Consider the following 57,671-nt stretch of genomic DNA (forward strand, 5'->3'; position numbering starts at 1 on the left):
GATTTGCACAGCGGACAGGGCTTCGAGGCAAGGTGATCCTCGGCTCCGCCCGCCTTCATCCGGGTCCAGCCCGGGCAGGACTTCCCGGAACAGCTCCAGACGGGAACTGTATGCATTCTGGCTGCAGAGGACCCGGACGAATAGCTGCTGCGTACTACAGTGCTTCTGTTTCCGGCGGCCGGTGCAGTTGCCTGAGGCGGTGCTGCAGCGCGGAAGGCGGAGAGCATGAAGCGCGAGACCTCTGCCTTCTTGCCCCGGTGCCTTGCGGGCGAGCTGATGAACAGCTCCTCGCGGGCCCGGGTAACGGCTACATAGGCGAGTCTGCGTTCCTCTTCGAGTGCAGCTATTCCAGCCTCAGCTGCGGCTCTGGCGGCAGCACTGCCGACCACAGTAACGCTTGCCTTCGCCGGCTTGCGGTCCTTCAGCCGGCCCTCCTCCAGTGCGGAGCTATGCGGCAGAATACCCTCGGAAGCCCCGATAAGGAAGACTACGGGGAACTCCAGTCCTTTGGATTTATGGATAGTCATCAGGGCGATGCGGTTGCCTTGCTCCTTAAGCCCCGGCTGACGGCTCTGCTCGTTGCGCTCGGTTACGTTATCAATGAATTCGAGGAACAACGGGATCGTGCCGAACCGCTCTGCGGATGCCTCCAGCTCATCGAGCATTTCCTTAAGCGTCTCCCGGTGCAATGTGGCCTGGTGCCGTTCATTGGCTTCAATGAAATAGTCATAGAAAACAGTGCGGATCTGGCGGATCGCCTGCACCGGCGTCAGCCCGCTCAGCCCGCGGATCAGATCCAGCCGCTCGCGCAGCTTGGTAGCTTTGAAATCCTCCATGCCCGGCATGGACAGGAGGTGAATCAGCGGGCCCTGTTTCGCCTGCACGGACTCCATGCGGCGGATATGCTCCATCCCTTTTTCCCGGCTCATGTAGAGGGTCGGCAGAATATTCTCCATCGCGGCGAAGTTACGGCGGTTAACAGACAGGCGCAGATGATCCAGCACGGGGGAGATCAGCCAATGCTCGTAGAGCAGCTGGCCTTCGCCGTAGTCTACATAAGGGATATCGCGCATCAGCAGCAGCTCTAGGATTGCCCGGTTGCTGCTGGTGGCGCGGTACAACAGCGCATAATCGCGATATTCCCTTGCTCCGCTGCCAATCTCACGTTCAATATGCTCTACAATCTGCTCGGCCTCTTCGTCCGCAGTCTGCGGACGAAGATAGCGGGGCGGATTTCCACTGCTTTTGGCCGCTTGCAGCGTCTTGGCCCGGCGCCGTGTATTATGGCGAATAATCCCGTTACCGAGCCCGATAATGGCCGGTCCGGAGCGGTAATTGATATCGAGGGTGATCACCTTGGCATTTGGATACAGTTTCTCGAACTCCAGAATGAACTCGCTGCGCGCCCCGTTGAAGGAATAGATGGTCTGATCATCGTCTCCGACCACCATCAGGTTGTCCTGTGGATGGGCGATCATTTTGACCAGCTCATATTGCAGCGCATTCGTATCCTGGAATTCATCGACCATTACATATTGGTATTTCTGCTGCAGCTCCAGCAGCAGCGCCGGCTGCTCCCGGAGCATCCGGTAGGCGATCAGCAGCACGTCGTCGAAATCGATTTTGAAATGTTCGGTCTTCCACTGCTCGTACAGGGCGAGAATGGCCTTCATTTCCTTCTCCGCTTCTGTCGTTTCCGGCATATCCTCGGGCAAGCCCATATTCATCTTGCAGGAGGAGAGCAAGGTGAGCAGATTCTCTGGGGGATAGGCATCCTTCGGCAGCCCAAGCTGACGCATGATCTGCTTCAGCAGGATGTGCTGGCGCCGCGTCTCGTGGAAAATATCCTGCCGCAGTCCCTGACGGCGCAGGAAATAGAGGAAGAACGAGTGGAACGTGCGGGCCTGCAGCCGTGCGGCATCACCTGCGTTCACACCCGGCAGCACGGCAATCCGCTCCCGCATTTCCGCCGCAGCCTTGCTGGAGAACGTGAGCAGCAGCAGCCGGCCCGGGGCGATGCCGCGCACAGACAGCAAATACCCGGTTCTGCAGATCAGCACCGAGGTTTTGCCGGAGCCTGCTCCCGCCAGCGTCAGCAGCGGCCCGAGATGATGCCGCACCGCTGAGATTTGCGGAGAATTGAGCAGAATGCCGCCTTCCTCCAGCCTGCGGAAGTAAGCCGCGTCGCTGTCTCCGGGTTTCACGGTCTCCCTGCTCGTCCGGGCGGAGGCAACCTTCGCCTGGGGGATTTTCTCGCCGGTAGCACCGAGCGGTATATTATGAAATAATAGCTTGTTCATTGGAATTCACCTTCATTTATTCTATAAGCTAATCTGCAAGTAGAAATGATAGAGTCTCGAATACATTGATATAGTGATTAAGCAGCCGTACATTTTGACCAGTATACAATATACCATTCTGATCCGGTTTCTGCACGGGAGAGGAATAGAAAAGATAGGACTGGAAATAAGTTTCTTCTAATAATAAGTGTTGAGTAATTATATGGAATAAAAGATCAAATGTAATTCCAACAGCCATGATATCGTATTAACAGAGGAGGGGACAGCCTATGAGTGAAGGAATACATTCCAAGGCCGTGAGGCGTTCGCTGAATTATATTGAGAGGAACCTCACAGAAGCGATTACCCTGAAGGAAATTTCGGTGCACAGTAAATTTTCTTCCCACCATTTCTACCGCATCTTCTATGCGGCGGTGGGGAAGACGGTGGCTGATTACGTACGGCGGAGAAGACTGGCCAAAGCAGCCGCAGAGCTGATTTATACCAATAAACGAATATTGGATATCGCCGTAGAATACCATTTTCACTCTCAGGAGGCCTTCTCCCGTGCATTCAAGAAAGTGTACCGGATTACTCCCGGCCAGTACCGGACCTACTCAAGAAATCTGATTAAAGGAGAGATCAAGATGATTACAGAACAAGCATTGAAAGGCTGGACAGTTACCGGATTGAACGGGGAAGACTATGAAGTTACGGTGGATAAGTCAGAGGTTCATATGGGGAAAGCTTCGGCACGGCTTCAGTCTATTAAAGCCCGGGAGAACGGCTTTGTCACCTTAATGCAAATTTTCAGTGCAGAAGCCTACTTGGGTAAGCGGCTGAAGCTCTCGGCCTTTGTTAAACCGCAGCATATCAACGGCTGGGCCGGATTGTGGATGAGAATTGATGCGGAGAACGGGGAAATGCTGAAGTTCGATAACATGCAGAGCCGGCCCATCAAGGGTTCAGAGGACTGGAATCAGTATAATGTGATTCTGGATATTCCGAAGGAGAGTTCGGCAATAGCTTTTGGTATTCTGCTTAGTGGGGCCGGCAAAGTATGGGTGGATCAGTTCCGTTTCGAGGTCGTCGATGCCAAGGTGCCTACAACCGATGAGGGTGTGGAGGATAGTCTTCCCCCGGAACCGGTCAACCTCGATTTTGAAGAATAGGACCGCAATTTGAGCTCCGGCTTACTTCAGTCTGGAGAGGATGTAGTTCACCTTTCGCTCAAATAACCGGGGCTTATCTTCCTTAATTTCCTCCAGCAGGAACATCAGGCATTGCTTGATTCTTGGCGGCATGAGGGCGGCGATATCGGCGTAATCCTTGCGGTAGTTATCATCGTTCAGGATTCTTTCATTCAGTACAATGGCCCAGTTGCGGGCGTGCTCCAGCATCTCCGGAAGGGAGTGCAGCAGCTGGGTCAGATACATCTCCATCTGAAGACTCTCCACGAAATGGACGAGGCTGAACATGACCTCCTCCTGCTCTGTGTCATCATCGAAGACCTTGAAGATCTGATGAATTACAACGTCCTCTGTATCACCGGCCAGACCTTCCAGTGCAAGATCAAATTGCTCACATTCCAGCTCGGTACGCAGCAGCCGGTTCTCATATAGCCGGGCAATCCCCGGGTACAGGTTCATTTATGTTCCTCCTAACGCTCCCGGCAGCTGAAGCTCCCGGGCTGTTTATGTTGTTCTGAGCTTCACTATCAAGCGGAAGGTTATGCGAGATTATCACGCCATTTATCATAAGGTCCAATTTTTGACAGCTGAGATTAATATATTGGACAGAGGAGGAAGTGTCATGCAGACCAATAAGCGTAAGATTTTGCTGCAGGTAGAGGAAGCCAGACAGAAATTATATCAGACGCAGCAAAAATACGGCATTTTGACACATCCCAAAGTGGTTAAACAGTCGGTTGCCCTGGATCATTTACTTAATCAGTACAGCTGTCCGCAAAGGATGAGCTGATTGAAATAGATTCACACATTTAAGGTGAAATCTGGAGGGATGTTGTGTTTATTCCCGTTCTTGTGGCTCTGACCACTGCCCAGCGGTTAATTCTCATTGTATTTCTCGCATTAAACCTGGGTGCAATATCTTTCTGCTGTCTTCATCGTTCAGGAGCCAGCCGCCGCTGAGAAGAGCAGCCTTCCTTGAAGGCTGTTTCTTTAAAATATAAGAATTTATATGCTCCGCGCATAAATTATCCTTCTATTTCTCGCTGAAACGGTACCGTCCTTTAAAAGGACGGCAAAGCCGTTTCTACTTGTGAAGATGGAGGGCCTTCACAGCCGGACCGATAGTTATTTCTTCTCCAAAAGATGCCGCAGACCCGCAGCAACACCATGCTCCGAGTTGCTTAGCGTAATGAAATCGGCGGTTTCCTTGAGGATGGGGGCGGCATTCTCCATAGCAATTCGGTAGCCGGCGATCTCGAACATCGGCAGATCATTATAGCTGTCACCCATTACTGCGATTTGCGCTGCGGGGATACCGTAATGCTCTGCTATCAGCTTCACGCCGTTGCCTTTATTAGCATCTTTATGATTAATTTCAATATTGTTGACATGCGATGCCGTAATAATCAGCCCGGGAATCGCGGCGAACCGTGTAGAGGCTTCCTTCAGCAGTTCACGGTTCAGCGAGAAGGCGAGTGTCTTGTAGATCAGATTCTCCTCTTTGCTCCAGATGTCCTCCATGCTCTCCACATAGGTTACAGCCGCCTGCTGAAACTGCTGGTCGATCATCGCCTTAAGCAGCCAGCCTACCTCTTCGGGAACCTCATCTTCCTTCAGTGCCGACAGCTTCTCCAGCCGTACCCGCTTATCGAGCTCTACATATACGTTATCCTCTGTGTATACTTCGTAGTACAATTCAGGAATCTCGTTCATCCAGCGCAGCGCGGGGATGATATCCTCCTTGTTCAGCGGTGTACTCGCGGCCAGCGTTCCGTCAGGCAGTGTGACAACAGCGCCGTTCAGACTCACTACAGGACACTCCAGATCCGCCAGCCGCAGCTGACGCTCCGCATCCATGTAAGAACGTCCGGTGGCAATGATCACGGTATGGCCCAGGCGCTGTACGCGGAGTATGGCTTCCTTATTCTCCCTGCTAATCTCCCCATCCCCGTTCAGCAGTGTTCCGTCCATATCCAGTGCAATTAGCATGTTGCAGTTCTCCTATTCCATAGTTGTAATCATATATAGGTTTCACGAGATAACTATCTTTCTGTATCTTATCATTATTTCTCTGAAATTTGAAAATTCGCATTTTCATCCATATATAGTCCGGGGTACGTATATTTAAGCTGCGTTTCTTGCCGGATTTTCAGAAAAGAGTCTTCTCGTGGTACAATTGAATGTAGACCTGCAATCTTGTAACGGGAATGTCTGCTGTTGTCTGAAAAGCAATTTTTCCGGGCAAAAGATCGCTTGGGGTCGTTATGTAAGGGGGATAATAAACACATGAAATCCAGAAATTTAGCTACCATATCTCTTGCCATCATGGCCTGCGGCTTCCTGTTCACCTTATTTCTGCCGGAGAATCTGGCTGTTATTCTGCTGAGAGGGGGCTTCGAGGCCGGTCTTGTCGGAGGGATTGCCGACTGGTTTGCAGTGACCGCGTTGTTCCGCCATCCTCTGGGGCTTAGAATTCCGCATACTTCGCTGCTGCTGAAGAACCGGGATAAGCTCATACAGTCTCTAATCTCTGCGATGGAGAATGAACTGCTGAACAAGGAGAGCATTGAGAACAAGCTGCGCAAAATCAACATCATCTCTCTGGGCGCCGGCATGCTGACACGGTTCTTCTCCAGAAAGAAAGCGAGAACGGAAATGCTGGAGCAGATTAAAGAATTCGTACTGCGGCTTCCGGTAGAGCAGGCGGTTCCGTATCTTCAATCCGCAGCAGCAGGCTATCTGCGTGAAGCGGAGCTTGGCGTTGCCGCCGATAAAATTGCTACCAGCCTAATGAACGACGGCAAGGATATTGCCGCCCTTGATTATGCGCTGGAAGGGATTTCCTCCTGGAGCGGGCGTCCGGAAACCCGTGCGATGCTGGGCAAGATCGCCAGCGAGAAGCTGGCTGAGGTGAAGCTTGGCGGGCTGAAGGGGATGGCTTTTCAGGCTTTTGTCGGATTCGTTGATGCCGATATGCTGGGTGAAATGCTGCAGGGCATGGTGCAGTCCACTATCCGTGATTTCAAGGAAGAGGACAGCCCGTACCGTGAGGAGGTCATCCGGGAGATCCGTGTCGCTCTGTTCCAGCTGCTGAGCAATGAGGAGCGGATCTCCTCGCTGAAGGATTGGGCGCTGAATGAACTGCAAGGGGAGCCAGCTGCGGCTTTCCTGCAGCAGCAGTTGGAAGGACTGCGCGTCAAGGCGGTTGCGCTGCTTGAGGAAGACCGGGTGCGCGGCGGCCGCAAGCTGTTCTGGCTGTATGCTGTGCTGGTCCGGCGGATCGGCAAGGAGCAGGAATGGATTCAGGCTTCCGAGGAAAGGATCCGCGGCACGCTGATCTCCTTCGTGGAATCTAATCATTACCGGATCGGCCAGCTGGTCAAGGAGAACCTTGATCAAATGGATGACGCTTCGCTCGTGAACATGCTGGAGGAGAAGGTGGGCAAGGATCTGCAGTGGATTCGCGTGAATGGAGCTGTGTGCGGTTTTGTTGTGGGGCTGGTGCTTACGGTGATCCAGATGATCTGACAATAGCATCAGCAAGAACAGGCAGAGGCGGCAAGGCATTCCCCGGACCGTCCGTGAAGACGGAGTCCGGAGGAACGTTTTGCTGCCTCTTTCATATGTGCTACAGGAAAGCAGATCATAAGGAAGAACGGGAAGGTTACAGCTGGTTTTTACCGTTGCTGATAGTGAAGACCTCCTGTACGGGCAGGACAAAAATTTTGCCGTCGCCGAATGAGCCATGCTCACCGGTTCTTGCTGTGCGCATAATAATGCTGATGACGTCATCCTTCTCATCATCCTGGACTACGATCATCAGAAGCTTCTTGGAAATTTGATTGTAATGGTTGGTTCCGACCTGTATTCCCTTTTGCTTACCGCGTCCGAGCAGGTCCATTTTGCTGATGGAGGGGAAGCCGGCAAGCAGTAATTCAGCCATGACCTCATCCGCTTTCTCCGGCCGTACTATAGCTTTGATCATTAACATAACGATGCACCCTTTCTACAGCGAATATTGTGTTGTAGGGGGTTGCCAATGTCTGGTTGGCTTACTGTACAGTGCATTTGCTTAATGGCAACGCTTACAATATGAGTATAATATTAACTGCAGCTGTATCCTGCGAGAAGGATCACAAAATTCGTAGGACACAATGTCGCATTCCCGGGGGAGCGTCAAAGGGGTTGCTGTACCGCATCCCGGAGGAGGCGCACGGACCCGCCTCCTCCGGTTATTGCGGTACCAGCTTCAGGTAGAGATTCTCCAGCAGCTCTACAGTATGCTGCCATTCGAACATCTGCAGCGCATCGCTCCGCCCCTGCATCCCGATCCTAGCCGCGAGCAGAGGATTGCGGCCGATCATCAGCATTCGCTTGGCGAAAGGAGCGGGGTCCCGGTATCTCTCCACCAGATATCCGTTATGGCCGGAATCAATAATCTCCCGGATTCCGCCGTTTCGCGAGGCGATCACCGGAAGTCCCGTGGCCATGGCCTCCACATTCACGAGGCCGAAGGACTCATGCCGCTGGGAAGGGCAGATGAAGCAGTCTGCGGCCTGATACAGGCTGTGAATATCCTCATGCGGGATATTCCCCAGGAAAGACACGCGCACGCCCAGCCGGCGCGCGAGTACCTTAAGCTGCCGGAGGTAAGCCGGCTTGCCGTCTCCGGCGATCACTAGCCGGGCGGGCATATGCCTGTTCAGCCGGTGCATGGCCCGGATCAGCACAGGTACTCCCTTGCGCGGGATTACCCGGCCTACGAACAAGACGGTGAAGCCGGGAGCCAGGCCGTACAGCGCACGCAGGCGTGCCTTCTCGTGCGCCGGCACGGGGACGAAGCGGGACAGGTCCGCTCCCAGCGGAACAACGCGGAGCTTGCCCGGGATGCCGGGGAACCGCCGTGCGAGCCGCTGCTGCAGGGAGCGGCTATTAGCCGCGACAGCGTCCGCCAGGGCGAGGCTGCGGGCGATTCTGGATTCCGGAGGCACGAAGGTCAGGGAATGCAGGAACAGCAGCACCGGAGTGCTGGGGTGCCGCCGTTTGACGGCGGCCAACAGCAGCGGCCGGTTATCGATCTGAATCAGTTCAAAGGGTTCTGCCGCCTCCAGATATCCGAGAACCGAGCTGCGGTACCGGGCAGGGGTGCCGGAAGGAAGGCGGATGAACCTGACCTGCTCTATTTCGTCAGTGTCAGAGAGTCCCGGCGATCTCCGGCTCACTATAGTTACCTTGTGCCTTCGGGCAAGCCGCCGGGCAATATTCCAGATGCAGATCTCTACAGAGCCATCCCCTGGAACCGGGAACTGTTCGGGTGCAATGATGCAGATACGCATAGTGAATGCCTCCTCCCGCCGCATGATGATGGTATCCTTTAACTACCATATGCGCCCGTACGGGCGGAAGATACAGGACAGGCAGGAGTTCAAGTGCCGATTTGCTTATGGGTAGCGGTAATAATCGCTGCAATCTTCTGCTCCAGCTCAATAATCTTCAGCTTGCTGGCTGCAATTTGCCGGTAGATGGAGACCATTGAGGATAAGGATTGGCCGGCCAGGACGGAGTTCTGCTTCCGGACCGCAGATTTGAAATCGCTCCAGTCCGCGGTAAGCCGTTTGTTTAATACGGAGGCTGCACTCTTCTGAGATTTCATTGAAATTTGCGCATTGTCCATTCCGGCCAGAATCTTACGGGCGGCGGCAACCCGCTGGGTGCGTGCATCCTTGGCAGCTTTGAGAAGGGCCTCCTTGTCGCGTATCTCCTGGCGGGCCAGCTGTACAAGAAGCTTCATTGCCTCGGACTGGGCCTTCAGTACGGAATTCAGCGTCTTGTCCTTCAGCCCTTTGAGCAGGGAAATTCGTTTGTTGAGCGTGCTGTATTGATCGAACAGCGGCTGGTAGCGTTCCTTGGCGCTTCTGACTGCTGCGGTAAGGCGGGCTACGGAAGCCTGGTCTATATTCTTGATGGCCTCCCGGACAACAATCAGCGCCTCTGCATTCTGATCATGAAGCGCTCTAATCTGTACCTCCCGGCTGTCATATTGGGCGGACAGGAGGGATAACTCGCTGTACTGGCTCTTCAGCCGGACGCGGACAGTACTATCTGCAGTTGCCGCTGTAAGATCAAAAGACGCCTGAACCGATGCAGTTATTACTGTCGGAGATGCAGCAGCGGACCCGGCCAGGGTGGCCAGGGTAATCAGCAGGGAGAGCAGCATTAAGGCGGCGTTCCTGCACAGATTCCTCATTAATATTCCTCCTCTTGTTTCCGTGTCCCGGTAATAGACGCAAAAAAGCACCCGCAGTAAAGGCCAATAGGCCTCTATTACGGGTGCTTCCAGCGTAATGAGTCACGGTTATATAATTACCTTTTAATATAGGGCGCACTTCTCTAATTGTCAATATTTACATTTTGGATTTCACTGAACCAATGGGGGCAGTACGTTTCATTCCCTGCTACTCTTATCGTATACTGTGAGATATAGAGGGACAAGCGAAGACAACAGAGAGTCTGCATAATCGCTGGCTCGAGATGAAGGAGGCCTTGTTTAATGGATAACTTGGCAGAGAATAGAATCATTCTGGATCAAGCATTCCTAATGTCTCCAGTGGGGATGGCTATACTGTCTTCTGAAGGAGACCGCTGGGTCATGGTTAACCCTGCTTTTTGCACGATGCTTGGCTGCAGTGAACCGGAGTTTCTCGCGGGCGCTTTATCCGGGACAGGCCGGATCCGGCCGGAAGAGCAGCGCGGATTCTCTTTACCCGATATCATGAAGGAGCTGTCGCAGACCAACGGGCAGCCTCTTGTGAAAGAGCTGCGTTTCCCGGGCAGCGGCGGGCGGCCGTTCTGGCTCTCCCTTACGTTTGTTCCGGCAGAAGCAGGACGGATAGACCGGAATATTATTGTATATGCACAGGATGTTACGGACCGCAAGATTGCTGACCAGCTGACAGTAGACAGCCGCGATCTGTATAACTTATTTATAAAAGATGATCAGAGCATGATTTCCTTCTCGCTGCCGGACGGGACGTTAAGCTTTATTTCCCCCTCCTCCTTCCCGCAGCTCGGGTATCTGCCGGAGGAGATGATCGGAAGAAACCGGGCAGAATTCTATCATCCGGATGATATTGACGGGATCAGCAGTTCCAATGGCTTGTTGAAGAATGATACCTACAGCCGCCGTTTGCGCCATAAGGAGGGGTATTATCTATGGTTTGAGATGTCTTTTCATGAAATCCGCGAGGAGAACGGTGAAATCACTCGAATCATGGGGATCGGGCGTAATGTGAACGGGCGCAAGCAGAGTGAGGAAGCTCTAGCTGCTGCCCAGCGGGTAGCCAGAATAGGTTCATGGGGCTGGGATTTGACCAAGGGCAAACTTTCTTTCTCGGAAGAGCTGCGGCGTATTCTACAGAATGCTGTCGGGGCTGACAATGTCGATTATGATACTTTTCTGGCGCTGGTCCATCCGGAGGATCTTACACTCCTGCAAGCTGCGGTGGAGCGTGCTGTAATCAAGGGGGAGTCCGGGGACACGTCTTACCGGCTGATTCTGCCGAAGGGAGACATCCTTGCGGTACATATCCAGTGGGATGTAACCTTCGGGCCGGGAGGCCAGCCGGTTCAGCTTATCGGCATGATGCAGGATGTTACCGAGCGGATGCAGATGGAGTTGCTGCTGCTGGAGAGCGAACGCAACTTCCGCCTGATGTCAGAGAATTCCCTCGATCTGATTTCCCGCCACGCCATTAAGGATAGTATATTCTTGTACTGCTCACCGGTCAGCCGTTCGCTGCTCGGTTATGAGCCGGAAGAGATGATCGGCACCAGCGCATATCATTATTTGCATCCGGACGATCTCGATATGATGAGAGACATCATGTCCAAGAGCGTGAATTCCGGGTGTATCCCGCCGGTCTCCTACCGCTATCGCCATAAGAACGGCAGCTATATCTGGTTCGAAACGAACAGCCGTTATATTTTTGATGAACAGGGGCATGCGGTTGAGATTATTGCTGTCGGCCGGAATATTACAGAACGCAGAGAGTTCGAGTCGAAGCTGCAGGAGAATGAGCAGCGTTATAAATCTTTATTCGAGTACAATCCCTCAGCCGTATATTCCATGAATCTGCAAGGTGCCTATCTGACGGCTAATGCCAATCTGGAGAAGCTGAGCGGGTATTCGCTGGACGAGCTGCTGGGCAATTATTTCGGGCCGCTTGTGGCTGACAAGGATATCGGGAAGACGCTGCATCATTTCACTCTGGCTACCCAAGGCAAACCCCAGAGTTATGATCTGACGCTGATTCATAAGGATGGACATCTGGTGGAGATCAACACGACCAATATTCCTATTATTGTGGACAGGCAGGTTGTAGGTGTGTATGGAATTTCCCGCGACATTACAGACCATATCAGGTATACCGAGCAGATTGAGAAGCTGAGCAATGATTACACTCTGATCCTGAACTCGGTCTCCGAAGGGATATTTGGTCTGGATACCGGAGGGAGAGTGACCTTCATCAATCCTGCAGGCGCACAGATGCTGGGCTTTGAATATGGAGAGATCACAGGCCTTCCTTACCTGGACCACCTTCAACAGACGGCGCTGGACGGCATTCATTACCGGCCGGAGGAATCACCACTGATGCGGGCGGTGCGGGCAGGGGAATCTCATCAGAGCAAAGATGCGGTGCTGTGGCGCAAGGACGGCTCCAGCTTTCTGGCCGAATATCAGGTTACGCCGCTGTTTGACAAGGGCGAGCGCAAGGGAGCAGTCGTTGTCTTCCGTGACATTACCGATGAGAAGGAGATTATTAGAGCGAAGGAACTGGCAGAGAAAGCAGACCAGGCTAAATCGGAATTCCTGGCCATCATGAGCCATGAACTGCGGACGCCGATGAATGGAATTATAGGGATGACAGATCTGCTCACGGAGACGGAGCTTAATGAGGAGCAGCGGGGATATGCTGAGATCATTAGCGACAGCAGCGCGTCCCTGTTATATATTCTTAATGAAATTCTGGATTTCAGCAAAATAGAAGCCGGTAAAATGACGCTTACCCATGAGCCGGTCAGCCTGGAAGGACTGCTTGAAAGCGTAACGGATCTGTTCACGCCCAAAGCCCGGGAGAAAGGCATTGAACTCTCCTGCCATATGGCTCCTGATGTGCCGGAGCTGATTATGGGCGATGCCGCCCGCCTGCGCCAAGTGCTGGTGAACCTCGTCAGCAATGCGGTCAAATTCACGGAGAAGGGGCAAGTCTCTATCCATCTCGGTACGGAATACTGCCGGGACCGCAGGAAGCTGATACTGAAATTCAGTGTGCTGGATACAGGAATCGGAATTCCGCCGGAGAAACAGCCGCTGTTGTTCCAGTCCTTCTCCCAGCTTCATCCGTTCATCAACCGCAAATATGGGGGAACCGGACTGGGCCTCGCGATCTGCAAACGGCTGGTTGAGCTGATGGGCGGAGCGATCACCGTGGAGAGCGTTGAAGGAGAAGGCTCGGATTTCTATTTCACACTACCCATAGATATTGACATCGATCCTGATGGTGAGTGGGCGGAATCAGCTGATTCTGCTGACTCCGATCAGCATGTATCTATACCGGTTACCCCGGCAGATCCAGGGGGATCGAACGGAATCAGCCTTGAGCATGAGGCTGCCGGCAAGGAACTGCTGCTTCCTGCGCAACGTGTATTGCAGCATTGCCGGAATAGGGTATCCCTATGAGCGGACAGCCGTCCAGCCGGCAGTTGAAGGCGGAACCTTACACGCAGTGGGAAGCGGGAGTAGCCTCTCCCGCCTCAGCCTGCGGTCCGGCAACTATGGCCGCGCTTATGGAATATTGGCACACGCGTATGGGCAGGCTGTTTATTCCGGGGGCCGGTCATTTTGATTCCAAAGCAGCACATATCAATTACATATACACGCATCATGGCGGAACACCTTGGGGGATGAGTGTGCGCAGCTTCGCCAAAGGTCTCCGGGCCTACATCAGCCATGCTGCTACGCGCGGGAAGGATAGCTCCGGACTGCTTACGGTATCCGTATTTAATGATATCGCAAAATACAAAGCCGAGATCGATGCCTCGCGGCCTGTAGCGCTTAAATTTGATAAATGGTTCAGCCTCCGCTGGCGGGGAAGTTATGTCTATGATTATCATTGGGTGCTTGGAATCGGTTATGAGGATCATGCTGATGGCACATGTACGCTGGTTGTCCATGACAATGGGGTACGCCATCCGGGCCGCGGGTATATTCCTGGCCAGGAGCGGCGTATTTCATATACAGCGAATCAGGCAATCCTTACGATGGTTGCGCTTAACATAGCGGAATCTTTAGAGGCACCTTAACGGCATAAGGAATGGCTAACCTGCTGACTGAAGTACACAACGGGACTGCAGAGAGGTTCGGCCTTCCGGCATTACATAATACAAACGTTTGCACAAAACGTAAGACTAGGATAAAATTCCATTTATGAAGAATGGATTTAGTGTAACTCCCAGTTATGCAGACGTATATTTTAATAAAGGGTAAAGGAGGCGGGGGCCTTGTCCGTACAAAAGGAAATGAAGGAACCAATCTATTATGGTGATCCGGCGGCTACCAGCGGTATATCCGTGTTTGACCGGGAATTTGATGAACTGTTCAGCTACGACGGGAGCGATCTTGGCTTGAGCTACTCAGTGACCGGCTCGGCGTTCTGTTTATGGGCGCCTACCGCCCAGGAAGCAGAGCTTGTGCTCTATGAATCCTGGCAGGAGGCAGCCGGACAGCATATTCCTATGATCCGGGATGTCCGGGGAACCTGGAGAATCACCGTTCCCGGTGACCTGAACGGGAAATTCTACACCTACCGTGTGCGGCTGGGCGATTTGTGGAATGAAGCAGCAGATCCCTACGCCCGTGCTGTCGGCGTGAATGGTGACAGAGGTGCGGTTCTTGATATGCGTATGACAGATCCTGAGCATTGGACGCAGGATCTGCCGCCGCTGGAGGATCCGGTTGATGCGGTGATCTATGAGCTTCATCTGCGCGACCTGTCCATGCATCCCGCCAGCGGGATTACGCATAAAGGACAATATTTAGGCCTGGCAGAAGCCGGGACACGCGGCCCTGAAGGGATTCCGACCGGCCTTGACCATATTGCGGCCCTTGGGGTGACTCATGTGCAGCTGCTCCCTGTCTACGATTATGCTACGGAGAGCGTGGATGAGACCCGGCTGGATCAGCCGCATTATAATTGGGGATACGATCCCAAGAACTATAATGTGCCTGAAGGCTCCTATGCTACAGACCCGTATGTGCCGGGTCTGCGCATCAAGGAACTGAAGACGATGATACAGGCGCTGCATGACCGCGGCCTGCGTGTCATAATGGATGTTGTCTACAATCATGTCTATGACGGGTTCCGCGTGAATTTTACCAAGCTGGTTCCCGGCTATTATCTGCGCTATAAAGAGGACGGCAGGCTGTCCAACGGCTCCGGCTGCGGTAACGACACCGCTTCTGAACGCAAGATGATGTCACGTTTCATCGTGGAGTCGGTCGTCTACTGGGCTGAGGAATATCATATCGACGGCTTCCGCTTCGATCTGATGGGCTTGCTTGATATTGGCACCATGACAGAAATCCGCCGCCGGCTCGATGAGCTTGATCCTTCCCTGATGACTATAGGGGAGGGCTGGGTGATGGACACGGAGCTTGCAGAGGATCTCCGCGCCAACCAGCGCCATGCCAATGAGCTGCCGGGCATCGGACATTTCAACGACGGTTACCGCGATGCGGTCAAAGGTAATATTTTTCTGCATGACCAGAAAGGCTTCATTAGCGGCGGTAGCGGCTTTGAACGGAATGTGAAGGCCGGGATTGCCGGAGGGATCTACTACGGGCCGGGCCTCGGGCAATACGCCCAGGAGCCGCAGCAAAGTGTTAACTATGTGGAGTGCCATGACAACCACACGTTATGGGATAAGCTTCTGCTGTCCACCGGAGGGATAACGGATGAACAGCGCTGCGCCATGCACCACTTAGCCTCAGCGATGATCCTGACCAGCCAGGGGATTCCCTTCATCCATGCCGGGCAGGAGTTCATGCGGACCAAGGACGGGATCGAGAACAGCTATAAATCGCCCGTGGAGTACAACTGGCTGGACTGGGAACGCTGCGCCGCCCATGCAGAATCTGTAGATTACATGAAGCGGCTGATTGCGCTGCGCGCGGCACGTCCCGCCTTCCGGCTGCGGACTGCCGATGAAATCCGGGACCATCTGGTCTTCGAGGAGTCTCCGGCGCATTCGGTTGCCTTCTCGCTAAGAGATCATCCCGGGGGAGATTCCGCACAGCATCTCTACATCCTGTACAATGCCAATCCGGATGGGGCCGTTCTTGAGCTGCCCATGCTGGGGCAATGGAGGGTTCTGTTCGGCGAGGAGCATGCGGGACAGCTGGACAGCGGCATTTTAGCGGCTAGAGGCATTGGAATGATTGTACTTGCTGTGCTGTAATCAAATAGTTCTAAATCACAGAAACAGGCTGCCCAGGCAGTCTGTTTCTGTGCGAATAAGGACAACAAAGCTGTTTCTGCTTGGGTTAAAAATAAATTTTTTATCGGGATAAATAGTACTTCATCTGTCGTAGTAGTTGTGTTATTATAAAATTAATTACTACGACAGATGAAGTATAGGAGGCAGGCAATTGATCAGCAGTGACGTTATCCGGGGATACAACGATACGATGATCCTCTACATGCTTCTGGACGGGGAGTCTTACGGCTATGAGATCTCCAAGAATATACGGAAGCTCTCGGAAGAGAAATACATTATGAAGGAAACCACGCTCTATTCCGCATTCACCCGGCTGGAGAAGAACGGATACATCGATTCATTTTATCTGGATGAGACTTTTGGAAAAAGGCGCACTTATTACCGTATCACTCCCCAGGGACGGGCGTATTACCGCGCCAAATGCGAGGAATGGCAAGTTACGCAAGAAGTCATCAACAAATTCATAAAGGAGCTGTGATGAACTTGGATACAATTATAGGTTATCTGAACAATATGTTCGCTTCTCTGCCCAGGACGGAACAGATGCATAAGCTGAAGCAGGAGCTGCTTGGCAACATGGAGGAGAAGTATCACGAACTGAAGGATGACGGGAAGTCGGAGAACGAAGCGGTAGGTATCGTCATTTCCGAATTCGGCAATATTGATGAGCTGATCAGCGAGCTGGGGATTGGGGAGTACCCTAAGGAAGAGCTGGTTCCGATGCTTACTGAAATGGAGACGGAGGAATTCATTGCTGCCAAAAGGAGATCAGGGCTGCTTATAGGTCTTGGCACAGGGCTGATTATGGTGGGCGCCGGCCTGCTCATTCTGATTGCGAGTCTTGGGGAGAACGGGTTTATGAGCTCTGTCTTTTCGGAGGATGCGATGAGCATGATCGGGGTAGGCTTTCTGTTAGTTCTGCTGGTTCCGGCTATTGCGATGTTTATCTACAGCGGCATGCGAATGGAAAAATATAAATTTATGGAGTCCGGATTCAGTTTGCCTTACCATCTGCAGGCTGAGGTTGAGCGGAAACAGTCCGCTTTTGCCGCAACCTATATGCTGTCGCTCATCATGGGAGTCAGCCTGTGCGTATTATCGCCAATTGCTATTTTTGTAGCTTCAGCCTTTGGAGATGACGCTTCTTCGTATGGGGTAGTGATTCTGCTGGCTGTGGTGGCAGTAGCTGTATTCCTCTTTGTCTATTACGGGAGTATCCGGGGAGCGTATCAGATGCTGCTGAAAACCGGGGATTTCAGTAAAGAAAAGAAGGAAGAGGACCGGGTCATCGGTGCAGTAGCCTCCATCGTCTGGCCGCTGGTTACCTGCGCCTTTCTGGTCAGCGGGTTTGTGTACGATCAGTGGCACATCAACTGGATTGTGTTTCCGGTTACGGGGATATTATTCGGGGTATTCAGCGCCGCCTATACTATTATAAAGGGGAAAAATCCGGCCTAAGCTCGGTGTCCGCGCCATTTGTCGCAAAAGGTGACATTGCTCATGTTCGCGGCCGGTAGATAGATGATAATATGAAGGCATTTATTCCCCCTTATTACAACTGTGCAAGGGCCTGTACCGGGGTAATTCCATACCCCGTTGCAGCTCCTTGCTTCGCTGCTTTACAGTGACAGAATGACGGCCCGGCGACAGAAGAGTAGGTTTCTTTTTGGAGCCGAAAGTGGGCATGAATGCCGCTTATTACATTTCCGGCGGCCAATCAGAGAGACTCGGAGGAGACAGGAATGGGTAAAGCAACCGGATTTTTAGAATATCAGCGGCGTACGCCTGCTGAATGCGAGCCTTTGGAACGGATTAAGAATTGGAATGAATTTTCGGTACCTCTGGAAGAAGAGCAGCTGCGGGAGCAAGGTGCCCGCTGCATGGATTGCGGAACACCGTTCTGCCATGTAGGACGTCTGCTTAGCGGGATGGCCAGCGGCTGCCCGCTGCACAACCTCATTCCGGAATGGAATGACATGGTATACCGCGGTAACTGGGAGGTAGCGCTGAAACGGCTGCATAAGACGAATAACTTCCCTGAATTTACAGGACGCGTCTGTCCTGCGCCTTGTGAAGGCGCTTGTACCGTTGGTAAGAATGGCGATTCAGTAACCATTAAATCCATTGAGAAGTCGATTGTAGATAGAGGTTTTGCCGAAGGCTGGATTGTACCTGAGCCGCCGCTTACCCGTACGGGTAAAAAGGTTGCGGTTGTGGGTTCCGGACCCGCAGGACTTGCCTGTGCGGCCCAGCTGAACAAGGCGGGACACAGTGTAACTGTATACGAACGGGCTGACCGGATCGGCGGACTGCTGACCTACGGCATTCCGAACATGAAGCTGGACAAGAAGAAGGTACAGCGCCGGGTGGACCTGCTGGCGGCCGAAGGAATTACCTTCGTTACACGGACCGAAATCGGCCGGGATATCCCTGCGGAGCAGCTGCAGGAAGAGCATGATGCCGTAGTTCTCTGCGGCGGATCTACCAAGGCGCGGGAGCTTCCGCTGGAAGGCCGGGATTTGCGCGGCATCCATCAGGCGATGGAGTTCCTGACCCTGAATACGAAGAGCCTGCTGGATTCCGGACTGGCTGACGGCGAATACCTGTCGGCGGCAGGCAAGGATGTTGTTGTTATCGGCGGTGGTGATACAGGTACGGACTGTGTAGCTACCTCTATCCGCCATGGTTGCCGAAGCGTCATCCAGCTGGAGATTATGCCACAGTCGCCGCTCACCCGTCAGCCGGGCAATCCTTGGCCAGAGTGGCCGAAGGTGCTGAAGGTCGATTACGGGCAGCAGGAGGCCGCTTCTCTATATGAAGAAGATCCGCGCCGCTATCTTGTGAACACCAAGCGCTTCGCCGGCGACACGAACGGACATGTGCAGGAGCTGCATACCGTGCGCATTGAATGGAAGCGTACGGAGGACGGCCGGATGATGCCGGTTGAAGTGCCGGGCAGTGAAGAGGTTATTCAGGCGCAACTGGTGCTGCTGGCGCTGGGGTTCACCGGACCGGAGGAAACGGTACTTGGACAGCTGGGTGTAGCACGCGATGAGCGCTCCAATGTTAAGGCTGAATTTGGCACGCAGGCCACGAGTGTGACGGGTGTCTTCACTGCCGGCGACATGCGGCGCGGCCAGAGCCTAGTGGTCTGGGCAATTAACGAGGGCCGGCAGGCTGCCCGTGAAGTGGACCGCTTCCTGATGGGCTCGTCCAACCTGCCATGAGAAGCTTTTAGATATACGGAGTAAGCGGAGTTAACAGTAGGGCGCCCCGCCGGGGCGTCTTGCTTTGCGTTAACCGGGCGGGGGCGTTTACAATGGATGCATGGAATTACCCATTCCTCCTGTTTGATTCGGTGCTGGCAGGATCAGAACCGGAGATTCTTAAGTTCACATTGCACAGGCATAGTTGTTGTACGTATTGCAACTTTATTTGGGCGACACCGGGGTGTTTGGGAGGATTAGGGCCGGGAATATGAGGAGAATGTTGTATTTCGTGCAGGATTCCACCGCCAAGAGTGGGTGGTCCAAAAATTCCTGTGGCAGCAGAGGCTGGGATTTCAAAAAAATCACCATATCACCAGAGACTGAAGCTCATAGTGGAACTGAGGCTTTACCCGGACATCATTAAGCTCAAGCTATATAACCGGAGAGGAAGAACAAGGATGAAACTGATGTTTATTTCCGATATTCACGGGTCCCTGCACTGGCTGGAGCAGGCATTGGCCAAGGCGGAGGAGGAGCAGCCGCACACGCTGGTTATTCTGGGAGACTTCCTGTATCACGGGCCGAGAAATCCGCTGCCCGAGGGTTATAATCCACAGGGGGTCGCCGACAAGCTGAATGCTTACGGTAAATCGCTGGTTGCCGTGAGAGGGAACTGTGATGCTGAAGTAGACCAGATGCTGCTGCAGTTCCCGATGATGGGCGACTACGTAATGATTCTTCATGAGGGTCGTAAGATTTACGCTACGCACGGGCATGGATTCAGCATCGATAACTTGCCGGCGCTGTCCCCGAGGGATGTGTTCATCCAGGGACATACACATCTGCCGGTGGCGGATATGAGGGAAGGCATTGTCGTGCTTAACCCCGGATCGATCTCCCTGCCCAAAGAGAACAATCCCAATTCTTACGGAATCCTGGACAATGGTGAATTCAGCATCAAGGATTTCGCCGGCAATGTCATTAAGCATATTACACTGTAAAATAGCAATATAACGCTAATCCCTCTGGATATTTCCAGGGGGATTATTGCGGTCCGGCAATTGAGCACACAGGCATATTATTGTATGATGGGTGAGGAGCTTGCGGCTAACAGGGCAGCTTCAAATATAAACGGCAGAGGTAACTAAATGACGTATCCCAAAGATTTAAACTATACAATGCCGGCGGAATGGGCCCAGCATGAACGGACCTTCATCTCCTGGCCGGTGCAGGACTCTATGGTATATCCGGACAACCATGCGGCGGTAAGCGCAGGTTATACCGAGATTATCAGAGCCATTGCCGAGTTCGAGCCAGTAACGGTGATCGTGAACCCTGATGATATGGAGACTGTAGAACAGCTTGCACTGGGTGCTAATGTGACGCTGCTGCCCATCCGGCATAATGATGCCTGGCTGCGCGATAACGGACCGACCTTTGTGGTGAATGCGGAAGGCAAGCTTGCCGGCGTGAACTGGAAGTTCAATGCCTGGGGCGGCAAATATACGCCATGGGACCTTGACGATAAGGTAGCTCCGCAAATTCTGGAACAGCTGGAGATCAGCAGGTATGATGCACCGCTTGTGATGGAGGGCGGATCAATCCATACCGATGGTGAAGGAACACTGCTGACTACCGAAGAATGTCTGCTGAACACGAACCGCAATCCCGAGCTGGACCGGGAAGAGATCGCCGGCTTAGTGAAGCAATATACGGGGACAGAATCGATAATCTGGCTGAAGCGCGGCCTCAGCGGGGACGAGACGGACGGTCATGTTGATAATATCGCGTGCTTCGCTGCGCCGGGCAAGGTGATCATCCAGGTCTGCGGAGACCCGCAGGATGAGAACTATGCCATTTCGGAGGAGAACCTGCGTATTTTGGAGCAGGCTACCGATGCCAAGGGACGGAAACTGGAGATCATCCGCATTCAGCAGCCGCCCCGTGTTGATTATGAAGGCAGCCGGTTGACCCTGAGCTATCTGAATTTCTATTTCGTGAACGGCGGGATTATCCTGCCGGTATTCGGCGGTACGGCGGCAGAGACAGACAGGCTTGCCGAAGAGACGCTTGCCGGGCTGTTCCCGGAACGCAGGATCCGTACAGTGAACGGAATGGCTGTAATCGGTGAAGGCGGGAACGTACACTGCACCACCCAGCAGATGCCTGCGGTGAACTAGGGTGTAGGCCGTTACACTTCGTCCAGATGGGAATTTAAAGTTCATAATGGGAGGGACAACCGTGAGAAAAGTAAAAGTAGCCGCAACACAAATGAGCTGTTCCGGCGACATTGATGAGAATATCCGTAAGGCCGAGACGCTGGTCAGAGAAGCGGCAGCCCAGGGCGCGCAGATTATTCTGTTGCAGGAGCTGTTTGAGACTCCGTATTTCTGCCAGAAGGAGAAATCGGATTACTACGCCTATGCCACCGAGCTTGAGCACAACAAGGCTGTGAACCATTTCAAGGCGATAGCCAAAGAACTGGAAGTGGTGCTGCCGATCAGCTTTTATGAGAAAAAGAACTACGCGCGTTACAACTCGCTGGCTGTGATTGATGCCGACGGAACGGTGATGGGCAAATACCGCAAAAGCCATATTCCTGACGGCCCCGGCTATGAAGAGAAGTTCTACTTCAACCCGGGCGATACCGGCTTCAAGGTGTGGAATACCCGTTATGCCAAAATCGGCGTCGGCGTCTGCTGGGATCAATGGTATCCGGAAGCAGCACGGGTAATGAGTCTGATGGGGGCGGAGATTCTGTTCTACCCTACAGCTATCGGCTCGGAGCCGCAGGACGGCTCGATCGACTCCAAGGATCACTGGCAGACCTGCATGCTGGGCCATGCAGCCGCTAACCTGGTTCCTGTCGTGGCCTCCAACCGGATCGGTGAGGAGATTGACGAGGATTCCAGCATTAACTTCTACGGTTCTTCGTTCATTGCCGGCCCGCAGGGCAATAAGGTTGCTGAAGCCGGGCGCGATGAGCAGGGTGTGCTGGTCAGTGAATTTGATCTTGATGCGCTTGAGGTTGGCCGGATCGAATGGGGAATTTTCCGCGACCGCCGTCCGGAGCTGTACCGGCTGATTGCTTCATATGACGGGGATCTGACGTTCTGATTGTAAATGAATGAATTGAATAACAGTTACGATAGTAAGCAGCCAGGACGCTGCCGGGGATATCACTCTCCGGACAGCCTCCTGGCTGCTTTTATATGAAGATAGACCTGAATTCTAAGATTAGGCGGCTGTAAATGTTACAATACATCGATATTATGTCATGTTATATAACATAAACAGGAAAAGTTAATTGTCATCATCGCTTTAATCTGATAAAATCTCTTTAAGTTATTTTATAAATAAGTAGGGGGATTGGAGCATGGGAATCAGTAAAAAATGGGCAATGTCAGGTATGGTGGCATTCCTGGTCCTGGCAATGGTTGGCTGTGGTTCGGATAATAACGCAGGCAGCGGTAAAGCGGCCGGAGAGAGCATCAAGTTCGCCAGCGATGCCAGTTATGCACCTATGGAGTATATGGATACAGACACTATCAAGGGCTTTGACATTGATTTCATTAAGGCAGTTATGGAGGAAGCGGGTATTGACTACACCGTGACCAACACAGGCTGGGATACGATGCTGACCAGTGTTCAGCAAGGCACTGAATATCAGGCGGGCCTATCTTCGGTATCCATTACAGATGAGCGCAAGGAAACCTATGACTACTCCATTCCTTATTTCGAATCTACGAACATGATCATGGTCAAGGAAGGCAGCGATATCAAGTCTGCCCTTGATTTGAAGGATAAGAAAGTTGCCGTTCAGGCAGCAACAACTGCGGATGATCTGATGAGCGGCATCATGGGCATCGACAACGGCAACCTGAAGCGCTTTGACAGCAATGCGGTAGCCCTGATGGAGCTGAACGGCGGCGGAGCGGATGCAGTGGTTGCGGATATCGCCATCGTGAACGAATACATCAAGAATAATCCGAAGGAGAAGCTGACCGGTATCATCGACAAGGAGAACTTCGGTTCCGAATATTACGGCATCCTGTATCCTAAGGGCAGCGAATGGAAAGCTAAGCTGGACCCGGCGATCAAGACAATCATCGAGAACGGCAAATATGCGGAAATCTACAAAGAATGGTTCGGCGAAGAGCCGGATACTAAGGCACTTTTGAACGCAGAGTAAGGGGAGTAACAATTAAGCATGCGTAATGATTGCTATTGCGCATGCTTCTTTTTTTGAAACACAAGAGAAACATAGAGAAAGCTATAAGCAGAAGAGAAGGGAAGAGTTCTATGGATTTCAGATTTGACATCATCGTTCATTATTTACCGGTTTTACTTAAGGGAACTTTATTTACCATAGGCGTATCGCTGGTTTCGATCCTGTGCGGGTCCATTCTGGGACTGGTTATCGGGTTCGGCAAAATGGCGCCCAGATGGTATTTCCGCTGGCCGTTTCATGCGTATATCAACATCTTCCGCGGAACACCGTTGTACGTCCAGATTCTGATCGTCCATTTCGGACTCATTCCGTTGTTCTATGGTAAAACCTATGCGCTGATGAGCGCATTTGTGGCGCTCTCGCTCAATTCCGCGGCGTATTCCGCTGAAATTTTCCGTGCCGGCATCCAGTCAATTGACCCCGGACAACGGGAAGCCGCCCTGTCACTCGGGATGACCAAACTCCAGGCGATGCGCTTCATTATTCTGCCTCAGGCCATCAAACGGATGGTTCCGGCGTTCGGGAATGAATTCATCGTCCTCGTCAAGGATTCCTCGCTGCTGGCGCTGATTGCCGCACCGGAGATTATGTACTGGAGCAACACCATGAAAGGCCAATATCTGCGGATCTGGGAGCCTTATCTGACCGCTGCACTGATCTATTTCATTCTAACCTACTCCCTCAGCAAGCTGCTTAATTATATCGAACGGAAGGTGTAACCCCATATGGAGCCTATAATCTCAGTCAAACATCTGCATAAATCCTTCGGCACCCATAAGGTGCTGACTGACATTAGCGTCGATATCCACAGCCAGGAGGTAGTGGTGGTGATCGGACCTTCGGGTTCGGGCAAATCGACTTTTCTGCGCTGCCTGAATCTGCTGGAGCAGCCCCAGGAGGGCGATATTATGATTGAAGGCACTTCCTTGATGGCCAAAAGCACAAGGATTAACGATATCCGTACAGAAGTGGGCATGGTGTTTCAGCAGTTCAATCTGTTCCCGCACAAAAAAGTAATCGAGAACATTATGCTGGCCCCGATGCAGGTCCGTAAATGGCCTGCAGATAAAGCCCGGCAGAAAGCACTGGAGCTCCTGCAGAAGGTGGGACTGAGCGAGAAGGCGGAGATGTATCCTTCTTCACTTTCAGGCGGTCAAGCCCAGCGTGTAGCGATTGCGCGCGCTTTGGCGATGGAGCCGAAGATTATGCTTTTTGATGAACCGACCTCTGCACTGGACCCCGAAATGGTCGGTGAGGTGCTGGCCGTAATGAAGGATTTGGCCCGCGAAGGAATGACTATGGTCGTGGTAACGCATGAAATGGGCTTTGCCCGTGAAGTAGGAGACCGTGTCCTCTTTATGGAGCAGGGAATTGTAGTGGAGCAGGGAGTGCCCGAGCAGTTGTTCGGAAATCCGTCACATGAGCGCACCAAGGAATTCCTGTCCAAGGTACTGTGAGAATCTGTCAAAGTAGAATATTGTTATTTAATCGGTTATATTAGAAGAGTAAGAATTAGGCAATGGGACCATCGGTTGAATATCTGCCCGGAATGGCGGGGAGGAGGCTCGGGGATATCTTTTTTTAAAGTATAAGGATTTATGGGCTACGCATAATAATTTATCCTTATATTTCCGGCAGAAGCGGATATGGTGCTTATAGTACGGCACAGCCCGTTCTACTGGTCATAATTCAGAATGATAGAAGGAGAATACGATGAGCACATTTAAAAATTGGCTGAATACGACAAAAAGCGGACTGACAGAACAGGTTAAGAAGTTTAAAAATAAAGACTTTATGAACGCGGTAGTGGCAGGCTGCGCACTGGTTGCTGCGGCTGACGGCAAGATTGAGGAATCCGAGAAGAACAAAATGGCCGGATATATGAACCTCAGCAATGAACTGAAGGTATTTGACATGAGAGATGTCATCAACCAGTTCAATTTCTATGTGAGCAACTTCGAGTTCTCGCCGGAAATCGGCAAGCAGGAAGCGCTCAAGTCGATCGCGAAATTCAGCGGCAAACCGGAGATTGGACGTGTTATTGTGGGTGTATGCTCCGCAATCGGTGCGGCTGACGGCGACTTCGATGAGCATGAGAAAGCGGTTGTCCGGAATATCTGCAGTGTGCTCGGACTGAGCCCAAGCGAATTCAGCCTGTAATACAGGCCGGAGGGCATCCGCAATTGGATGAAACTTAGGCGTTACTCCATCGTATCACTGATATAACACCCGCAAGAAGGACTTACAGGCAGTGATTACTACTGGAAACGGAGGTACGTAAAGTTGGCTGGAATCAATCTGGTAAAAGGTCAGAAGATCGATTTAACTAAAGGGAATGCCGGACTGTCTAACGTTATCGTAGGATTGGGCTGGGACCCTGCCGAACCGGCAAGAGGCTTCTTTGGTGTCAAGAAACAGGCGAATGTGGACTGCGATGCTTCCGCTCTGCTGCTGAATGAGAATGGCAAGCTGACCAATAAGCTGAACCTCGTCTGCTTTCACAACAAACAGAATACGAACAACTCTGTAGTTCACTCGGGAGATAACCTGACGGGTGAAGGAGACGGGGACGACGAGCAGATCATGGTGAATCTGAAGTCGATTCCTGCCGATGTCCATAAGGTTCTGGTTGTGGTCAACATCTACGATGCGGTGAACCGCAAACAGGATTTCGGGATGATCAAATCGGCGTATATCCGGATTATCAACGCGGCCGGGAACGGTGAACTGATCAAGTTTAATCTGACGGACAATTACACAGGCTTCACGGCACTGATCTGCGGCGAGCTATACCGCCATGGCGAAGAGTGGAAATTCGCAGCCATCGGTGAAGGCGCGCACGCAGCACATATTAATCAACTGGCTGAACGTTATATCTAATTCCAATTTGAGAAAAGAGGGTTCTATTCATGGCTATTAACTTATCCAAGGGACAAAAAATCGATTTGACCAAAACTAATCCGGGCTTGTCCAAAATTACAGTCGGCCTCGGATGGGATACGAATAAATACGATGGCGGGAAGGACTTCGACCTTGACGTGTCTGTATTCCTGACGAATGCTAACGGCAAAGTGGATAAAGAAACGAACTTTATCTTCTTCAACAACAAGCAGAACGAGAACGCTTCCGTTGTTCACACCGGCGACAACCGCACAGGTGAAGGCGACGGAGACGATGAGCAGATTCAAGTTGATTTGCTCAATGTTCCTGCGGATGTTGATAAAATTGCTTTCACCATTACCATCTATGAAGCAGAATCCAGAAGCCAGAACTTCGGACAAGTCTCCCGTTCCTATGTGCGTATCGTCAATGATGCGAACAGCGAAGAGCTGATCCGCTTTGACCTGGGTGAAGATTTCTCCGTTGAAACCGGCGTTGTAGTCGGCGAATTGTACCGCAATGGCGCAGAGTGGAAGTTCAATGCCATCGGCAGCGGCTACAAAGACGGCCTCTCCGGACTGACCCGTGATTACGGTCTGCAATAAGACCCGGGTGACTTCGGAATTAAATCTTTGAGGAAAGAAGGTTTTTGCCAGTGACGATCAGTCTTTCCAAAGGACAGCGGATTGATCTTACCAAGACCAATCCGGGCCTGACGAAGGTAGTTGTAGGACTTGGCTGGGATACAAACAAGTATAGCGGCGGCAAGGATTTTGACCTGGATGCTTCAGCATTTCTGCTGCATGAGGACGGCAAAGCCAAAGGCGAAGACGACTTTGTATTCTATAACAACCCAAGCGGCGGGACAGGCTCTGTAACCCATACAGGCGATAACCGTACAGGTGAAGGCGACGGGGACGATGAGCAGATTCTTGTAGATTTCAGCCTGGTGCCCGCGAATATTCAGCGCATTGGGATTACAGTGACGATCTATGATTATGAGACCCGGGTGCAGAACTTCGGACAGGTATCGAACGCATTTGTTCGTGTTGTAGATGCTTCCAGCGACCGCGAGATTCTGCGGTTTGACCTGGGTGAGGATTTCTCCACCGAGACAGCTGTTGTCTTCTGTGAATTCTACCGCCATGGGGCGGATTGGAAGTTCCAGGCGATCGGCAGCGGGTTTGCCGGCGGGCTCAGCGCTCTATGCAAGAATTATGGACTGGATGCACAATAAAGCTTCAAAGGCGGGATCATCATCGATCCTGCCCTTTTTATAGACAAAAGTGTATAAGTTGCACTCTTATCCATTTATAAAGGTGGCGTAAGAATGAGTACTGAAGTAGTTAAAGGGCAGAAAGCAGACCTGACCAAAGGAAACCCGGGTACCCGCAATATCATTGTAGAGATCGGATGGAAAGCTCCATCTTCAATGGATATTGACGCCTCTGCATTCCTGCTCGGGGCGCAAGGCAAAGTAAATAGTGACGATGATCTGATCTTTTATAATAATCCGTCAACACCTTATATCAGATATAAGGATGTGCCGGGTGCAGCTTCAGGAGGACTTAAGCAGTTCGAGGTGGGATTGGACAAGATTCCTGCAGGTATCGCGAAGATTGCCTTTACCCTTACTCTGTATGATGGCGAGAACCGCAAGCAAATGTTCGGACAGATGAGCGAGGCCCAGTGCCGGATCCTGGATCAGGCGACAGGGGCGGAAATTCTGCGGTGTAACCTGGGAAATCATTTCTCTGTGGAAACAGCTGTTGTGGTAGGAGAATTATATAGATACGGCGAAGAATGGAAATTCAGTGCGATCGTTGCAGGCTTCTCCGGCGGACTCAAAGCCCTGTGCGGCAACTATGGAATAGAAGTGGAGGATGAGCCTGCTCCGGCGGCTGCACCGCAGCCGGTGAAGACGGAGGCACCGCCGGAGCGCACGAAGCTTCCGGTGCCGCCGCCGCGGGTAGAGCAAGCCAGACCTGCTATAGTAATTCCTCCTCCGCCTGCGCCAAAGCAGACGGAAGCTCCTGCTCCGCCGCTGAACCTCAATCTGAAGAAGATTGAGCTGAAGAAGAAGGGCGATTCCATCAACCTGAAGAAATCAGCCTCCGGTCTCGGGGAGCTCGTAATCAACCTGAACTGGAATCAGAAGCAGGGTGGTGGACTGTTCAGCCGTAACAAGGGCGGCGTGGACCTGGATCTTGCTTGCCTGTATGAACTCAAGAACGGCAGCAAGGGAGTTGTGCAGGCACTGGGCAATGCGTTCGGCAACCTGCAGCAGCCGCCTTACATCATGCTGGATGGGGATGACCGGACCGGCTCCGTAACATCCGGCGAGAATCTGCGTATAAACGGGAGTAAGGTTGCACAAATCGAAAGAATTTTAGTTTTTTCTTTTATTTACAAGGGAGTTACCAACTGGTCTGAGGCGGATGGGGTGGTTACCCTGAAGCAGGATGGAGGACCAGATATTGTCGTTAATCTGGACGAGCATAACAACCGTAAGGGCATGTGCGCCATCGCGCTGATCCGGAATGTAGGCAACGAGACCTTTAGTATTGAACGCCTCGTGCAATATTTCAGCGGTCATAAGGAGATGGATGAGGCTTATGGCTGGGGGCTTCGCTGGGTAGCGGGCAGTAAATAATCTTATTTTACCGGAGGCGCAAGTGGAATGGACTGGTTCAGTGATTTTTTTAGGAGTATCAGTGAGAATTATGGGCATTTCTTCTCCTGGAGTGATGTTGTAGCGACGCTCTCCGATCCTGTCAGCTGGGGGATTATCGGGAGTCTGGTTCTGCTGGAGGGCCTGCTCTCCGCAGATAATGCGCTCGTGCTGGCGGTAATGGTTAAGCATTTACCGAAAGAGCAGCAGCGTAAGGCACTATTTTACGGGATACTCGGCGCTTATTTATTCCGATTCTTGGCGATTGGTCTGGGTACCTTCCTGATTGGATTCTGGGAGGTTAAGGCTCTGGGTGCTCTGTACCTCTTCTACATTGCTTATAAAGGTCTGTTTAAGGGTGGCGGAGAAGAAGGGGAGACGAAGAACAAAGGCACCTCTTTCTGGAGGACGGTGCTCCTGGTTGAATTAATGGATATTGCCTTCAGTATTGACAGTGTAGTTGCTGCATTCGGTCTTAGTAATCAAGTCTGGGTGCTCTTCCTGGGCGGGATCCTCGGCGTGCTGATGATGCGCGGAGTGGCCCAGGTATTCCTTAAGCTGATTGCCAGATTTCCTGAACTGGAACAGTCAGCCTTCCTGCTCATTGCACTTATTGCCGGTAAGATGCTTGCCGGTGCGTTCGGTTATGAAATGCCGCATGTGATCTTCTTCACCATTCTGATTGCAGTGTTTGTGGGCACAATCCTGTATAGCTCCTCTAAACGTAAAAGAGAAGAAAATCGTAAAGCCTGATTTTACCTGACGTATATGTTCATCTCTTCATAGCTTTACAGGAAGGCGGGGAGTTCACGGGAAGGGTGGACTCCGGCGCGCTTCCGGGTAATCGTTATATGTTATAGCATGGCCTTTGCTTGTATTTTGAGAAAGCCGGATGCCGTCCCCGAGAGGACGGCATAGCCGGTTCTGCTGCTCTCTATCTATAAGGAGAGGCTATTCGTTTTGTGCTTGGCACAACATTAAGGGGGAAGGGCCTTGAGATATTTCGATTACCTTACGCAAGAACAGGAAACTTCATTATTTCATGTTCCGCCGGTTTCATTTGATCATACTACCAGCAAGGATTTACTGGCTTATGCCGTCGGAGCTGCTCTTTATATGCCTGCTACCCGTTCCAGCGTTGCCGAAGATATTATTAAGCTGAGAGCCTCGGGGCTTGTTACGGTTATTATAGATTTGGAGGATGCCATCGGTGACGGAGAAGTTGACTATGCAGAGGAATCAGTCGTAAGACATTTGGCCTTCCTGTCGGCATATGCCGAGAATGAGCCGGAGCTGCGCAGCAGTCTTCCGCTGTTGTTCATCCGCGTACGCCATCCGGAGCAGCTGCGGGATCTGATTTTCCGGCTGGGCTCTTTAATTTCAATGCTGACCGGCTTTGTATTTCCTAAGTTCTCCACCCTGAACGGTGTGGAGTATTTTGAGGCTATTGCCGATTACAATAACACGCGCATCTATTCAGCCCCGGTGCTGTACGGGATGCCGATACTGGAGAATGCTCCGATTATCTACCGGGAGAGCCGGATGGACAGCCTGCTGGCGATCCGGGATCTGCTCGGGCAATACCGTGAATATGTGCTTAATGTCAGAATCGGAGCAACGGATTTCTCCAGCCTGTTCGGACTGAGGCGCAGCCCGGATATCAGTATCTATGATCTGACGCCAATCCGCGACTGCATGTCAGATATTATCAATGTATTCGGCCGGGTGGAAGAAGGCTATGTCATCTCAGGCCCCGTATGGGAATACTTTTCCAATAAAGGGCACCGGGTACTTCGTCCGCAGCTTCGTGAGACGCCCTTTGAAGACACTTACGGCAAACATGGCCGCGAGATGCGCAACAATTTCATCTCCAGCTCGATGGACGGGCTGATCCGTGAAGTGATTTTGGACAAGGAAAACGGGATTGTGGGCAAAACGATCATTCATCCTTCCCATCTCAGACCCGTGCAGGCGATGTATACAGTAATGCATGAAGAATATGTGGACGCCTTAAGTATTGTGGACAGCAACGATGGCAGCCGCGGAGTGTTCAAGAGCGAATATTACAACAAGATGAATGAAATTAAGCCGCATTTGAACTGGGCTAGACGTATTTTACTACGATCTCAAATATACGGGGTGTTACATGAACAACAGCATTTTGTCGGATTACTACCCGAGAACGAATATACACACGTTTAATATCGTCGAGAATCTGCAGGTTACGGTGACGGAAACCTCCAACCCCTTTCATATGCCCGTAGAATCCTTATTCTCCATGGCCGCGCGCATCAACAAGAAACGCTCTTTTCTATTCGTCAGCAAAGTGCTTGGCAAACATATTCCTGTAGGTCCCTATACCCCTCTGCTTAGCGGAGCGGCACTTGCTCTCCTCCTGTACTTAGAGATGAGTGCGGATAGCGCTGAACGGGAGATCATGGACAAGCTGATGAGCGAGGCGGTTCATGGACTGATTTATCCTGAATTTGCGGAAAAGGCCTATCATGATCTGCTTGCTGCACGTCTGGTTCTACCTCAACCTGCCCTATTTATCGGCTTTGCCGAAACCGCTACCGCCCTGGGCCACAGCATGTACAACATGTTTGCCGGCGGAGCCTCATATATTCATACGACCCGTGAGAATATTCTTGAATTGGAATCGGTAGTCACCTTCGAAGAGGAGCATTCCCATGCGGTAGATCATCTCTGTTATGCCTTGAATCCTAAGCTATTATCGGGAACAGAGCCGATTGTGCTGGTGGATGATGAGATTACGACCGGCAATACGGCGATCAATACCATTCGTGATATCCAGTCCAAATTCCCGCGCCGGGAGTATGTAGTGGCTTCGCTTCTGGATTGGCGGAGCAACGCGAATATTCAGGCTTACCGTGATCTGGAGCAGGAGCTGGGGATTAGAATCACCGCCTTATCTTTGCTGCAAGGCAGCATTGAGGTGACTGGAACCCCTCTGCTGAAGCCGCAAGCCGGAAGCGGAGAACCATCCGCAGCAGTTGCAGAGCTAGTGACCACGTATATACAGGACGGGTTAGAGCGGCTGCAGGTGTCCTCTGCGGATGCGCAAGGTGTTGTGAATCTCTCCCCCTATTTGAAATACAGCGGCCGTTTTGGTCTGGATTCTGCAGATAACCGGCGGATTGATGAAGGCGTCAGCCGGGTAGCCGGGAAGCTCCGGGACTTGCGGGAAGGCACCCGCACTTTGGTGATGGGCGTAGGCGAGTTCATGTATCTGCCGATGCGGATCGCGGCGGAGATGGGGGAAGGCGTGTCTTATCAATCCTCCACCCGCAGTCCAATCCATCCGCAGCGGCGTGCAGACTATGGCGTGCACAGCGCAGCCGCGTATCCGTCCGCAGGTGACACGGAGATTACGAATTTCATCTATAATGTTGATCCCGGCCAGTACGACGACATCTTCGTACTGCTTGAGCGTGAGGTGCCCCGGGAGCGGATTGAACCAATGACGGATATTTTGCAGAGGCTGGCCGGTAATAAGGTGCATCTTATTATACTGGCTTCTGAACCAGAAACTGGAGGCTCACGGATATGAAGGGATTAGAAATTGAAGAGATTATGAACAGAAGAATATCCCCTCCGGTTCCGCTGGGCAGCTACCCTGCTTCCGATGTTACCTTTCTGCTTAAGGACCTCAGCAATGTATCCCTGGAGCGGGGAACAGCCGAGCGGGAGGAAGCGATCCAGTCCGGTGTACATTATTCAGAGATGCTTCCTGTAGAATATCAGCCGACAGAGCAGTATATCGAATTGTTCCATGAGACGCTGCAGCATACGGCGAAGAAGGTGGCGCTTGCTGTAGCTGTTGTATCTGAGATGATTGTGGCTCAGCGGGGAACGGCGAATACGGTGCTGGTCTCACTGGCTAGAGCAGGTACCCCGATAGGCGTGCTGATCAAACGGTATATTCTGGAGCGGTATGAAGCCGATCTGCCGCATTACAGTATTTCGATTATACGGGGCAAAGGTATCGATGAGAATGCTGTGCTATATATGCTGCAGCAGCATGGAACTGATGCGGAGCTGCAGTTCATCGATGGCTGGACTGGTAAAGGGGCTATCCGCCAGGTACTCATTGAGGCTTGCGAGGGTATGTACAAGAAATATGGGATTACCCTGAATGATGATCTGGCGGTGCTCGCCGATCCCGGATATTGTTCGGGAACCTTCGGCACAAGGGAAGATTATCTGATCCCAAGCGCTTGCCTGAACTCTACGGTATCCGGATTGATGAGCCGTACGGTGCTCCGCGACGATCTGATCGGACCGGAGGAGTTCCACGGGGCAAAATTCTACAAGGAATGGCTGGATAGTGATCTGTCTAATGTATTCGTGGAAGCTGTGACTCCTTATTTCCGGGAGGTGGCTGCGGAGGGGCTGAAGCTTGCTGAAGAGATGCAGGAGGATCCTCCGGAGATTACCTGGCAGGGGCTGGCTGATATCCGCAGTATTCAGGAGACCTTCGGCATTGATAATATCAATCTGGTGAAGCCGGGGGTTGGCGAGACTACCCGTGTGCTGCTGCGCAGGGTACCCTGGAGAATCCTCGTTGATCGGCTGGACAATCCCAACCTTCGGCATATTCTGCTGTTGGCTGAAGACCGCGGTGTACCTGTAGAGGTATTCCCCGGACTCACGTATTCCTGCTGCGGGATCATTAAGCCGCTGAAAGGGGAGAGTGAATGATCTACGCCAGTGATCTGGACCGTACACTGATCTACTCTTTGAATGCCATAGGAGTTCCCGGGGATGCCCCCGGTCTGGTGCCGGCCGAAGTGATTGACGGCAGAACGGTCTCGTATATTTCGCAGCAGGCTCTGGATATGCTGAAAGAGCTTGCGGCGAAGATCGTCTTCATGCCGGTGACTACGCGTACCATCGCACAGTACCGGCGGATCAACCTGTTCCAGGAGACCGTTATTCCGGATTATGCCGTTACCAGTAATGGAGGCAATATTCTCGTGAACGGTGTGGTGGACCTGGAATGGCGGGCGGCTGTCGGGCGGCTGGTGGAACGCGGTTCTGCTCCGGCTGAGGAAGCCGGAAGGATTGTCCGCTCTGTAGTGCGGGCAGAATGGATTACCAGCGAGCGGTATTGCGACGAGCTGTTCTATACCTTCGTAGTGCATCGTGATTCTCTGCCGCTGGATGAGATTACCCGCATGGCTGAGCGGCTGGATGGACTGGGCTGGAAGGTATCGCTGCAGGGGCGCAAGCTCTACATTGTGCCGGAGGCTGTGAACAAAAGTGACGCGATCCTTCATGTCCGCCGTACCGTCCGGTCGGAGCCGATGGTCGCTTCAGGCGATTCCCTGCTGGACAAGAGCCTGCTGGCGGCTGCGGACTATGCCATTGCCCCCTGTCACGGAGAAATATTTGCCGAGCAGCAGGCGGGTCTAGTAAACTTAGAGTATCCTTTCACGAAGCAATCGGGTGTATTTGCCGGGGATGAGATTATGCAGTATGTTCAAACGATTTATAATAATTTTACAGCATTGGGAGTTGGGCCACAATGAAAAAGGTAAATATATATTTCAATCGCTGGTTTTCCGTGGCTTTTCATTACATGAACCTCATCCGGAACAATGAAGACGGCATCCCGGTTCAAATATTCGCCACCCACCCGGATATCCGCCATATGTCGCTGCAGGGCGCTGATGTTGCGGGGGCCGAGCCTGAGCTTACGGGAATCGAATATGTGCAGTTCTGCGTTGATTTCTGCCGCCGCAATGAGATTGATATTTTCATTCCGCGGCTGCATATGCTGGATATCTCCCAGCATGTGTCCTTGTTCGAGGCCATCGGGACGAAGGTGCTGGTCTGCCGCGATCAGGACCTGCTGGAAATGATTATGGATAAAGGCAAGTTCTACGAGAGTGTGAAGTCTAACGGAATTATGACGATTCCAGATTACCATGTCGTAAGTAATGCAGAGCAGTTCAAGGAAGCCTACGAAGAACTCGTATCCAAGGGACATAAGGTCTGCTTCAAACCGACCGAAACAGAGGGTGGTCTCGGATTCCGGATTATAGATAATAACCGCAGCCCGCTTGAAGAGCTGTTTGGACATGTAACACCGTTGATTTCATTCCAGGATGCTTATCGTATTCTTTCCGGAGCGGAGAGTTTTCCTAATCTGATGGTTATGGAGCTGCTAGAGGGATATGAATATAGTATTGATTGTCTGGCAGATGCGCATGGGAATCTGCTTGCCGCTGTCCCGCGCCGTAAGGCGGGCGGACGGCTACGGCTGATGGAGCATATTCCGGAGCTGGAAGAGGTTGCCCGCAGGGTGGCTGAAACCTACCGGATTCCTTATAATTTCAATGTCCAGATGAAATACAGCGGCGATGTACCCAAGCTGCTTGAGATTAATCCGCGGATGTCCGGGGGCCTGCATATCTCATGTCTGTCCGGGATTAACTTCCCTTATCTGGCGGTCAAAAGCGCTCTGGGCGGCGAAGTTCAGCCTGTGGAATTCGCGCACAATGTCTTGGCAAGCCATGTTGAACAGCCGCTGATCATGAAAATAAACGGAGAATCCGTGGTTACGGATTCCGTGAATTGAGTGTGGAGCATTCACGCTCATAAGAGGTGAGAAGGAATGCAAGCTAAATTCAAAGTACTGGTATACGCCGGAGCCGGCTATGTTGTGGCTGTATTGACCGGCGGGTTCCTGCCCGAGCTGATCTCGCTGCTGCTTCCGGTTGCCGGGGCCGCCCTTGCGGTGCCGGGCTTCAGGCGCACAAGAGTGAATCTCCCGGTGGAGGTTATTCCCGCCGGGCAAGAGCCGGCAGCGGCACCTGGGCCTTCAGCCGGGGCGCTTCAGTCCTCTGGCAGCGCCGCAGCCGCAGGCCAACTCCCGGCGCCGGGACAGGCTCCTGCGGTCAAAGCGGGGGCTGAGACCCGAGGGGAGATTGCCATCGGAGCGGAATTCGCTCCGGTAGTGGAGTATCTTAGCATTCTGGAGGATATGATTATATCTGAAGGGCAGAAGGATACGCTGGACAATGAGATCGTTGAGAAGTCACTGGCGCTGTTCGCCAGACTGCAGCGTGTGATTCCTCTGCTGCAGGAACTCGGCAACGGGGAGATCAACCACACCGTCCGCAGACTGGTGCTGAAGGATCTCAATGGTGTGATCAATCCGTTCCTGAGGCTGGGCGGCGAAGCCAAGACGAGAAACCGGAGAATGCTGTTGAACGGTCTGCGTGATGTCGATACCAAAATATCCGATATTGCGTCTACAATCGAACATAAAGACCTGATGGAACTTCAGACCAAGGCGGAACTGATTCATCAGCGTTACAGCAGTTCCGAACCATAGGAGGAGGAAAACCATGTCCACGCAGTTGATCGAGCTGAGAAAAGAAGATGAACAGAAGGTAGTGGAGGAAGCTTCCCAGTTAATTGAGAAGGTGTCCAAGACCGATACTGTAGCCCTGGATTCCCTGATGGATGATATCGGCAAGCTTGGCGTGAAAACGCAGGAGAAGGCAGGACAAACCCTGAAGCTGCTGGATCGTCCGGTCAATGACCTGATGAGCGGCAAGCGGGTGGAAGTGCCGAATATGATTATGAAGCTGCGCAATGAGTGCGAGACGCTGCAGCAGAGCAAGAATGTCAGCTTTTTCGGCAAAATGCTGCGCAAGAGTCCGCTCAAAAATTATGTCTACAAATATCAGTCTGTCCGCACCAATATTGATGCCATCATTACCGGTCTGCGCGACGGCCGCGATACGCTGGAAGAGAGCATCGTCAACATGCGCCAGCTGAAGCGCACCTCGATGGAGGAGATCTATAACCTGCAGACCAAAATTGCCTTCGGCAACAAGCTGAAGGAGCTGTTCGAGGTAGAAATCGCCAAGCCGGAGAACGAATTCCGCAAGGCGTATCTGGAACGGGGACTGCGCAAGGTAATGGTACGGATTCAGTCCATGACCGAAATGATTCTGCTCTACAATCAGGCAATTGCGGCAACGGATATCATCAATGACAACAATGATAAGCTGATTGATTCCGTAAACAATGCGATTGATAAGACTTCTAATCTGATCACCGTGTCGGCGATGATTGCCATGTCCCTGGCTGATCAGGAGAATGTCATTAACGCTGTGGAAGCCACCAATAAGACGATCGAGGATCAGTTCAAGGAGAATGCACGGTTGCTGCGTACAACTACCGAGAAGACAACAGAACTGCTCTCCAAGCCGTCCATGTCACTCGAAGCTGTGAATCAGGCGATAGGCGATCTGCTCAGTGCCCTGGATACCTCGGAGCAGTCCAACCGGCGGATTATCGAGAGCTGCCAGGATTATACATCCAAAATGACGACCATCAACACCCAGCTGAACAACCGGCTTGGGCTTAATGAGGGCTCGCAGCCGCAGGCATTGAAGCAGGCGGAGAATGGGCTGAGCAGCTTTTTGAACTGATGATTTGATCCGTGGCATTCATAATGCCCCTCTCTCCCACATAAGTTGTCACTAAGGCGACCTGTGGAGAAAGAGGGGATAAGCGGATGATTCTGGGATGCTTGATAGTTGTGCTTATCGTCGTAGCCAGCAGTGAGAAAGCGGAGGCAATTGCCAGGCTGAATGACCCGAATGATGGAGGCCTGTAAAGCAGGCTCGGATGTGGTGTGCGGCTCCATAAATATTGACGCTCTGTGGTTCAAGCAATTTCCAGCGGTTTATTGGGTATAATAACCCGGAGGCTGTACAGCAGCCTCTACAATCACTGAAAATACGAAGCTAATACGGAGGTCAAATGGAGAACGAGGCACTGCTGCAGGTTGAGAAGCTGGCACTGAAGAAACAGAAGATCTTCCGGCAAAGCATATTGCGGTATATTGCCAGAGCCATGCTCGCCAGCATGTTTATCGGATTCGGCGTTATCGTAGCGTTTAAGACAGGCAACTTCTTCTATATGGAACAATCGCCGATGACCTATCCGATGGCTGCGATTACGTTCGGCGCAGCCATCATCCTCATTTCCTACGGTGGGGGAGATTTATTTACCGGAGATACCTTCTATTACACCTACGCGGCCTTGAGACGCAAGATGGCATGGACTGAGGTAGTGCGGATGTGGGTAGTGAGCTACATCGGTAATATCCTTGGGGCTACGGCGTTCGCCCTGCTGATTTTTTTGACCGGATTATTCTATGATTCCTCTGTGAACGGGTTTCTGCTGAATGTGGTGGCTCACAAGATGGAAGCCCCGGCGCTGCAGCTGTTCTTCCGGGCTATTCTCTGTAACTGGCTCGTCTGTCTGGCCTTCTTCGTCCCTATGTCGATGAAGAGCGACGGGGCCAAAATGTTCGCCATGGTTCTATTCGTGTTCTGTTTCTTCATCTCCGGGTATGAGCACAGCATTGCCAACATGTGTACCTTCGCGATTGCCCTTGTTCTGGATCACCCCGGCACCATATCATGGGGGGGCGTTGTGCATAATCTCGTACCGGTCACTCTGGGCAATCTCATTGGCGGCGGTGTGCTGATGGGCGTGATGTATTACTATGTGAATAAGCCGTTCCTGGATGAGGAGTCTCATTAAAACGGCTATATTAATTCAAACCAGCCCCGTTCTTCTGATGAAGGCGGGGCTGGTTTGTTATTGCTCCGGCATGGAGCAGGGATGGCTTAAATTAATGATCAGCCGGAGGACTCACTCTGAGAAGTGGAGTGGAGCATGCTATAGTACAGCGGAGCTTCCTCTTGCAGGGTGCCCTCCAGTCTGCCCCCCTCCTTGCGCCAATACTCGATACCGCCGAGCATCTCCTTGACGAGGTAGCCCTGGGCAGCCAGTCTGGCTGCAGCTTTACTGGCTCCATTGCAGGCGGGGCCCCAGCAATACAGAATTAGAACATCTTCTTTGGGCAGCTCAGGAGAAGTATGTTTTATCCGCCCGGAGGGCAGGGAGAGGGCTCCCGGCAGGTGGGCCTCTTCATATGAACGGGCATCGCGGACATCGACCAGCTGAAAGCCGGTGATCCCTTCACGCAGATCGTAAGCCACATCGGCCACATCGGTCTCGAATGCTGCTTTGGCCGTGAAATAGTGTACCGCATCTGCGGAGGCTGCTGCCGGAGCAGCCAGTACTTGAGATTTCGCCTGTAGTTTCATTGCAGAGTCCTCCTTGGTTAAATGGGTTGGTTTTATTATATAAGAGAACTATAATTGGAGTTATCTATAGTCTGTGATACTAAATATCGAAAATATTGATAATTCAGGAGAACTGTGTATGGAATTAACCTATTTGCGGACCTTTTGTACAGTGGCGGACCACGGAAGTTATACCCGGGCGGCAGAAGTGCTGGGTTACGCACAATCGAGTGTGACGGCGCAGATTGCCAAGCTGGAGGAGCTGTACGGAGCCATTCTGCTGGAGCGTTCGGGCAGGGGGATGATTCCAACCTTCGCCGGCAGCAATCTGCTCCCGTATGCCCGGCAAATGCTGGCGCTGAGTGCGGAAGCTAAAGGGGTAATCTCCGGCGGTGATCAGGGAGTGCTGAATATTGGAGCTATTGAGACGCTAGCCGCTTATTATCTGCCTCACCGGCTGCACCGGTACCGGGAGCAGCATCCCGGAATGCAGCTGCGGGTACAGCCCGGCTCTGAAGAAGATATCATCGCCGCAGTCAAAGATAAAACGGCCCATTTCGGTCTGATCTTCGATGTTCCGTATGCGTCGGGGGAACTGGTTACTCTGCCGCTGCGGGAGGAGCAGCTGTATGTGATCACCCATCCGGAGCATCCCATGGCAGCGGAAAGGGCGGTTACCCCGGAGCGTCTGGAGGGGGAACCGCTGGTGCTGACAGAGAGTACCTGCACTTACCGGAAGCAGCTGCTGAATGTGCTCAGGGAATCCGGTATAACTGCGCGTGTAGATATGGAGTTTGGGAATCTCGAGGGGATCAAGCAGGCGGTGAAGCACAGCTGGGGGACGGCCTTTCTGCCGCGGTATGCGGTGGAAGAGGAGCTGCGCACTGGCGCATTAACCGGAATTCCCCTGGCCGGGCAGCTGGATCCGTTCTATATTCAGCTTATCTACCGCAAGGAGCAGCGGCTATCCCCTGTGTTCATGGAGTTCATTGCCCATATGCAGCTGCAGCAGCCTGTATAACACATCTTACATTCTAAGCATCAGCCACCCCCGAGACATATACAGGTTCTTCAGAAAAAGACGGCTTCAGCCAAACCCTGGCTGAAGCCGTCTTAAATATGTCTATACCGCTTCCGGCAATCCGCCGTCTACCACTTGGAGCCGCCGGAAGAATTCCTGCCGGACTTGCCGCCGCCCCAGGAAGAGCCGCCCGACGACCGGCCTCCGCCGCCCCAGGAGGAGCCGCCGGAGGAACGTCCGCCGCCGAATCCGCCCGAGGATGGCGGCCCGGAGGACATCCGCTTGCGGGCCTGTTCTCTGCGCTGCTGTTCCCGCATCATTGCCAGGCGGGCCGCCCGCTCTGCCTCTTCCTTCTGGCGGACAAGCCGGTTCGCTTCTTCCACGAAGATGGAAATCTGCGATGCGTAAGAATGACCTGTACTCTCCAGTTCATCCAGATTGTATGGACGGGCAGACAGGCGCTGCTCCAGCTCGGCATACTCCGGCAGCAGGGACAGCTGGAAGCGGCTCTGTGCAGCAATACCTCTGCTATGCAGCAGACTCTGTGCCGCATCGACCCGGCTCTGTCCTTCCGTGAACAGCCTTCTCAGGCTGTCCAGACGTTCGTACAGAGAGCTCAGACTGCTGTCGATACTGCTGAATTTGCCTTCAGTCTCGTCCTGCAGCGTTAGCAGCCGGTCAAGCCCGCTGCGCGCATTCTCATAATCACCGCGTGCATCGCTGGTCCAGGTCTCAATCTGCGGCACTTCGCCTGCGCCTTGCCGCAGGGCGGCACCAGTCTCCTCAAGCATCTTCTCCAGACTGTCCAGATGCTGGCGGGCGAACTGGTTCCTCGCCTCAGTGAGCTTGCCCTGCAGCTCATTGCGCCGCTGGGTCAAGCTGCCCCATTTGCTGCGCACCGTCTCCAGATCTGCGCGGTTGCTCTGCCGGATCATGGCCTGGCGCTCCGTCATGGCGACGGCTTCAGCCAGCAGCGCGTCCAGCGCGGCGCCGATCCGCCGCACCTCATCCATGTCGCCGCTGCGCAGCGGCGCCTCCAGGGACCCGGCGGCAGCCGAAGCCTGCTCCAGGCTGTCATAGGGCTTAACCTTCATATTGTGCAGGGAGTTCTGCTCAATCAGCCCGGAAATGCGGCTGCGGGCAGCGGCCAGAACCCCGGGGAATGCCTTCAGCTTATCGTCAAAAGCATCTACATCCTGCAGGTCCCGCTCAATTTGCTCCTGGCGCTCCTGCGCCTCTTCAGTAATATCCTGTGCGGCAATCGGGTCAAACAGCTCCAGCTGGTCAGCTTTGGCGGTTTGTGCGGCCAGCGCCTCCAGGTCCTCGGCGATTTCCTGCAGCGGATAGCCGGTCGCTTGGGCCGCTTGCTGCAATTGTCCGTCAAGCTCTGGCGCATCCTGCTTCAATTCAGTGATCTGCTGCTTGACGTTCCGGTCGGCATCGCTGATGACAGCAATATTCTTCTCTTCCTCTTCAAGCGAGGTGCGGAAATTACTTTCCGTCTGCTGAAGCTGTTCTGTTGCAGCTTTGAGGGCGGACAGGCGGTAGAAGGGCGGCAGGGCGCCTTGCCCGCTTGTCTGCTGCAGCGCTGAGATCTCGACCAGCTGCGAGGTCAGGCGCTTCGATATGCCCTCGACCAGTTCTCCGGTCTTGCCCTGCACGATTCCCTGGAAGGGCTGAAGGGATTCGAGGGCGCGATTCGCCCGTACCAGCAGGTCAGATAATAGTTCCTGCTGCCTGGCAAGCCCGCTGCGGCGGCGCATTCCTGTAATCAGCACGTACAGCAGGAACACCAGTAATGCGGCCCCGGCTACAATAGCGGCGAGTGATATGAAGGATAGTCCGCCCCTGGCGGTTTCGGCCGTGCCCGATCCGCTGCTTCCGGCTGTCCCGCCGCTGCCGCCTGATCCGCCACCCGCAGTACCACCTGTACCACCTCCAGCAGTTCCTCCGGCAGCACTGCCCGGCCCGCTGTCCACAGCCTGAAGCTCCTTAATAACAGCGCTGATTCCTCCGGCGAAATCGCCGTCTCTGGCATAAGGATTGAAGTAAGTCTCCAGCAGCTTAGTGATTGCCGCGCTGCCTGAAGCGCCGCCGAGGTTCTGTGACCAGGCATTGAGTGAGTTCTGCAGCTGCGGATTATCGAAGTTAATCTCCGTTTGCTGGTCTCCGTAAGCGATCAGAAGCAGGATATCCCGGGTCTTCAGCTTCCAGGTATCGTATACCTTATCTGCATAACTGGCTGGGTCCGCGCCGTCTAATGAGTCTATAGTCAGGATATAGAGAGTATAGCGGTCCGTTGCGGCCATCCGGGTGATAGCTTCTGCTTCCTGCGCAGTAAGTAAGCCGGCTTCATCAGTAACAACTCCCTGCTGTACAGGAATATCCGCAGCATAGACGCCGGGGATCCGGAGCAAGGATAATAGTAAGACCAAGGCGAAAATTTTTCTCAATTCTGCACACTCCGATCTATGGGCTGTTGTTCGTTATATTATGCTAATCATTATATCATTAAACATTCCGGAGACCTCAGATGCAGCCGTCCCGGAATTAGCCCCCGTGTACCGCAAAAAAAGCCGCATTCCCGTAACGGAAATGCGGCTATATACATTCTTCTATAACTAACAGCAACTGTGTCCTTGCCAATGGCAGGAGGCTTAGCTGTTGTGTGCGCGGAATAATCTATCGGGTTTGCAGACAGAGGATATACTGCAATCTGGACTTGATCTCTTTCTGCCATTTCATATCTCCGACTTTTACAGCAAGATTGAGCAGATCCAGGTAATCGTCAACCTGTAATGCGGTCCGGGTGGTGGCTGCGTTCATGGGTGTTCAGTCTCCTTTTAACTCAGATATAGTAAAGTAACGAATAATAGATATTCAATAATGATAATCATTATCAACCGTTATTGTTATTATCCACATTTTGCTCCCAAAAAGCAATACAAATATAAAGTTTCTTATTTTAAAATTCCCGTTGAAACAATACCGTCCTTAAAAGGGGCGACAAAGCCGCTTCCGCGAGCTTCTTCGACAATAAATCAACGTTTCTGCAGAATTTGCACATTTTATCAGAACTGAAGCATAACTAGCAGGAACCTTACCATTTTTTGTCGAATACAGCTTCATATAAATGCGTTTAGCCGATTTTTATGGGACAAAGGAGAATTGCGATGAAGCGGTGTAAACTCTTGCTTCTAATTGGCATCGTGCTCATGATTACACCCCCCGCTGCCGCTCACGCCAAAAGACAGGATATTAAGTACCAGGCAGAACTGGAATACCCCCCCTACAAGTACATACAGAACGGATATCTGACAGGTTTTGATATTGATCTGACGAGTATGATTTTTGAGAAAAAGGATTACCTTCTTCTATACAGCACCGGGGAATGGGAAAGTACATACAGCCTGCTGACCGAGGGCAAGATCGACACGACCGGACTCATGGCCATAACCGAGGCGAGAAAGCAGGATACCTTGTTCTCAAGACCTGTGCTAAGGAGCTACATTTCCGTCTATTCCCGCCAGGAGCTTAGTGAAGAAGTGAAGCTGAGCACGTTGAAAAATTACAGAATCGGTGTAGGCAAGGAACAGTATTCGGAAACTGTTCTGCAGAATAGTGTGGGAATCCCATCCTCACAATACATAGAATATGCGACCGTACCTGAAGCAGTGGAGGCTCTGCGCAAAGGCGAGATTGATCTGCTGTTCGAGAATCAGGGGGTGGTGGATTATCTGATTGTTGAACAGGGGCTGACCGGAACGATTATCCGCAAAATGAACAATCTTTATCCTCAGGATGTCGCTTATGGCATCAGCAAGACCAAGCCGGAGCTGGTGTCTTATGTGAATGCCAGACTGGAGCGCCTGGAACGCTCCGGGGCATTCGAGGAGCTGTATCAACAATATTTCTTCGCTCACTCGGATTATCATCAGTCCATGATCCGTAATAGAATTATATCAGGAGTGGCCATAGGGGTTGTTCTGCTGGTATTTGGTTCTGTGCTGCTCCGGATCTATATCCGGCGTCTGCGCCGGACGATCCACTCCGAACAGGAATTCTTCGAGGATGTGATCGAGAATACCGGGATGATCATATGGGCGGTTCATGGGGACAAGCGGAGCGTGCGCTTCAATCAATATGCTGAGAAAATGACCGGGCTTTCAGAGAAGGATGTGCTCGGTGTGAGTATCGATGACCTGCCTGGTCTTGAGGGTGGAGCGGCAGTGCTGAGGGATCTCCTTACCAAAGCGGTCTATCTCGATTATGTGACTAATGTGGAGGTGAAGCTTCCGGAGCATTCTCCGGTTGCGCATTATTTCTCCATCCGCACTACCCTGATCAAGGGGATGGATGATCAGGCGGAGGATATATTTGTCCTGGTCGGGCTTGATATCGATGAACGCAAACAGAACGAGCTTAAGCTGCAGCTCAGTTACGAGGAACTGGAATCTACCTATGAGGAGCTTGCGGCAACGGAGGTTGAGCTGCAGGACCAGTTCAACCGGCTGGGCGTCAGTGAACGGCGTTTCCGTCTGGCCTCCGAAGGCTCAGGTGCCTATATGTGGGAGCTCGACTGGGATAGCGGCTTCTACAAGCTCTCGGACCGCTGGTATGAGGTCATGGGCTACTCTGAGGAAGAGATCAACGCCTTCGAAGGCGGTGTGCTCAGCATCATTCATCCGGATGATCAGGAATCTGCACGCAAAGCCAGACAGGAGCATCTTACCGGGCTGACTCCGATCTACGAAACCGAGTACCGGATGAAGACCAAAGATGACGTTTATGTCTGGTTTGAGGTTAGGGGGAAGGCGATTGTGGACCCCAGAGACCAAATCGTACTGTTCCTGGGCTCGCTGATTGATATCAGCAAGCGGAAGCAGGCGGAGTTCAGTCTGAATAACAGCTATCAGGAGCTTGAAGCGACCTATGAGCAGCTTACGGCTACGCAGCAGGAGCTTGTAGGGCAATATGAGATGCTGCTGGAAAATCAGAAGAATATGCATCGCCTGGCTTATGTGGATTCGCTCAGCAATCTGCCGAACCGGATCTGTCTGCTGGAGACGATGGAGAATTATTTCCGCCGGCCGGGGGGGAGAGCGGCGCTGCTGTTCGTGGACACGGACAACTTCAAGTATATTAACGATACGCTAGGACATAAATCCGGCGATGTTCTGATCCGCAAGGCCAGCGAGCGCCTGCAGTCGGTAGTCCGGGAAGGGGACATGCTCTCCCGGCTCGGCGGCGACGAATTTGTAGTGTTTCTCAAAGACATAGAGAGCCGCGTGGATGTGCTGAATTTGGCCGAGGACATTATGCGCTCCTTCCGCAAATCCTTCCTCATCGGCGAGAGCAACCTGTACGTCTCCTGTAGCATCGGGATCTCCTTCTACCCGGAAGACGGGGAGACGACAGAGGAGATTCTGAAGAATGCTGACGTAGCGATGTACCGGGCCAAAGAAGAAGGGAAAAGCACCTATGTGGTTTATGATAAATCGATGCATACGGCATTTAATGAACGGATGAACATTGAGAAGCATCTGCGGAGTGCCATGAACAATAATGAATTTGAGCTGCATTATCAGCCGCAGGTGCAGATTGAGACGGGACTGATCTCGGGATTCGAGGCTTTGATCCGCTGGAACAGTCCGGTGCTCGGTTTTGTCTCCCCGCTCTCCTTCATCAAGATTGCCGAGGATTCCAGACTGATTATTTATATCGGGGAATGGGTGCTGCGGGAGGCCTGCAAATTCATGAACAGCATCCACCAGCTTACCGGAATCTCTTATAAAATATCAGTGAATATCTCCATTATTCAGCTGCTGCAGGATGATTTCGTGGAGATTGTGCTGGATAGTCTGGAAGAGAGCGGTGTTGAGCCGAGCAGTCTGGAGCTGGAGATTACGGAATCCATATTCATGGAATCGTTCGAGAGCACCGTCAGCAAGCTGGAATTCCTGAAGTCGCGCGGTATCCGGATTGCGTTGGATGATTTCGGAACGGGGTATTCCTCCTTAAGCTATCTTCAGCAGCTGCCGATCTCGACACTCAAAATGGACAAAATTTTCATTGATTCCCTTGCGGATAAAGCCTATAGCCAGTCCTTCGTCCAGACGATCATCATTCTGGGCCATAAAATGGGCCTGGATGTTGTGGCCGAGGGCGTGGAGGATGCCAGCCAGCTGGCCTTCCTCAAGGAAGCGAACTGCGACAAGGTTCAGGGCTACCTGATCAGCCGGCCGGTGCCGCAGCGCGAAGTAATTGAACTGCTCGTGCCGCAGAAGCGTTATGAAGTAGATCATCTGAATTAGGGCTATAGATTACATAGTAAAAGCGGGTCCCGGGCATGGATAATATGCCTGTGGACCCGCTTTTTTGAACTAGTAAATGTTTATTCGCAGCTAGAAGATGACGATTTTGTTCTTGCCTGTTTTTTTGGCTTCATACAGGGCATCGTCTGCCTGCTGAAAAGTGGAGCTCTTCGAATCGGTTCCATTATAATCATGCATGCCGATGCTGACAGTAACCGATCTATTCTCCATTTCATTGATTAGCAGGCCGGCAATTCCGGTTAGGATCTTGTCCATAATCCGCACGGAATCCTCCAGCGGCTTGGCGGTCAGAATGATAACGAACTCTTCACCGCCGTACCGGGCTGCGAAGTCATCCGATCCGATATGCTGCAGCATGACTGCAGCTACCTGCTTCAGTACAATATCGCCAACCCAGTGGCCATACTGGTCATTTACTTTTTTGAAATTGTCGATATCCAGGACCGCCAGCTGCAGGGGAAAAGGGTTGCTCTGCTGATGCTCAATCAGCCAGCCCAGATATTCATGAAAGGTCTTGTGATTGTACAAGTCGGTCAAGGGGTCAATCTTGGACAGCCTGTCCATAATAATATTCTGAATGCGCAGCTCCTGCTCCGATTTCACCGAATTCTCCAGTGACTGCATAAGATCCCGTCCCCGTGCAATGACGCCGAATCCGGCCAGTGAAGTTCCTGCGAAGATAAGGGTGATAATAATGTTCTGGATACGCAGGGTATAGTCATAGGTAGCTGTGTTGAGGAACAGCATAATGATATAGATCAGGCAAATAACCGAGGAAGCCTTCAGATAATTGTCCTTCAGATAGATCATGGATACCAGAAGCGGAAGCAGCATAATGAGCGGCTTCACATGAAACTCCGTGCTCAGATTCATGATTATCAGAATGCCGTACAGATGACTGGTGACAATAATTGAGAACTCGGACATCAGCGGTTTCCATTTATGTACAACCTCGAGAATCAGAAGCAAGACGAGCAGTATGGAGTCGGGGATCACTATGTGGTTAATGAAATATTGCCCGCCGGAGAGCTCAGGCCGGTGGCCCCACATGGATAAGGCAACAAATAGCTGGCTTGCCAGATAAACAAACAGGACCATCCAAAAGGTGTTGAGGAGGACGCGGTTCCAGTACATTTGGCGAGGAGTTGGCGGTGGGATGTGCATAAGATGTTCCTCTTTTCCAGTGGCAATATACTTATATATTCGACAATTATCCCGATTTTCCTCCCTAATCCGATTCTGCGATCATTGTTCGTGTTTTGGTGATTAATACTAGGTATTTATAGCTATTCATGCTGATATAATGATACAAACACGAATTATTAATACGATATATCCTTGACACATTCGCATAATTTCTGTAGAATTCCAATTGGCTCACAATAATGAGCTAAGCTGTTCGTATATCCTCAATGATAAGGTTTGGGGGTTTCTACAGGGAACCGTAAATTCCTGGCTACGAATAGGGTGCATTTTGCATACCTATGAAGAGGTCGGGATTTTTGTGCTGTTTGCGTAAGTGAATTTATATTTATCGCAGAAACAGAGCAGCCCTTATCCACTGAGGGCAGCCGTTTCATCCTGGGAGGAACAGAGAACCTATGAGTAAATATGATGTGATTGTTGTTGGAGCCGGTCCGGCCGGAATATTCGCCTGCTATGAATTGACACTTAAAGCACCGGAGCTGAAGATCCTGCTGGTGGACAAGGGCCATGATATCTACCGCCGGAATTGCCCGATTCTGGAGGAGAAAATCAAGCTCTGCCCTCCGGCTTCGGGCCGTAAGGAATTCGCCGGATGTCTGCCGGCCTGTTCGATTACTGCAGGCTTTGGCGGTGCAGGTGCGTACAGTGACGGCAAATTCAACATCACGACCGAGTTCGGCGGCTGGATGACCGATTATCTGCCTCCTTCCAGGGTGATGGAGCTGATTGAGTATGTTGACGGCATCAACCTGGAGCACGGGGCCACGCCGGTTATTACCGATCCGACTACCGAGAGCATCCGCGGGATTGAGCAGCGGGGGTATGCGGCAGGGCTTAAGCTGCTGCGTGCGCAGGTCCGCCATCTGGGAACAGAACAGAATCTGGAAATCCTGAAATCCATATACGAATATTTGAAGACGCGCATTGATATGCTGTATAAGACTGAGGTAGAAGATATTGTTACCGTCAAGGAGAACGGTGTACATCGCATTACGGGCATTACCTTGAAGAATGGTGAGAGCCATGAAGCAGATCAGGTAATGATTGCTCCGGGACGTGACGGATCTGCCTGGCTGACCGCGGTGCTGAAGAAACGCCGGCTCAAAATGTATAATAATCAGGTGGATGTAGGGGTGCGCGTGGAAACCTCTGATGTGGTGATGCGAGAGATTAACGAACATCTCTATGAGGGGAAATTCATCTTCAATACATCTGTGGGGACACGGGTCCGCACCTTCTGCAGCAATCCTTCAGGACATGTTGTCGTGGAGAATCACAGCGGAGTGATGGCAGCGAACGGACACTCCTACAAGGACCCGGCGTTAGGTTCCAAGAACACCAACTTTGCCCTCCTAGTCTCCCATACCTTCACCGAGCCGTTTGATAAACCGAATGAATATGCCCGGGAAATCTGTAAGCGGGCCAATGATCTGTCCAGCGGCGGTGTGATCGTGCAGAAGTATGGCGATATCCTGCGCGGCCGCCGTTCTACGGAGACACGGATCAAGGAAGGGTTCCTTGAGCCCACGCTGAAGGAAGCGGTGCCTGGTGATCTGGGTCTGGTCCTGCCGTACATCACGATGAAGAGCCTGATTGAGATGGTCGAGGCGCTGGAGAAGGTTACACCGGGTATTGCCTCCGAGCATACGCTGTTCTACGGAGTTGAGGCGAAGTTCTATTCTGCCCGGCCTAAGCTGACAGAGCAATTCGAGACCGAGATCTCCGGGCTCTACTGCGGAGGCGACGGTGCAGGCATTACCCGCGGCCTTGCACAGGCCGGAGCGGCCGGAGTATGGATCGCCCGGGGAATGATGGCTAAGATTAAACAAGAGGGAAACGTACAACCGGCAGTTCTGTAGAACCGCCCAGGTGGATGCCCGAAGGACAGCCTTACACGCAGAAGCTGCGGTGTACACGGCTGTCCTTTTTTTGGGAGGTTATATGTTAGAGTCTGAACCTTCCCTGGCTTCCCTAGCCGCCCCACCCACCCACCCACCCGTAGCCAATGCTCCTCGTTTTCAATTGTTTTATCGGTTTGTCGAGTCTGGAGGATATGCGGGAGTGGAAAAAGTTGGAGCTAGTCCGCCTGAAAGATAGGGGGAGCAGAAATAGATGGATTTCCTCCACTTGCTGATGAGCGAAAAGGTGCTGTAAAACCAATAGTTGGATAAAGAACACTTAAATTATCCGAATTCAGCCAAAGTAGCGAAAACTAACATAAATAGGTGCTGTTAATCCACTTGCTTTCGTTCATTCGTAAGAAACGGGCAAATTAAGATATGTTTATCCACTTGTTGTGGCAGGTGCGGGCGGAGTGGAGTGGAACGGATACCTACTGCAGAATTCCATGCGGCGTCCACGCCACGTGTTCAACGCCCTGGCGTCCATGCCACGTGTTCAACGCCCTGACGTCCATGCCACGTGTTCAACGCCCTGACGTCCATGCCACGTGTTCAACGCCCTGGCGTCCACGCCACGTGTTCAACGCCCTGACCCACGCCGCATCCCGTTTGTTCTTTATACACGCCGTTTGTGGGTGATGGGTATAGAAGTGGTTTCCTTAATTTGACTCTGCTGATATAATGTTAGAATACATAACATGATGGAGTGGAGTGAGCGTTGATGATGGGGATTCGCCGGTGGAAGGCCGTTCTAGCCGTTGTTTTGCTGCTGCTTATAGGAATGTACTGCTTGTGGGTTGATATGTACTGGATACATACGGTTATCTATCTGCTGCTAATGGCGGCACTCGGCGGACTTGCGCTGGACAGCTATCACGGCGGAGTCCTAAAGGACCGGCAGCTGGCGGAATCCCGTGGTAAGGTGGAGCTGCTCGGCAATGAGATTGTTGTCACCTCGGACCGGCTGCATGGGGCGCTGGAGGAAATTAGCCGCCATACGGAAGGGCTGCAGCAGACGGCAGACTATTCACATGCATACGAAGTGGATTTGCAGACGCGCAGTAACGAGGCTAAGGCCAATATTGAGGGTGCTTTTGCCACCATGGGCGGAGTAGCGGCGGTTACGGAGCATATAGAGGAGCTGACCGGGAAGCTGGGGGCGACCATGCAGGCGACCCGCTCAGGAATGGCTGAAATGGTGGATTCGCTGAAGAATACAGATGAGGTCATGGAGGAGCTGCAGGAGCAAAGCGGGGACATGCTGAATAAATTCACGACTCTTAGCGGCCATATTGCTATGGTGGAGGAGATAAACTCGCTGATTGTCAGCATTGTTAATGAAACCTCGCTGCTTGCGCTCAATGCTTCTATTGAAGCTGCGCGGGCGGGTGAACAGGGGCGGGGCTTCGCGGTAGTGGCCAGCCGGATCAGGCAGTTAGCCGACCAGAGCCGGAGTTCGGTAGGCCGCTCCACGGAGGTGCTGCTCGATATCAATAACGGAGTGCAGCAGGTGCTGGAGTCGGTTACGAAAGAGCAGTCTGCAGTTGAGCACGGTGTGCATGAAGTAGCAACCGTGAAGCGGCGTCTCGGCGATATCTCGGACAGAATAGAAGAGGTGGGAACGGCGGTAGCTGAATCAGTCGCTGCGGCTGCGCGGCAGAGCAGGCTGATTGATGAGGTGACAGCCGAACTCAGCGGTGCGGTGGGTATTGTCAACGAGACCATCGCAGGTGTGGACCTGACGCTGGAGCAGGTCACCCGGCAGCGGTCCCAGATTGGACAGCTGAATAATATCAGCGCCAGCCTGCTCATAGAGTCGCAATCCCTGCAGCAATCAGTGAATGCAATTGCGGTGCGCGGGGTGATTGAGATGAACGGATACGAGGGACGGCTGCAGGAAATGCAGGTATTGCTGGAGGAGCTCTCAGCTAAGCGGGAGCTGTATTCACCGGATGCGGATAGCCATAGCAGCGTCCTTGCTTCCTGTATCCGTAAGGCTCCGGATGTGCAGGCGATCTGGTCCAACCGGACGGACGGCACGTTCATTTACTCCGAGCCTGCGGCAGGACTCCTGAATGCCAAACGCCGTGACTGGTGGAACGGGGCCATGAATGAAGGCCAGTACGTCTCGCAGCCGTATGTTTCGGCGATTACCAAACGTTCCTGCATTACGCTCTCCAGAGCGATTAAGGATGGCCGCGGAGAGATTGTAGGCGTGGTGGGGATAGATCTGGCGGTGTAAACTAGAGTATTTCAGCTGGATAGCAGAGGAAGAATAATTATATGAAGCAGATAACATTGTCTTATAACAAAGAGCAGCAGGCTGCCCTGGTCAGGGAGCACCTGTTGCTCTTTGCTGGTTGTACGAGGTCTCGGCCCGGACTAGGTACCGTCAGCCGGGAGGCTGCGTAGCCCGCTCCAGATGCCCTGCCAGTTCTTGCTTGCAATCCGCTTCTCATAAATAGGCAGCAGATGCGGATGGGCGGCGAAGTAAGGCGAGGGCCGCAATACCAGCTGAATGACATCCGAAATTCCATGAGGTGCGGCCAGAATGACTTCCCCGTTCCCGTCCAGGGAGAGTCCAAGCGCCGTTGCCGTCTCGGGGAATTTGGACATGCCATCTGTGGACGAGTGATAGGGCGGCAGGTTATTGACGGTATGCATCCTGGCCTGATTCTTGACTGACCAGGGAATTCCGGGATAACGGCTCTTCAGCTGGGTTTCCCAGGATTTCTCGACTTCCTCCCGCTGGTCGCCGGGGTCATAATAGATCACATCAATATCGGCGAGGGGCGTTCTCTCCGTAAAACCATGCTGCACATCCCAGATCTTGGACCGCACAAATCCGGCGCAGACCCACCAGTCCGGCAATTGCAAAGTTCCGGCAGCCTTCAGAATATCCATCATCCAGGCATCTTCCATCACCCGCTGGAGAATGTCTGCTTCACTGGTTATTATCATTGTATAATCTCTTCTTTCTCTGCTGAAATGAAGACAATAATCCATTATAGCCCGGACGGAGTGGGAAGTGTATTTGATTTTGCTTGAGGTGGGCTAGCCGGGTTAGGTGGGGTAAAGTGAGGTCGGGTGCAATAAATCAGCCTTCGGTAAATCTGCTAAAGTTATATTATATTGGATTGTAAGACTACATAGGATGAAGCCCGCAAAACCATTTTTACTCGAATAAAATTGTGCCGGCAGGCACTTTTTGCAGAAGTCAGGTGTTATAGAGATATACAATCTAGGAGGTGAGGGCAACGTCACAGGAGAATGTGCCGGATATGCGGCAGGTAGAGGCGGTCATTATCCGGGTTCAACATGGGGAGCAGGAATCCTTTGCGTTCATTGTTGATGCTTTTCAGCAGCCGGTTTACCGGTATTGCTGCCGGATGCTGGGGAACAGGCAGGATGCCGAGGATGAGGTGCAGTGCAGGATTTTAATAAGCACTCCATGTGCAAAGGATGAATCGGGCAACTCTTGCTTGAACAGCAGCCGGAAGTCCAAATATTCATCGTTGAGCAGGCAGCAGCTTAAGTGAATAGCTTGAATTCAATTTAGGTATTAAAGGGCAGTCAAAATGAAATCCAAAAAGGCATCCGGAGAGCGAATACGCTCTCCGGATGCCTTTGGTGTTCACACGTATGAGGAATGAAGGATGCCGCCGCAGGTAGGGCTTAGCCCTCCAGCAGCAGCGCTTCTGGATCTTCCAGTAATTCCTTGACCTTGACAAGGAAGCCTACCGCCTCTGAACCGTCTACAATCCGGTGATCGTACGATAAGGCGACATACATCATCGGACGGTTGGCTGTGCGCTCTTCATCCAAGGCGATCGGACGAAGCTGGATCTTATGCATGCCGAGGATGCCGACCTGCGGCGTATTGAGGATCGGCGTAGACAGCAGAGAACCGAATACACCACCGTTGGTGATTGTGAAGGTACCGCCCTGCAGCTCCGGCAGACTGAGCGTGTTGGCGCGCGCTTTGGAGGCGAGCTCGCCAATCTTGCGCTCGATTTCCGGGAAGCTAAGCCGGTCGGCATCGCGGACGACCGGCACGACCAGACCTTCTTTGGCAGCTACGGCGATGCCGATGTCATAGTATTTCTTCAGCAGGAGATCCTCACCGTCGATCTCGGCATTCAGCAGCGGATAAGCCTTGAGTGCGCCGATCACGGCTTTGGTGAAGAAGGACATGAAGCCGAGTCCAACCTCATGCTTCTCTTTGAAGGCATCCTTGCGGCGTTTGCGGATGTCGAGAATAGCGGTCATGTCCACCTCGTTGAAGGTGGTCAGCATCGCTGCCGTCTGCTGCGCTTCGACCAGGCGGCTGGCAATCGTCAGCCGTCTGCGCGACATGCGCTTGCGCTCGGTCGCTTTGCCGTCCTCCGCGCGGGGCGCCTTGCCCGCCGGCGCGGGCGGCTTCACCGGCTCCGGCCGTGCCGCCGCCGGAGCTGCAGGCGCAGCGGCCTCCGGCACAGCTGCGCCATGGCCGTTCACATCGGCCTGGCCGATCCGGCCGATGGGGTCGCGGGCACTGACCTCGCCGAGGTCGATGCCCCGCTCCCGGGCCAGCTTGCGCGCCCCCGGCGAAGCCAGGGCCGCAGAGCCCGCCGCTGCGCTTGCCGCTTCCGGCTTACCGCCGTCAGAGGCGCTGCTGCCCGCCGCTGCGTTTGCCGCTTCCGGCTTGCCGCCGTCAGAGGCGCTGCTGCCCGTCGCTACGCTTGCCGCTTCCGGCTTGCCGCCGCCGGCTACTGCCGCACCGTCGGCGCTGCCGATAATGCCGATAGCTTCGCCAACGGCAACGTTCTCGCCCGCCTGGCGCAGGATGGAGGAGATGACACCATCCTCCTCCGCACTGATCTCCAGGTTGACCTTGTCGGTCTCAAGCTCCGCGAGCACATCGCCCTGGCCGACAGTGTCGCCCTCTTTAACCAGCCATTTGTAGATCGTTCCTTCGGAAATGGATTCGCCCAAATCGGGTACTTTAATTTCGGACACAGGCCGTTACCTCCCCAAATATAGTAGTTTACGTTATTGAGAGACCGCCTTGCTGCTGTCAGGAAGACGGTACAGGTGCTTGTACTTGAGCGTTAAGTTTCAGGGCTTCTCTAACAATGCGCCGCTGCTCGAAGCTGTGCACATCCGCATAACCGCTGGCCGGGCTGGAGCGCTCCGGACGGCCGATATACTGGACGGTAACATTCTGCGGGGCAATGGCGCGCAGCCGGGATTCAGCGTAGCTCCAGCCGCCCATATTCTTCGGCTCCTCCTGCACCCAGACGATTTCCTGCAGGGAACGGAACGAACTGAGATGTGCGCCAAGCTCACGTTCAGGGAACGGATACAGCTGCTCCAGGCGGAGAATATGCAGCCAGGAGAAGTCCTGTCCGCGGGCGGCTTCCAGCTCAGTCTGCAGGTCGATGGCGACCTTGCCGCTGCATACCACCAGGCGCTTGACCTCTTCAGGCTTGCTGCCGAGCAGCGGTTCCGGAAGCACGGGCTGGAAGCTGCCGGAGGCGAGATCAGCACCGGCCGAGGTGCTGCGCGGATTGCGGATCAGGCTCTTCGGTGCCATGATTACCAGCGGCCGGGCATCGGGCTGTCCGCAGAGTGCAGCCTGACGGCGCAGCAGATGGAAATACTGGGCCGCGCAGGTCAGGTTCGCTACGGTCCAGTTCTCTTCAGCGGAGAGCTGCAGATAACGTTCCAGCCTACCGCTGGAATGTTCCGGTCCCTGGCCTTCATATCCATGCGGCAGCAGAATCGCAAGATTGCTGCGCTGTGTCCACTTGGCGCGTCCGGCGGAGATGAACTGGTCAATAATGACTTGGGCGGCATTGGCGAAATCACCGTATTGCGCTTCCCAGAGCACGAAGGTCTCCGGTGCGAACACATTATAGCCGTATTCATAGCCGAGTACAGAGGCTTCTGACAGCGGGCTGTTGTAGACGCCGAAGGAGGCGCGGGAATCCTTAAGCTGGTGAAGAGGGGAGAAGAGCTCCCCGCTCTCACTGTCATGCAGGACAAGGTGGCGGTGAGCGAAGGTGCCGCGCTGTGAATCCTGTCCGCTGAGGCGGATCGGCGTGCCATCCTTCAGAATGGTAGCGAAGGCCAGGGTTTCAGCCAGCGCCCAGTCTACCCGCTCGCCGTCATTCAGCGCATCCTTGCGCCGCTGCAGAATCCGCTCCAGCTTCGGATAGACCGTGAAGCCGGCCGGTACGCTCAGCAGCTCACGGTTAATCTCCTGGAGACTGGCCAGCGGAACCGCTGTAGGGCGGTGCACCGGTGTTCCCGTATCCAGGACGACCGAAGTCTTGGACTCGGCGTTCTTCTGTTTCCCTTCCTTCATCTGCTCGAAGGCCTGCTGCAGCACATTCTCGGCCTCGGCAATCATGCTCTTCACCTCATCGGCTGTAACGACCTTCTCGCGCTGCAGGCGTTCCGCATAAACGCGGTAGACGGTAGGGTGGTTGCGAACCTTGCCATATACCATCGGCTGGGTGGTTTCCGGATCATCCATCTCATTATGGCCGTGGCGGCGGTACCCGATCAGATCAATCAGGAAATCCTTCTTGAACAAATGGCGGTAAGCGCTGGCCATACGGACCGCAGCAATACAGGCTTCGGGGTCATCGGCATTGACATGCACTACCGGGATCTCATAGCCCTTCGCCAGATCACTGGCGTAATGCGTGGAGCGGGAATCTTCACTTTCGGTGGTGAAGCCGATCCGGTTATTGACGATAATATGCACAGTGCCGCCATTCTGATAACCTTGCAATTTGCCGATATTAAGTGTTTCCGCAACAATACCTTCACCAGGGAAGGCGGCATCGCCATGCATAAGCACGGCCATGGCTTTGTCCGTATTCAGCTTAGGCAGGCCGGGGGTCCCCCGTTCCTCCTGGGCTGCACGCGTGAAGCCTTCAACGACCGGATTCACGAACTCGAGATGGCTCGGGTTGTTGGCAAGCGTGATGCGGGTACGCACGGTTTCGCCTTCACGGACGGCGCGGTCGGCGCCTAGATGGTATTTCACATCACCGCTCCAGCCATAGGTGACACCCATAGAGCCTTCGGACGGGAAGAGCTCCTTGTTCGGCGAATGATGGAATTCCGAGAAAATAATATCATAAGGTTTGCCCAGAATGTGGGCCAGCACATTAAGTCTTCCGCGGTGGGCCATACCCATCAGGATATGCTCAGCGCCGTCATGTGCGGCAGCGCGGACAATTTCATCCAGCATAGGTACGAGCGCATCATTGCCTTCCAGGCTGAAGCGCTTCTGGCCGACGAAGGTCTTGTGCAGGAAGGTCTCGAACTGTTCTACCTGAATCAGGCGTTTCAGCAGCTCTTTGCGTTCCGCATGGTTCAGTGGAGCAGGCGACGTCGTGGATTCCGCCTGGCTGTTGAGCCAGCGCAGCTCACGCTCGTCATGCACATGCCCGAATTCATAGGCGATGGTCTGTGTGTAGGCCTGGCGCATTCTGTGAACGGCATCCATAGCGGTATGCACGCCCTCAGGGGCATTCTCCCAGATCAGCGAAGCCGGCAGGGCATTCAGATCTTCGCGCGTCAGCTCATAGGTCTCGATCTCCAGCCATTTCGCCATCGGGTTGGTGCTCCGCTCCAGCGGATCGATATCGGCAGCCATATGGCCGTATATTCGAATGTTAGCCATTAGCTTGGAAGCTTTAACAGCTTTCTTGAGCCACTCCGTATCTCCCGAGATGGCGGGTGGAGGCGTCTTGACGGCATCCGGAGCCAGGGGAGGCGGGCCGGATACTGTGAACAGATCGCGGTAATGATGCTCTACGGAAGAAGGGTCCTTGACAAACTGCTCGTATTTCTCCTGAATGTAGCCCAGATTGGGACCGTAATACTTGCTCCAGACAGATTCGTTATAGGGCTCTTTGATGGCCATGAGTAGGTCCTCCTAACGGATAAACTCCACATGCGGTATATAGGAACACCGCTTAGCGGAGCTGCGATGTTTGCGGTTTCATTCTCATCTTATTGTGCTACTTTCCGGCAGGGTAATCAATTCATAC

General features: G+C 52.8%; 47 protein-coding genes and 1 riboswitch (1 of these 48 only partly in view). Of the genes, 34 read left to right on the forward strand and 13 right to left on the reverse strand.

Annotated features, from left to right (window positions below):
• Nucleotides 1-2,300 carry the 5' portion of a UvrD-helicase domain-containing protein gene (locus R50912_RS01780; RefSeq protein WP_042231921.1) on the reverse strand. It extends 37 nt beyond the left edge of the window, so the window shows 2,300 of its 2,337 coding nt (coding positions 1-2,300); it begins with the start codon at nt 2,298-2,300; its stop codon lies beyond the left edge, outside the window.
• 269 nt (nt 2,301-2,569) lie between these two features.
• Between R50912_RS01780 and R50912_RS01785 the strand changes: the two genes are divergently transcribed.
• Nucleotides 2,570-3,451, forward strand: a complete 882-nt coding sequence (locus tag R50912_RS01785) for a helix-turn-helix transcriptional regulator (RefSeq protein ID WP_042231923.1) — start codon at nt 2,570-2,572, stop codon at nt 3,449-3,451.
• A 21-nt stretch (nt 3,452-3,472) separates the two neighbouring features.
• Here R50912_RS01785 and R50912_RS01790 read toward each other — a convergent pair whose 3' ends face one another.
• Nucleotides 3,473-3,928 carry an Imm30 family immunity protein gene (locus R50912_RS01790; RefSeq protein ID WP_042231926.1) on the reverse strand — a complete coding sequence of 152 codons (456 nt, stop codon included), beginning with the start codon at nt 3,926-3,928 and terminating at the stop codon, nt 3,473-3,475.
• A gap of 163 nt (nt 3,929-4,091) precedes the next feature.
• On the opposite strand from R50912_RS01790, the gene R50912_RS33980 reads away from it, so the two are divergent.
• Nucleotides 4,092-4,259: an aspartyl-phosphate phosphatase Spo0E family protein gene (locus R50912_RS33980; protein ID WP_081956344.1), complete on the forward strand. Its 168-nt coding sequence runs from the start codon at nt 4,092-4,094 to the stop codon at nt 4,257-4,259.
• Nucleotides 4,260-4,594: 335 nt separating this feature from the next.
• Here R50912_RS33980 and R50912_RS01795 read toward each other — a convergent pair whose 3' ends face one another.
• Nucleotides 4,595-5,458: a Cof-type HAD-IIB family hydrolase gene (locus R50912_RS01795; RefSeq protein WP_042231929.1), complete on the reverse strand. Its 864-nt coding sequence runs from the start codon at nt 5,456-5,458 to the stop codon at nt 4,595-4,597.
• A gap of 297 nt (nt 5,459-5,755) precedes the next feature.
• On the opposite strand from R50912_RS01795, the gene R50912_RS01800 reads away from it, so the two are divergent.
• The gene (locus R50912_RS01800; protein WP_042231932.1) at nt 5,756-6,997 is read left to right on the forward strand and encodes a DUF445 domain-containing protein; all 1,242 of its coding nucleotides are present in this window, start codon (nt 5,756-5,758) and stop codon (nt 6,995-6,997) included.
• Between the two features lie 136 nt (nt 6,998-7,133).
• Here the strand turns inward: R50912_RS01800 and R50912_RS01805 are convergent, their stop codons facing one another.
• The 3 genes from R50912_RS01805 to R50912_RS32990 all read right to left on the reverse strand — a co-directional run bounded on the left by R50912_RS01805 (nt 7,134) and on the right by R50912_RS32990 (nt 9,716).
• On the reverse strand, nt 7,134-7,460 hold the full coding sequence (locus R50912_RS01805) for a P-II family nitrogen regulator (protein WP_042210152.1): 327 nt from the start codon (nt 7,458-7,460) through the stop codon (nt 7,134-7,136).
• A gap of 241 nt (nt 7,461-7,701) precedes the next feature.
• Nucleotides 7,702-8,805 carry a glycosyltransferase family 4 protein gene (locus R50912_RS01810; protein WP_042231935.1) on the reverse strand — a complete coding sequence of 368 codons (1,104 nt, stop codon included), beginning with the start codon at nt 8,803-8,805 and terminating at the stop codon, nt 7,702-7,704.
• 89 nt (nt 8,806-8,894) lie between these two features.
• The gene (locus R50912_RS32990) at nt 8,895-9,716 is read right to left on the reverse strand and encodes a hypothetical protein (RefSeq protein ID WP_052415915.1); all 822 of its coding nucleotides are present in this window, start codon (nt 9,714-9,716) and stop codon (nt 8,895-8,897) included.
• 303 nt (nt 9,717-10,019) lie between these two features.
• Here R50912_RS32990 and R50912_RS01820 point away from each other — a divergent pair, with 303 nt between their 5' ends.
• From R50912_RS01820 to R50912_RS01945, 26 genes are all read left to right on the forward strand, one after another.
• The gene (locus R50912_RS01820) at nt 10,020-13,208 is read left to right on the forward strand and encodes a PAS domain-containing protein (RefSeq protein ID WP_063840058.1); all 3,189 of its coding nucleotides are present in this window, start codon (nt 10,020-10,022) and stop codon (nt 13,206-13,208) included.
• On the forward strand, nt 13,205-13,831 hold the full coding sequence (locus R50912_RS01825; RefSeq protein WP_042231939.1) for a C39 family peptidase: 627 nt from the start codon (nt 13,205-13,207) through the stop codon (nt 13,829-13,831). Before R50912_RS01820 ends, R50912_RS01825 begins: the two co-directional genes overlap by 4 nt.
• Nucleotides 13,832-14,029: 198 nt before the next feature.
• Nucleotides 14,030-15,985: a type I pullulanase gene (gene pulA, locus R50912_RS01830; RefSeq protein ID WP_042231942.1), complete on the forward strand. Its 1,956-nt coding sequence runs from the start codon at nt 14,030-14,032 to the stop codon at nt 15,983-15,985.
• A gap of 190 nt (nt 15,986-16,175) precedes the next feature.
• Entirely contained in the window at nt 16,176-16,502 is a 327-nt protein-coding gene (locus R50912_RS01835) for a PadR family transcriptional regulator (protein WP_042231945.1), read from the forward strand.
• 5 nt (nt 16,503-16,507) lie between these two features.
• Entirely contained in the window at nt 16,508-17,482 is a 975-nt protein-coding gene (locus R50912_RS01840) for a permease prefix domain 1-containing protein (protein ID WP_042241360.1), read from the forward strand.
• 284 nt (nt 17,483-17,766) lie between these two features.
• Nucleotides 17,767-19,251 carry a glutamate synthase subunit beta gene (locus tag R50912_RS01845; RefSeq protein WP_042241361.1) on the forward strand — a complete coding sequence of 495 codons (1,485 nt, stop codon included), beginning with the start codon at nt 17,767-17,769 and terminating at the stop codon, nt 19,249-19,251.
• Between the two features lie 440 nt (nt 19,252-19,691).
• Nucleotides 19,692-20,234, forward strand: coding sequence for a phosphodiesterase (gene yfcE / locus R50912_RS01850; protein ID WP_042231948.1), 543 nt, complete (start codon nt 19,692-19,694; stop codon nt 20,232-20,234).
• 147 nt (nt 20,235-20,381) lie between these two features.
• Nucleotides 20,382-21,413, forward strand: coding sequence for an agmatine deiminase family protein (locus R50912_RS01855; protein WP_042231951.1), 1,032 nt, complete (start codon nt 20,382-20,384; stop codon nt 21,411-21,413).
• 61 nt (nt 21,414-21,474) lie between these two features.
• Nucleotides 21,475-22,350, forward strand: a complete 876-nt coding sequence (gene aguB / locus R50912_RS01860) for an N-carbamoylputrescine amidase (RefSeq protein WP_042231957.1) — start codon at nt 21,475-21,477, stop codon at nt 22,348-22,350.
• A gap of 259 nt (nt 22,351-22,609) precedes the next feature.
• Nucleotides 22,610-23,425, forward strand: coding sequence for a transporter substrate-binding domain-containing protein (locus tag R50912_RS01865; RefSeq protein WP_081956345.1), 816 nt, complete (start codon nt 22,610-22,612; stop codon nt 23,423-23,425).
• A 110-nt stretch (nt 23,426-23,535) separates the two neighbouring features.
• Nucleotides 23,536-24,183: an amino acid ABC transporter permease gene (locus tag R50912_RS01870; RefSeq protein WP_039299378.1), complete on the forward strand. Its 648-nt coding sequence runs from the start codon at nt 23,536-23,538 to the stop codon at nt 24,181-24,183.
• Nucleotides 24,184-24,198: 15 nt separating this feature from the next.
• Entirely contained in the window at nt 24,199-24,921 is a 723-nt protein-coding gene (locus R50912_RS01875) for an amino acid ABC transporter ATP-binding protein (protein ID WP_042241366.1), read from the forward strand.
• A gap of 256 nt (nt 24,922-25,177) precedes the next feature.
• Nucleotides 25,178-25,624, forward strand: coding sequence for a tellurite resistance TerB family protein (locus R50912_RS01880; RefSeq protein WP_039299380.1), 447 nt, complete (start codon nt 25,178-25,180; stop codon nt 25,622-25,624).
• Between the two features lie 123 nt (nt 25,625-25,747).
• The gene (locus R50912_RS01885; protein WP_042132983.1) at nt 25,748-26,344 is read left to right on the forward strand and encodes a TerD family protein; all 597 of its coding nucleotides are present in this window, start codon (nt 25,748-25,750) and stop codon (nt 26,342-26,344) included.
• A 29-nt stretch (nt 26,345-26,373) separates the two neighbouring features.
• Nucleotides 26,374-26,949, forward strand: a complete 576-nt coding sequence (locus R50912_RS01890) for a TerD family protein (RefSeq protein ID WP_042231962.1) — start codon at nt 26,374-26,376, stop codon at nt 26,947-26,949.
• A gap of 50 nt (nt 26,950-26,999) precedes the next feature.
• Nucleotides 27,000-27,581, forward strand: coding sequence for a TerD family protein (locus R50912_RS01895; protein WP_042132987.1), 582 nt, complete (start codon nt 27,000-27,002; stop codon nt 27,579-27,581).
• A 93-nt stretch (nt 27,582-27,674) separates the two neighbouring features.
• On the forward strand, nt 27,675-28,997 hold the full coding sequence (locus R50912_RS01900) for a TerD family protein (RefSeq protein WP_042231965.1): 1,323 nt from the start codon (nt 27,675-27,677) through the stop codon (nt 28,995-28,997).
• Nucleotides 28,998-29,024: 27 nt separating this feature from the next.
• Entirely contained in the window at nt 29,025-29,768 is a 744-nt protein-coding gene (locus R50912_RS01905; protein WP_042231967.1) for a TerC family protein, read from the forward strand.
• A gap of 240 nt (nt 29,769-30,008) precedes the next feature.
• On the forward strand, nt 30,009-31,217 hold the full coding sequence (locus tag R50912_RS01910) for an HpcH/HpaI aldolase/citrate lyase family protein (RefSeq protein WP_042231968.1): 1,209 nt from the start codon (nt 30,009-30,011) through the stop codon (nt 31,215-31,217).
• A 76-nt stretch (nt 31,218-31,293) separates the two neighbouring features.
• The gene (locus R50912_RS01915; RefSeq protein WP_042241368.1) at nt 31,294-32,586 is read left to right on the forward strand and encodes a phosphoribosyltransferase family protein; all 1,293 of its coding nucleotides are present in this window, start codon (nt 31,294-31,296) and stop codon (nt 32,584-32,586) included.
• Nucleotides 32,583-33,737 carry a cysteine protease StiP family protein gene (locus R50912_RS01920; protein WP_042231973.1) on the forward strand — a complete coding sequence of 385 codons (1,155 nt, stop codon included), beginning with the start codon at nt 32,583-32,585 and terminating at the stop codon, nt 33,735-33,737. Before R50912_RS01915 ends, R50912_RS01920 begins: the two co-directional genes overlap by 4 nt.
• Nucleotides 33,734-34,567 carry an HAD family hydrolase gene (locus R50912_RS01925; protein ID WP_042231975.1) on the forward strand — a complete coding sequence of 278 codons (834 nt, stop codon included), beginning with the start codon at nt 33,734-33,736 and terminating at the stop codon, nt 34,565-34,567. Before R50912_RS01920 ends, R50912_RS01925 begins: the two co-directional genes overlap by 4 nt.
• Complete coding sequence (locus R50912_RS01930) at nt 34,564-35,619, forward strand: ATP-grasp domain-containing protein (protein ID WP_042231976.1); 1,056 nt, start codon at nt 34,564-34,566, stop codon at nt 35,617-35,619. Before R50912_RS01925 ends, R50912_RS01930 begins: the two co-directional genes overlap by 4 nt.
• A 36-nt stretch (nt 35,620-35,655) precedes the next feature.
• Nucleotides 35,656-36,378: a hypothetical protein gene (locus R50912_RS01935; RefSeq protein WP_042231978.1), complete on the forward strand. Its 723-nt coding sequence runs from the start codon at nt 35,656-35,658 to the stop codon at nt 36,376-36,378.
• A gap of 13 nt (nt 36,379-36,391) precedes the next feature.
• On the forward strand, nt 36,392-37,486 hold the full coding sequence (locus R50912_RS01940) for a toxic anion resistance protein (protein ID WP_039299403.1): 1,095 nt from the start codon (nt 36,392-36,394) through the stop codon (nt 37,484-37,486).
• Nucleotides 37,487-37,820: 334 nt separating this feature from the next.
• Nucleotides 37,821-38,609 (forward strand): formate/nitrite transporter family protein, encoded by a 789-nt coding sequence (locus R50912_RS01945; RefSeq protein WP_039299406.1) that lies wholly within the window; start codon nt 37,821-37,823, stop codon nt 38,607-38,609.
• A 98-nt stretch (nt 38,610-38,707) separates the two neighbouring features.
• On the opposite strand, the gene R50912_RS01950 is transcribed toward R50912_RS01945, so the two are convergent.
• Nucleotides 38,708-39,178 (reverse strand): rhodanese-like domain-containing protein, encoded by a 471-nt coding sequence (locus R50912_RS01950; protein ID WP_042231984.1) that lies wholly within the window; start codon nt 39,176-39,178, stop codon nt 38,708-38,710.
• A 118-nt stretch (nt 39,179-39,296) separates the two neighbouring features.
• Between R50912_RS01950 and R50912_RS01955 the strand changes: the two genes are divergently transcribed.
• The gene (locus R50912_RS01955; protein ID WP_042231985.1) at nt 39,297-40,178 is read left to right on the forward strand and encodes a LysR family transcriptional regulator; all 882 of its coding nucleotides are present in this window, start codon (nt 39,297-39,299) and stop codon (nt 40,176-40,178) included.
• A gap of 128 nt (nt 40,179-40,306) precedes the next feature.
• On the opposite strand, the gene R50912_RS01960 is transcribed toward R50912_RS01955, so the two are convergent.
• Entirely contained in the window at nt 40,307-42,631 is a 2,325-nt protein-coding gene (locus tag R50912_RS01960) for a TPM domain-containing protein (RefSeq protein WP_042231990.1), read from the reverse strand.
• Between the two features lie 229 nt (nt 42,632-42,860).
• The gene (locus tag R50912_RS35485; RefSeq protein WP_171720322.1) at nt 42,861-43,004 is read right to left on the reverse strand and encodes a hypothetical protein; all 144 of its coding nucleotides are present in this window, start codon (nt 43,002-43,004) and stop codon (nt 42,861-42,863) included.
• Between the two features lie 347 nt (nt 43,005-43,351).
• Here R50912_RS35485 and R50912_RS32995 point away from each other — a divergent pair, with 347 nt between their 5' ends.
• Nucleotides 43,352-46,492, forward strand: coding sequence for an EAL domain-containing protein (locus R50912_RS32995; protein ID WP_052415917.1), 3,141 nt, complete (start codon nt 43,352-43,354; stop codon nt 46,490-46,492).
• 90 nt (nt 46,493-46,582) lie between these two features.
• Here the strand turns inward: R50912_RS32995 and R50912_RS01970 are convergent, their stop codons facing one another.
• Nucleotides 46,583-47,677 carry a GGDEF domain-containing protein gene (locus R50912_RS01970; protein WP_042231992.1) on the reverse strand — a complete coding sequence of 365 codons (1,095 nt, stop codon included), beginning with the start codon at nt 47,675-47,677 and terminating at the stop codon, nt 46,583-46,585.
• Nucleotides 47,678-47,892: 215 nt separating this feature from the next.
• Nucleotides 47,893-47,992: riboswitch (purine riboswitch) on the forward strand.
• Nucleotides 47,993-48,114: 122 nt separating this feature from the next.
• On the opposite strand from R50912_RS01970, the gene R50912_RS01975 reads away from it, so the two are divergent.
• Together R50912_RS01975 and R50912_RS01980 are read left to right on the forward strand one after the other, a co-directional pair.
• A complete protein-coding gene (locus R50912_RS01975; protein ID WP_042231994.1) occupies nt 48,115-49,578 on the forward strand; it encodes an NAD(P)/FAD-dependent oxidoreductase in 1,464 nt (487 codons plus the stop codon).
• A gap of 763 nt (nt 49,579-50,341) precedes the next feature.
• Nucleotides 50,342-51,862, forward strand: coding sequence for a methyl-accepting chemotaxis protein (locus R50912_RS01980; RefSeq protein ID WP_052415918.1), 1,521 nt, complete (start codon nt 50,342-50,344; stop codon nt 51,860-51,862).
• A 140-nt stretch (nt 51,863-52,002) separates the two neighbouring features.
• Here the strand turns inward: R50912_RS01980 and R50912_RS01985 are convergent, their stop codons facing one another.
• On the reverse strand, nt 52,003-52,581 hold the full coding sequence (locus R50912_RS01985; protein WP_042231996.1) for a nucleotidyltransferase family protein: 579 nt from the start codon (nt 52,579-52,581) through the stop codon (nt 52,003-52,005).
• A 320-nt stretch (nt 52,582-52,901) separates the two neighbouring features.
• Between R50912_RS01985 and R50912_RS35490 the strand changes: the two genes are divergently transcribed.
• Nucleotides 52,902-53,159, forward strand: a complete 258-nt coding sequence (locus tag R50912_RS35490) for an RNA polymerase sigma factor (RefSeq protein ID WP_042232002.1) — start codon at nt 52,902-52,904, stop codon at nt 53,157-53,159.
• 136 nt (nt 53,160-53,295) lie between these two features.
• Here R50912_RS35490 and odhB read toward each other — a convergent pair whose 3' ends face one another.
• Together odhB and R50912_RS02000 are read right to left on the reverse strand one after the other, a co-directional pair.
• Entirely contained in the window at nt 53,296-54,618 is a 1,323-nt protein-coding gene (gene odhB / locus R50912_RS01995; protein WP_042232005.1) for a 2-oxoglutarate dehydrogenase complex dihydrolipoyllysine-residue succinyltransferase, read from the reverse strand.
• A 58-nt stretch (nt 54,619-54,676) separates the two neighbouring features.
• A complete protein-coding gene (locus tag R50912_RS02000) occupies nt 54,677-57,544 on the reverse strand; it encodes a 2-oxoglutarate dehydrogenase E1 component (protein ID WP_042232007.1) in 2,868 nt (955 codons plus the stop codon).
• Nucleotides 57,545-57,671 lie beyond the last annotated feature (127 nt).

The sequence above is a fragment of the Paenibacillus sp. FSL R5-0912 genome (genome assembly GCF_000758605.1).
Lineage (GTDB): Bacteria > Bacillota > Bacilli > Paenibacillales > Paenibacillaceae > Paenibacillus_AQ.

Coding starts and splice junctions, on each gene's coding strand:
- R50912_RS01785 (WP_042231923.1), top strand. CDS start 2,570: ATGAGTGAAGGAATACATTCCAAGGCCGTGAGGCGTTCGCTGAATTAT.
- R50912_RS01790 (WP_042231926.1), bottom strand. CDS start 3,928: ATGAACCTGTACCCGGGGATTGCCCGGCTATATGAGAACCGGCTGCTG.
- R50912_RS33980 (WP_081956344.1), top strand. CDS start 4,092: ATGCAGACCAATAAGCGTAAGATTTTGCTGCAGGTAGAGGAAGCCAGA.
- R50912_RS01795 (WP_042231929.1), bottom strand. CDS start 5,458: ATGCTAATTGCACTGGATATGGACGGAACACTGCTGAACGGGGATGGG.
- R50912_RS01800 (WP_042231932.1), top strand. CDS start 5,756: ATGAAATCCAGAAATTTAGCTACCATATCTCTTGCCATCATGGCCTGC.
- R50912_RS01805 (WP_042210152.1), bottom strand. CDS start 7,460: ATGTTAATGATCAAAGCTATAGTACGGCCGGAGAAAGCGGATGAGGTC.
- R50912_RS01810 (WP_042231935.1), bottom strand. CDS start 8,805: ATGCGTATCTGCATCATTGCACCCGAACAGTTCCCGGTTCCAGGGGAT.
- R50912_RS32990 (WP_052415915.1), bottom strand. CDS start 9,716: ATGAGGAATCTGTGCAGGAACGCCGCCTTAATGCTGCTCTCCCTGCTG.
- R50912_RS01820 (WP_063840058.1), top strand. CDS start 10,020: ATGGATAACTTGGCAGAGAATAGAATCATTCTGGATCAAGCATTCCTA.
- R50912_RS01825 (WP_042231939.1), top strand. CDS start 13,205: ATGAGCGGACAGCCGTCCAGCCGGCAGTTGAAGGCGGAACCTTACACG.
- R50912_RS01845 (WP_042241361.1), top strand. CDS start 17,767: ATGGGTAAAGCAACCGGATTTTTAGAATATCAGCGGCGTACGCCTGCT.
- yfcE (WP_042231948.1), top strand. CDS start 19,692: ATGAAACTGATGTTTATTTCCGATATTCACGGGTCCCTGCACTGGCTG.
- R50912_RS01855 (WP_042231951.1), top strand. CDS start 20,382: ATGACGTATCCCAAAGATTTAAACTATACAATGCCGGCGGAATGGGCC.
- R50912_RS01865 (WP_081956345.1), top strand. CDS start 22,610: ATGGGAATCAGTAAAAAATGGGCAATGTCAGGTATGGTGGCATTCCTG.
- R50912_RS01870 (WP_039299378.1), top strand. CDS start 23,536: ATGGATTTCAGATTTGACATCATCGTTCATTATTTACCGGTTTTACTT.
- R50912_RS01880 (WP_039299380.1), top strand. CDS start 25,178: ATGAGCACATTTAAAAATTGGCTGAATACGACAAAAAGCGGACTGACA.
- R50912_RS01890 (WP_042231962.1), top strand. CDS start 26,374: ATGGCTATTAACTTATCCAAGGGACAAAAAATCGATTTGACCAAAACT.
- R50912_RS01900 (WP_042231965.1), top strand. CDS start 27,675: ATGAGTACTGAAGTAGTTAAAGGGCAGAAAGCAGACCTGACCAAAGGA.
- R50912_RS01905 (WP_042231967.1), top strand. CDS start 29,025: ATGGACTGGTTCAGTGATTTTTTTAGGAGTATCAGTGAGAATTATGGG.
- R50912_RS01915 (WP_042241368.1), top strand. CDS start 31,294: ATGGCCGCGCGCATCAACAAGAAACGCTCTTTTCTATTCGTCAGCAAA.
- R50912_RS01920 (WP_042231973.1), top strand. CDS start 32,583: ATGAAGGGATTAGAAATTGAAGAGATTATGAACAGAAGAATATCCCCT.
- R50912_RS01925 (WP_042231975.1), top strand. CDS start 33,734: ATGATCTACGCCAGTGATCTGGACCGTACACTGATCTACTCTTTGAAT.
- R50912_RS01930 (WP_042231976.1), top strand. CDS start 34,564: ATGAAAAAGGTAAATATATATTTCAATCGCTGGTTTTCCGTGGCTTTT.
- R50912_RS01935 (WP_042231978.1), top strand. CDS start 35,656: ATGCAAGCTAAATTCAAAGTACTGGTATACGCCGGAGCCGGCTATGTT.
- R50912_RS01940 (WP_039299403.1), top strand. CDS start 36,392: ATGTCCACGCAGTTGATCGAGCTGAGAAAAGAAGATGAACAGAAGGTA.
- R50912_RS01945 (WP_039299406.1), top strand. CDS start 37,821: ATGGAGAACGAGGCACTGCTGCAGGTTGAGAAGCTGGCACTGAAGAAA.
- R50912_RS01950 (WP_042231984.1), bottom strand. CDS start 39,178: ATGAAACTACAGGCGAAATCTCAAGTACTGGCTGCTCCGGCAGCAGCC.
- R50912_RS01955 (WP_042231985.1), top strand. CDS start 39,297: ATGGAATTAACCTATTTGCGGACCTTTTGTACAGTGGCGGACCACGGA.
- R50912_RS35485 (WP_171720322.1), bottom strand. CDS start 43,004: ATGAACGCAGCCACCACCCGGACCGCATTACAGGTTGACGATTACCTG.
- R50912_RS32995 (WP_052415917.1), top strand. CDS start 43,352: ATGAAGCGGTGTAAACTCTTGCTTCTAATTGGCATCGTGCTCATGATT.
- R50912_RS01970 (WP_042231992.1), bottom strand. CDS start 47,677: ATGCACATCCCACCGCCAACTCCTCGCCAAATGTACTGGAACCGCGTC.
- R50912_RS01975 (WP_042231994.1), top strand. CDS start 48,115: ATGAGTAAATATGATGTGATTGTTGTTGGAGCCGGTCCGGCCGGAATA.
- R50912_RS01980 (WP_052415918.1), top strand. CDS start 50,342: ATGATGGGGATTCGCCGGTGGAAGGCCGTTCTAGCCGTTGTTTTGCTG.
- R50912_RS01985 (WP_042231996.1), bottom strand. CDS start 52,581: ATGATAATAACCAGTGAAGCAGACATTCTCCAGCGGGTGATGGAAGAT.
- R50912_RS35490 (WP_042232002.1), top strand. CDS start 52,902: ATGCGGCAGGTAGAGGCGGTCATTATCCGGGTTCAACATGGGGAGCAG.
- R50912_RS02000 (WP_042232007.1), bottom strand. CDS start 57,544: ATGGCCATCAAAGAGCCCTATAACGAATCTGTCTGGAGCAAGTATTAC.